Origin of the sequence: Actinomadura geliboluensis, from assembly GCF_043197915.1 — a bacterium.
Lineage (GTDB): Bacteria > Actinomycetota > Actinomycetes > Streptosporangiales > Streptosporangiaceae > Spirillospora > Spirillospora geliboluensis.
In genome coordinates, this window is the sequence record NZ_JBICUA010000003.1 from 470170 (window position 1) to 515148 (window position 44979).

General features: G+C 75.2%; 21 protein-coding genes and 1 pseudogene (1 of these 22 only partly in view). 11 read left to right on the top strand and 11 right to left on the bottom strand.

Going from position 1 to position 44979, the window contains the following annotated elements:
* The 6 genes in view from ACGFI1_RS12595 to ACGFI1_RS12620 are tightly spaced (at most 10 nt apart) and all read left to right on the top strand, a layout consistent with a single transcriptional unit that may run on beyond the window.
* Positions 1 to 8476: the 3' portion of an amino acid adenylation domain-containing protein gene (locus ACGFI1_RS12595; protein ID WP_392785125.1), read on the top strand. It extends 2468 nt beyond the left edge of the window; the window shows 8476 of its 10944 coding nt (coding positions 2469–10944); its start codon lies off the left edge, out of view; the stop codon is at positions 8474 to 8476.
* On the top strand, positions 8473 to 16167 hold the full coding sequence (locus ACGFI1_RS12600) for an amino acid adenylation domain-containing protein (protein ID WP_392785128.1): 7695 nt from the start codon (positions 8473 to 8475) through the stop codon (positions 16165 to 16167). Before ACGFI1_RS12595 ends, ACGFI1_RS12600 begins: the two co-directional genes overlap by 4 nt.
* Positions 16164 to 20063, top strand: a complete 3900-nt coding sequence (locus tag ACGFI1_RS12605) for an amino acid adenylation domain-containing protein (RefSeq protein WP_392785130.1) — start codon at positions 16164 to 16166, stop codon at positions 20061 to 20063. Before ACGFI1_RS12600 ends, ACGFI1_RS12605 begins: the two co-directional genes overlap by 4 nt.
* A gap of 10 nt (positions 20064 to 20073) precedes the next feature.
* Entirely contained in the window at positions 20074 to 20283 is a 210-nt protein-coding gene (locus tag ACGFI1_RS12610; RefSeq protein ID WP_138635693.1) for an MbtH family protein, read from the top strand.
* Entirely contained in the window at positions 20276 to 20935 is a 660-nt protein-coding gene (locus ACGFI1_RS12615) for a GNAT family N-acetyltransferase (protein WP_364550960.1), read from the top strand. The genes ACGFI1_RS12610 and ACGFI1_RS12615 overlap by 8 nt, the downstream gene beginning before the upstream one ends.
* Positions 20932 to 21669 (top strand): thioesterase II family protein, encoded by a 738-nt coding sequence (locus ACGFI1_RS12620; RefSeq protein WP_387070555.1) that lies wholly within the window; start codon positions 20932 to 20934, stop codon positions 21667 to 21669. Before ACGFI1_RS12615 ends, ACGFI1_RS12620 begins: the two co-directional genes overlap by 4 nt.
* A 90-nt stretch (positions 21670 to 21759) precedes the next feature.
* Here ACGFI1_RS12620 and ACGFI1_RS12625 read toward each other — a convergent pair whose 3' ends face one another.
* Complete coding sequence (locus ACGFI1_RS12625; protein WP_392785132.1) at positions 21760 to 22815, bottom strand: S1 family peptidase; 1056 nt, start codon at positions 22813 to 22815, stop codon at positions 21760 to 21762.
* Between the two features lie 323 nt (positions 22816 to 23138).
* Between ACGFI1_RS12625 and ACGFI1_RS12630 the strand changes: the two genes are divergently transcribed.
* Entirely contained in the window at positions 23139 to 24128 is a 990-nt protein-coding gene (locus ACGFI1_RS12630) for an ABC transporter ATP-binding protein (protein ID WP_138635695.1), read from the top strand.
* On the opposite strand, the gene ACGFI1_RS12635 is transcribed toward ACGFI1_RS12630, so the two are convergent.
* From ACGFI1_RS12635 to ACGFI1_RS12670, 8 genes are all read right to left on the bottom strand, one after another.
* Entirely contained in the window at positions 24125 to 27838 is a 3714-nt protein-coding gene (locus ACGFI1_RS12635; protein WP_392785134.1) for a glycosyl hydrolase, read from the bottom strand. The genes ACGFI1_RS12630 and ACGFI1_RS12635 overlap by 4 nt on opposite strands.
* Positions 27835 to 28662, bottom strand: a complete 828-nt coding sequence (locus ACGFI1_RS12640; protein ID WP_240807377.1) for a carbohydrate ABC transporter permease — start codon at positions 28660 to 28662, stop codon at positions 27835 to 27837. The genes ACGFI1_RS12635 and ACGFI1_RS12640 overlap by 4 nt, the downstream gene beginning before the upstream one ends.
* The gene (locus ACGFI1_RS12645; RefSeq protein ID WP_386869662.1) at positions 28659 to 29609 is read right to left on the bottom strand and encodes a carbohydrate ABC transporter permease; all 951 of its coding nucleotides are present in this window, start codon (positions 29607 to 29609) and stop codon (positions 28659 to 28661) included. Before ACGFI1_RS12645 ends, ACGFI1_RS12640 begins: the two co-directional genes overlap by 4 nt.
* A 3-nt stretch (positions 29610 to 29612) precedes the next feature.
* On the bottom strand, positions 29613 to 30878 hold the full coding sequence (locus ACGFI1_RS12650; RefSeq protein ID WP_392785136.1) for an ABC transporter substrate-binding protein: 1266 nt from the start codon (positions 30876 to 30878) through the stop codon (positions 29613 to 29615).
* Positions 30875 to 33667: an alpha-L-rhamnosidase gene (locus ACGFI1_RS12655; RefSeq protein WP_392785138.1), complete on the bottom strand. Its 2793-nt coding sequence runs from the start codon at positions 33665 to 33667 to the stop codon at positions 30875 to 30877. Before ACGFI1_RS12655 ends, ACGFI1_RS12650 begins: the two co-directional genes overlap by 4 nt.
* Before the next feature lie 229 nt (positions 33668 to 33896).
* Positions 33897 to 35309 carry an FGGY family carbohydrate kinase gene (locus ACGFI1_RS12660; protein ID WP_392785140.1) on the bottom strand — a complete coding sequence of 471 codons (1413 nt, stop codon included), beginning with the start codon at positions 35307 to 35309 and terminating at the stop codon, positions 33897 to 33899.
* A gap of 55 nt (positions 35310 to 35364) precedes the next feature.
* Positions 35365 to 36423, bottom strand: coding sequence for an NAD(P)-dependent oxidoreductase (locus ACGFI1_RS12665; protein WP_392785142.1), 1059 nt, complete (start codon positions 36421 to 36423; stop codon positions 35365 to 35367).
* A gap of 67 nt (positions 36424 to 36490) precedes the next feature.
* Positions 36491 to 37279 (bottom strand): DeoR/GlpR family DNA-binding transcription regulator, encoded by a 789-nt coding sequence (locus tag ACGFI1_RS12670; RefSeq protein WP_138635701.1) that lies wholly within the window; start codon positions 37277 to 37279, stop codon positions 36491 to 36493.
* A 277-nt stretch (positions 37280 to 37556) separates the two neighbouring features.
* Between ACGFI1_RS12670 and ACGFI1_RS12675 the strand changes: the two genes are divergently transcribed.
* The 4 genes and pseudogenes from ACGFI1_RS12675 to ACGFI1_RS12690 form a co-directional block, all read left to right on the top strand.
* Positions 37557 to 38996, top strand: coding sequence for an FGGY-family carbohydrate kinase (locus ACGFI1_RS12675; protein WP_392785144.1), 1440 nt, complete (start codon positions 37557 to 37559; stop codon positions 38994 to 38996).
* 32 nt (positions 38997 to 39028) lie between these two features.
* The gene (locus tag ACGFI1_RS12680; RefSeq protein WP_301175276.1) at positions 39029 to 39628 is read left to right on the top strand and encodes a histidine phosphatase family protein; all 600 of its coding nucleotides are present in this window, start codon (positions 39029 to 39031) and stop codon (positions 39626 to 39628) included.
* 32 nt (positions 39629 to 39660) lie between these two features.
* Positions 39661 to 40614 (top strand): ornithine cyclodeaminase family protein, encoded by a 954-nt coding sequence (locus ACGFI1_RS12685; RefSeq protein WP_392785146.1) that lies wholly within the window; start codon positions 39661 to 39663, stop codon positions 40612 to 40614.
* 285 nt (positions 40615 to 40899) lie between these two features.
* Positions 40900 to 41424: pseudogene (locus ACGFI1_RS12690) on the top strand (response regulator transcription factor); the annotation flags it as partial.
* On the opposite strand, the gene ACGFI1_RS12695 reads toward ACGFI1_RS12690, so the two are convergent.
* Together ACGFI1_RS12695 and ACGFI1_RS12700 are read right to left on the bottom strand one after the other, a co-directional pair.
* The gene (locus ACGFI1_RS12695; RefSeq protein WP_392785148.1) at positions 41356 to 43197 is read right to left on the bottom strand and encodes an ATP-binding cassette domain-containing protein; all 1842 of its coding nucleotides are present in this window, start codon (positions 43195 to 43197) and stop codon (positions 41356 to 41358) included. The pseudogene ACGFI1_RS12690 and the gene ACGFI1_RS12695 overlap by 69 nt on opposite strands.
* Positions 43194 to 44870 (bottom strand): ATP-binding cassette domain-containing protein, encoded by a 1677-nt coding sequence (locus ACGFI1_RS12700; protein WP_392785150.1) that lies wholly within the window; start codon positions 44868 to 44870, stop codon positions 43194 to 43196. The genes ACGFI1_RS12695 and ACGFI1_RS12700 overlap by 4 nt, the downstream gene beginning before the upstream one ends.
* Between the last annotated feature and the right edge of the window lie 109 nt (positions 44871 to 44979).

A 44979-nucleotide genomic window follows, 5' to 3' on the forward strand; every position in this document is an offset into this window, starting at 1 on the left:
ACCCGGTGAGCGGATGTACCGCACCGGCGACCTCGCCCGCTGGAACGCCGCCGGGCAGATCGAGTACCTGGGCCGCCTCGACCACCAGGTCAAGATCCGCGGCTTCCGCATCGAGCTGGGCGAGATCGAGGCCGCGCTCAGCCGGCACCCCGCGGTGGGCCAGGCGGTCGTGGTGCCCCGGGAGGACCAGCCGGGCACCCCGCGGCTGATCGCGTACGTCGTCCCGGCCGGTCCCGTCGACTCCGACGAGCTGCGCCGGTTCGCCGCCGAGACGCTGCCCGCGTACATGGTCCCGGCGGCGGTGGTGCCGCTGGACGCGCTGCCGCTGAACCCGAGCGGCAAGCTCGACCGGGCGGCGCTGCCCGCCCCCGACTTCGCGGCGCGGGCGTCGGGCCGCGCGCCGCGCACCCCCGCCGAGACGCTGCTGGCGGACCTGTTCGCCGAGGTGCTGGGCGTCGCACGGGTCGGCATCGACGACGGCTTCTTCGACCTCGGCGGCGACTCGATCATCGCGATGCGGCTGGTGTCGCGGGCGCGGCGGGCCGGTCTGCTGCTGTCGCCGCGTGAGGTGTTCCGGTACCCGACCGTGGAGGCCCTCGCCCAGGTGGCGCGCAGCGCGGACACCGCCGAGGCGGACGGCACCGCAGAGGAATCGGGCGTGGGCGAGTTCCCCGCCACCCCGATCATGCGGTGGCTGCGGGACCTCGGCGGCCCGACCGGCGGCTTCAGCCAGAGCATCCTGCTCCGCACCCCGCCCGGCCTGGGCACCGACCACCTGACCCGCGCGCTGCAGGCCGTCCTCGACCACCACGACGCCCTCCGGATGAGCGTCCCCGACGGCGGCGAACCGCGAATCACCGCGCCGGGCACCGTCGACGCCGCCGCGTGCGTCCACCGGGTCGACGTCGCCGGAGCGGACGACGCGGCCCTGGCGGAGACCGTCGCGGCGCAGGCCGACCTCGCGCGCGGCCGCCTGGACCCCGCGTCCGGGACGATGGCGCAGCTCGTGTGGCTGGACGCGGGCCCGCAGGCCCCCGGCCGGCTGCTGGTCGTCCTGCACCACCTGGTCGTGGACGGCGTGTCCTGGCGGATCCTGCTGCCCGACCTCGTCACCGCCTGGGCGGCGAGCACCACCGGCGAACCCGTCCGGCTCGACCCCGCCGGCACGTCGTTCCGCCGCTGGGCGCACCGGCTCGCCGAGGACGCCGTCACCGAGCGGCGGACCGCCGAACTCGGCCTGTGGACCGAGATGCTGCGGACCGAGGACCCCCTCCTCGGCGACCGCCCCCTCGACCCCGCCCACGACACCCGGGCCACCGCCGGCAGCCTCACCCTGGAACTGGACGAGGCCACCACCTCGGCGCTGCTGACCGGCGTGCCCGCCGCGTTCCACGGCCGCGTCAACGACGTCCTGCTCGCCGGTCTGGCCCTCGCCGTGACCGAATGGCGCCGCCGCCGCGGCGTCGCCCTCCGCGACTCCGCCGTCCTGGTGGACCTGGAAGGCCACGGCCGCGAGGACCTGCCCGCGGCGCCGGGCGCCGCCGCCCTCGACCTGTCGCGCACGGTCGGCTGGTTCACCAGCATGTTCCCCGTCCGGATCGACGCGGGCGACGCGGCGTGGGACGAGGTCCGCGCGGGCGGACCGGCGGCGGGCGAAGCCGTCCGCAACGCCAAGGAGCGGCTCCGGACGCTCCCGGACAACGGCCTCGGCTACGGCCTCCTCCGCCACCTGAACGAGGACACCGGGCCGGAACTCGCCGCCCGGCCCGTGCCGCAGATCGTCGTCAACTACCTCGGCCGGGTCGAGGACACCGGCGGTGACTGGAGCATCGCCGCCGAGGCGGGCGCCCTGGACGGCGGCGGCGACGCCGCCATGCCGCTCGCCCACACCGTGGAGATCGACGCGGTCGCCCGGGACTCGGCCGCCGGGCCCCGGCTGTCCGCGACCTGGACGTGGGCCGCGAAGATCCTCGACGCCGCGGACGTCCGCGAGCTGGCCGACGCCTGGTTCGAGGCGCTGCGGGGCATCGCCGCGCACGTCGCGGCGGGCGGCGGCGGGCACACCCCGTCCGACTTCCCGCTGATCCCGCTGACCCGGACCGAGGTCGCCGAGGTCGCCGCCGCCCGTCCGGGGCTGGCCGACCTCTGGCCGCTCTCGCCGCTCCAGCAGGGCTTCTTCTTCCACGCGCTGCTCGACTCCGGCTCCGACGTCTACACCGCCCAGCTCGTCCTCGACTTCGAGGGCCCCCTCGACACCGCCGCCCTGCGCGCGGCCGGGCAGGGACTCGTCGACCGGCACCCCGGCCTGCGGGCCGCGTTCGCTCAGACCGGCGACGGCACCCCGGTGCAGATCGTCCTTGGCGCGGCCGAGGCGCCCTGGGCGGAGACCGACCTCGGCGGCGCGCCGGACGCCGCGATCCAGGAGGCCATGACCGCCGAGCGGGCCCGCCCGTTCGACCTCGAACGCCCGCCGCTGCTGCGCTTCGCGCTGCTCCGGCTCGGCCCCGGCCGCCACCGGCTCCTGCTCACCGCCCACCACATCGTGCTAGACGGCTGGTCCATCCCGGTGCTGGCCGGGGAACTCCTCGCTCTCTACACCGGCGAGGAGCCGCCGCGCACCGCCCCCTACAAGGAGCACCTGGCCTGGCTGGACGCCCAGGACGGCGACGCCGCCCGCGACGCGTGGCGCACGGCCCTGGAGGGCCTCGCCGAACCGACGGTGCTGGCCCCGGCCGCCGCCGACCGGCCGCCCGTCCTGCCCGAGCACGTCGTCCTCGACCTGCCCGCCGACCTGTCGGACGGCCTGTCCGCGCGGGCGCGGAGCCACGGCCTGACCCCCAACACCGTCGTGCAGGGGCTGTGGGGGCTGCTGCTGGCGCGGCTCACCGGCCGCGACGACGTGGTGTTCGGCGCCACCGTCTCCGGACGGCCGCCCGAGCTGCCCGGCTCCGAGCAGATGATCGGGCTGTTCATCAACACGCTGCCCGTCCGGGTCCGCCTCGACGGCGCCGAGACCCTGATGGAGAGCCTCGGCCGCCTCCAGGACGAGCAGTCCCGGCTGTTCGCCCACCACCACCTCGGCCTCGGCGAGATCCAGCGGGCCGCGGGCACCGGCCCGCTCTTCGACACCATGACGGTCTTCGAGAACTACCCGCTCGACGCCGCGCTGCTGGAGGCGGCGTTCGACGGGGTCCGGCTGGCGGGCGCCGACCTGGTCGACGCCACCCACTACCCGCTGACCCTGCTCGCCGTGCCGGGCGAGCGGCTCCGGCTCCGGCTGGAGTACCGGCCCGACGTCCTCGACCGCGCCACCGCCGAGCGGCTGACCGGGCTGCTGAGCGACCTCGTTCAGACCCTCGTCGCCGACCCGGACCGCCCGGTCGCCGAGATCGCGCTGCCCGGCGCGGCCGGCGTGCGCGACGTGCTGGCCGCGCTCGGCGGCGGCGCGCCCGCCGCCCGGCGGGGGGCCGCGCCCGGCGGCAGCCGCCTCGTCGCCTACGTTGTCGCCGCCCCCGGCGCCGACCTCGACCCCGAGGAACTGCGCGCCCACGTCCGGGAGAACCTGCCCGAGTCAATGGTGCCCGCCGTCGTGGTCGTCCTGGACGAGCTGCCGCTCACCCCCAACGGGAAGGTCGACACCAAGGCGCTGCCCAAGCCGGAGCTGACCGGCCCCGGCACCGCCTACCGGGCCCCGCGCGACGCCCGCGAGGCCGCCGTCGCCGGCATCGTCGCCGACCTGCTCGGGATCGACGCGCCGGGCATCGACGACGACTTCTTCGAACTGGGCGGGGACTCGCTCGTCGCCATGCGCGTCGCGACCCGGATCCGCCGCGCCCTCGGCGTGGAGCTGCCCGTCCGGGCGCTGTTCGAGGCGCCCACCGTCGCCGGACTCGCCGCGCGCGTCGCGGAGCTGGAGGGCGCGGCGTCCGGGCGCCCGCCGCTGGAGCCCCGCGAGCGGCCCGCCGTCCTTCCGCTCTCGTACGCGCAGCAGCGGCAGTGGTTCCTTAACAAGTTCGAGGGGCCGTCCGCGACCTACAACATGCCGGTCGCGCTGCGCATCCGCGGCCCCCTCGACGCGGACGCGCTCCGCGCCGCGATCGGCGACCTGGTGGAACGGCACGAGACGCTCCGCACCGTCCTGCCGGACGCCGGGGGAGTGCCGCGCCAGACCGTCCTGGACCCGGCCGCCGCCCGCCCCGAGCTGGAGGTCGCCGAGACCACCGGCGCGGAGCTCCCGGCCCGGCTCGCCATGGCCGCCGGATACGCGTTCGACATCACCGCCGAACCGCCGCTGCGCACCCACCTGTTCCGGATCGCCCCGGACGAGCACGTCGCGCTCCTCCTCCTGCACCACGTCGGCGGCGACGGCTGGTCGATGGCGCCGCTCGCCCGCGACTTCATCACCGCCTACGCGGCCCGCGTCGGCGGCACGGCGCCGGAGTGGGCGCCGCTGCCCGTCCAATACGCCGACTACACGCTCTGGCAGCAGGAACTGCTCGGCTCCGAGGACGATCCGGACAGCCTGGTCTCCCGGCAGATCGCCTACTGGCGGGACGCGCTGGCCGGGCTTCCCGAGGAGCTGTCGCTCCCGACCGACCGGCCGCGCCCGGCGGAGGCGTCCTACCGGGGCGCGACGGAACGGTTCCGGCTCGGCGACGACGTCCACGCCGCACTCCTCGGCATCGCGCGGGAGACCGGCGCGAGCCCGTTCATGGTCGCCCAGGCCGCGTTCGCCGCCCTGCTCACGCGCCTCGGTGCCGGGACGGACGTGCCGATCGGTTCGCCGATCGCGGGCCGTACGGACGAGGCGCTGGACGACCTGGTCGGCATGTTCGTGAACATGCTCGTCTTCCGCACCGACACCTCCGGGGACCCCTCGTTCCGGGAGCTCATCGGGCGCGTCAAGGAGACCGACCTCGCCGCCTACGCGCACCAGGACGTCCCGTTCGAGCGGCTCGTCGAGGTGCTCAACCCGCCGCGCCACCTGGCCCGGCACCCGCTGTTCCAGGTCGGGCTGACGTTCCAGAACAACCCGGAGGCGCGGCTGGAGATGCCCGGCTTCACCGCCGAGCTGGAGCCCCTCGCCGCCGGCGCGTCCCGCTTCGACCTGCTGATGATCCTCACCGAGCGGGAGGACGGGTTCGACGGCGAACTGGAGTACGCCCTCGACCTGTACGACCCGGCCACCGCGCGGCGGCTCGTCGAGCGGTTCGAGCGGTACCTGTCCGCGCTGCTCACTGACCCGGACGCGCCCATCGGCCGCGCCGACGTCCTGGCGCCGCAGGAGCGGTCGCTGATCCTCGGCGAATGGGCCGGGGGCGGCGCCGATGCGGCGGAGCGGGCGACGATCCCGGCGCTGTTCGAGGCGCAGGCGGCGGCCTGTCCGGACGCGCTCGCGGTGACGTTCGAGGGTGTGTCGTGGACGTATGCCGAGGTGAACGCGAGGGCGAACCGGCTGGCGCACAAGCTGGTCGAGCAGGGGGTGGGGCCTGAGCAGTTCGTGGCGTTGGCGCTGCCGCGTTCGGCCGACCTTGTCGTGGCGATCCTGGCGGTGTTGAAGGCGGGGGCGGCGTATGTGCCGATCGACCCGGACTACCCGGAAGACCGCATCGCGTACATGGTCGAGGACGCCCGCCCCGTCCTTACCCTCCGCCCGGACGACCTGCACGCCGAGGGCTACGACGAAGCGAACCTCGATGTGGCGATCTCACCGGACCACCCGGCGTACGTCATCTACACGTCGGGTTCGACGGGCCGTCCTAAGGGTGTGGTGATCCCGCATCAGAACGTGGTGCGGCTGCTGCGTTCGACGGAGCAGTGGTTCGACTTCGGCCCGGACGACGTCTGGACGCTGTTCCACTCCTACGCCTTCGACTTCTCGGTCTGGGAGCTGTGGGGCCCACTGCTATACGGCGGCCGGCTCGTCGTCGTCCCGTACCTGACCTCGCGGTCGCCGGAAGAGTTCCTGGCTCTCCTGGCCGCCGAGAAGGTGACCGTCCTCAACCAGACTCCGTCGGCGTTCTACCAGCTCATGGCCGCCGACCGCGACAACCCCGGCACCGACCTGGCGCTGCGCTACATCGTGTTCGGCGGCGAGGCACTGGAACTGGGACGTCTGGAGGACTGGTACTCCCGGCACCCCGAGAACGCCCCGACGCTGGTCAACATGTACGGCATCACCGAGACCACGGTGCACGTCTCGTACGTCGCCCTCGATCGCGCCTATGCGGCGACCGCGCCCGGCAGCGTGATCGGCGTCGGCATCCCCGACCTGCGCGTCTACGTCCTCGATGACCGCCTCCAGCCCGTCGCGCCCGGTGTGGTCGGTGAGCTGTACGTCGCGGGCGCTGGCCTGGCCCGCGGCTACCTGAACCGGCCCGGCCTGTCGGCGGAGCGGTTCGTCGCCGACCCCTACGGTGCGCCCGGGACCCGCATGTACCGGACGGGCGACGTCGGGCGGTGGCTGGACGGCGGCCGCCTCGAATACCTCGGCCGCAGCGACCAGCAGGTGCAGTTGCGCGGCTTCCGGATCGAGTTGGGCGAGATCGAGTCGGCCCTCGCCCGCCACGACGCCGTCTCCGACGTCGCCGTGGTCGTCCGGGACGAGCGCCTCGTCGCCTACGTCGCGGGCGCGGACGTCGACTCGTCCGACCTGCGCCGCTTCGTGGGCAAGGACCTCCCCGACTACATGGTCCCGGCCGTGATCATCGAGCTGGACGCCCTCCCGCTCACCGTCAACGGCAAGCTCGACCGCAAGGCGCTGCCCGCGCCCGACTTCGCTGCGAAGGTGTCGTCCCGCACCGCGCGCACTCCGGAGGAGGAGACCCTCTCCCGGCTGTTCGCTGAGGTGCTCGGCCTGGAGCGCGTCGGAATCGACGACGGGTTCTTCGACCTCGGCGGCGACTCGATCATCGCGATCCAGCTCGTCTCCCGCGCCCGCCAGTCCGGCCTGGTCATCACCCCGCGCGACGTGTTCCAGCACCAGACCGTCGAGGAACTCGCCGCCGTCGCCCGACCCACGGGCGAAGGCGAGGAGGTCGAGGCCGAGGCCCCCGGCACCGGCGTTGGCCCCGTCCCGGTCACCCCGATCGTGGCGTGGCTGCGCGAGCGGGTCGGCGGCGACACCGCGCTGATCAGCGGCTTCCACCAGTCGACGCTGCTGCGCACCCCGCCGGACCTCGGCGCCGAACGGCTGACCGCCGCGCTCCAGACGCTCCTCGACCACCACGACATGCTCCGCCTCCGCCTGGACGGCTGGCAGCCCGTCGTCCGGCCGCCCGGCTCGTGCGACGCGGCCGCCCTGGTGACCCGGGTGGACGTCGCGGGCATGGACGCCGACAAGCTCCAGTCCGTCATCACTGAGCAGGCCACCGCCGCCCGCGACCGGCTCGACCCGGCCGCCGGGACGGTGGCGCAGCTCGTCTGGTTCGACGCGGGCCGCGAGCAGGGCCGGCTCCTCCTCGTCCTGCACCACCTTGTCGTGGACGGGGTGTCGTGGCGGATCCTGCTGCCCGACCTCGTCACCGCCTGGGCCGGTGGAGACCTCGACCCCGTCCCGACGTCGTTCCGCCGCTGGGCGCAGAAGCTCACCGCGGCCGAGCGGGACGAGGACGAGCTGGAGGACTGGCTCGACATCGTCGACGGCCCCCCGCAGAACCTCGCGAAGCGGCCGCTCGACCCGCGCGCCGACATCGCGGCCCGCGCCCGCTCGGTCACCCTCGACCTGCCCGCCGACGTCACCGGGCCGCTGCTCACCGACGTCCCGGCGGCGGTCCACGGCCGGGTCAACGACGTGCTGCTCACCGGCCTCGCCCTCGCCGTCGCGCAGTGGCGGCGGCACCGGGGCGGGCGCGGCGCCGGCGTCCTCGTCGACCTCGAAGGGCACGGCCGCGAGGACGTCGTCCCCGGCGCCGACGTCTCCCGCACCGCCGGCTGGTTCACCTCCATCCACCCGGTCCGGCTGGACGCGGGCGGCGCGACCGGCGCCGCCGCGCTCAAGACGGTGAAGGAGCAGCTCCGGGCCGTCCCGGACGGCGGCATCGGCTACGGCCTGCTCCGCTATGGCGGCGGCGAGGCCGCCGAGGAGCTGGCCGCCGTCCCGCCCCCGCAGATCGCCTTCAACTACCTCGGCCGGGTCGACGCCGGGGACGCGGGCGGCGACTGGACGCTCGCCGCCGAGGAACTCCCCGCCGGCGAGGACCCGGCGATGCCGATGGCGCACGTCCTGGAGATCAACGCCGTCACCCGCGACCTGCCCGGCGGTCCGGTGCTGTCGGCGACGTGGACGTGGCCGGCCGGCCTGCTGGAGGCGCCCGACGTCCGGGAGCTGGCCGAGGGCTGGTTCACCGCGCTGCGCGCCCTCGCCGCGGACGCCGCCGCCGGCGACGCGGCCGGCTTCACCCCGTCCGACCTGCTCGTCGAGCTGGACCAAAGCGAGATCGACAAGCTGCAGACCGCATGGAGGCACAAATCGTGAACCGGGGTGACCTTGAGGACATCCTGCCCCTGTCGCCCCTGCAGCAGGGTTTCTTCTTCCACGCGCTCTTCGACGCGGGCGACGCGGACGTCTACACGGCGCAGCTCGTCCTCGACCTGGACGGGCCGCTGGACGCGGGGGCGCTGCGCACCGCCGCCGGGACGCTGCTGCGCCGGCACGCGAACCTGCGCGCCGCGTTCTGGCACGAGGACCTGTCGCGGCCCGTCCAGGTGATCCCGCGCACGGTCGAGCTGCCGTGGGAGGAGGTCACCGCGTCCGGCGCGGACGCCGACGCCGTCGTGGCGCGGGAGCGGGCGCGGGGCTTCGACATGACCGCGCCGCCGCTGCTGCGGTTCGTGCTCGTCCGGATGGGGCCCGAGCGGTCCCGGCTGATCCTGACGAACCACCACATCCTGCTGGACGGGTGGTCCACGCCGGTCCTCGCGACCGAGCTGTTCCTGCTCTACGTGCAGGGCGGCCACGACACGGGGATGCCGCGCGTCACCCCGTACAAGAACTACCTGGCGTGGCTCGCGAAGCAGGACCGCGCCGCCGCCGAGGAGGCGTGGCGCCGCGCCCTCGCCGGGGTGGACGAGCCCAGCCTCGTCGCGCCGGAGGCCGCCGGCCGCGCGCCGGAGCCGCCGCGGCCGACCGTCACCGGCCTCGACGAGCGGACGACCCGGCGCCTCACCCGCGCGGCCCGCCGCCACGGCGTCACGCTGAGCACCGTCCTGCAGGGCGCCTGGGGCCTGGTCCTCGGCCGCCTGCTCGGCCGCGACGACGTGGTGTTCGGCTCGACCGTGTCCGGCCGCCCGCCGGAGCTGCCCGGCGTCGAGCAGATGATCGGCCTGTTCATCAACACGCTGCCCGTGCGCGTCCGGTACCGGATGGACGAGCCGCTCGGCGCCCTCATGGAGCGCCTCCAGGAGGAGCAGACCGAACTCCTCGCCCACCACCACCTCGGCCTCACCGACATCCAGCGCGCGGCGGGCCACGGCGGCGGCGCCCTGTTCGACACGATGACGGTGCTGGAGAACTACCCCTTCGACCCGTCCTCGATGGACGGCTCCCTCAACGGCGTCCGCGTCGCCGCCGTCGACTCCTACGACGCGACCCACTTCCCCTTGTCGTTCGTCGCCCTGCCCGGCGAGCAGTTGTCGCTGCGCCTGCACTACCGGCCGGACGTGTTCGAGCAGGAGGCCGTGGAGGCGATCCTCGCCCGGATCCGCCGCGTCCTGGAGGCGTTCGCCGAGGACTCCGGCCGCCTGATCGGCGCCGTGGACCTCGCGGGGGAGGACGAGCGGTCCCGGCTGGCGCGCTGGAACGACACGGCGGGCGACATCCCGTCCGGCACCCTCCCGGCCCTCTTCGAGCCGCAGGCCGCGCGTACCCCGGCCGACGTGGCGCTCGTCTGCGGCGACGCGCGGGTGACCTACGCGGAGCTGAACGAGCGCGCCAACCGGCTCGCCCACGAGCTGATCGCGCGGGGGATCGGCCCCGAGGACCGCGTCGCGCTCGTCCTGCCGCGCACGCCCGAGATCGTCGTGGCGATCCTCGGCGTGCTGAAGGCGGGCGCCGCCTACGTCCCGATCGACCCCGAGTACCCGTCCGACCGCATCGCCTACATGCTGTCCGACGCCCGCCCCGCCCTGACGATCACCGCCGGGGACTTCCCGGACGCGAGCGGGCGGCCCGCGCACGACCCGTCCGACGGCGAGCGGGCGCGGGCGCTGCGCCCGGCCAACGCCGCCTACGTCATCTACACGTCGGGGTCCACCGGGCGGCCCAAGGGCGTGGTCGTCCCGCACGTGGGCGTGCTCAACTACTTCGAGGCGCACCGGGACGCGTTCATCGACCCGGCGATCCAGGCCGCGGGCGGGCGCCGGATGCGGTTCGCGCACCTGGCGTCGTTCTCGTTCGACACGTCCTGGATGGGCCTGCTCTGGATGATGTACGGCCACGAGCTGCACCTCATCGACGACGACACCCGCCGCGACGTCGAGGCGTACACCGACTACGTGGCGCGCGCGCAGATCGACCTGGTCAACACCACCCCGTCGCACTTCACCTCGCTCCGCGAGGCCGGGCTGCTGGACGCCGACGGGCGCCACGTGCCCTCCCACCTCCTCCTCGGCGGCGAGGCCGTCGGCGAGAACCTGTGGGCCGAACTCCGCGCGATCCCCGGCGTCACCGCCCGCAACTTCTACGGGCCCACCGAGTCGACCATCGACACCATGAACCAGGTGGTCGCGCGCAGCGAGCACCCGTCGATCGGCGGCCCCTACCGCAACACCCGCGCCTACGTGCTGGACGCCGCGCTCCAGCCCGCCCCGGCCGGCGTCCCCGGCGAGCTGTACCTGGCGGGCGTCCAGCTCGCGCGCGGCTACCTCGACCGGCCCGGCCTGTCGGCGGAGCGGTTCGTCGCCGACCCGTTCGGCGCGCCCGGCGACCGCATGTACCGGACCGGCGACCTGGCCCGGTGGCGCCCGGACGGCACGATCGAGTACCTCGGCCGCGCCGACGACCAGGTGAAGATCCGCGGGTTCCGGGTGGAGCCCGGCGAGATCGAGAACGTCCTCGCCGGGTGCGGGGGCGTCGCGCACGCCGCCGTGGTCGTCCGCGAGGACCGGCCCGGCGACCGGCGCCTCGCCGCCTACCTCGTCGGCCCGGACGTCGACGTCGCCGCCGTCCGCCGGTACGCGGCCGAGCGGCTGCCCGACTACATGGTCCCGTCGTTCACCGTCCTGGACGCGCTGCCGCTGACCGTGAACGGCAAGCTCGACCGCGCCGCGCTGCCCGCGCCGGACGCCGCCGCCGCGAGCCGCGCCCCGCGCACCCCGCGCGAGGAGATCCTCTGCGGGCTGTTCGCCGAGGTCCTCGGCGTGCCGCGGGTCGGGGTGGACGACGGGTTCTTCGACCTCGGCGGCGACTCGCTCACCGCGACCCGGCTGGCGAGCCGGATCCGGTCCGCGCTCGGCGCCGAGCTGCCCGTCCGGGCGCTGTTCGAGGCGCCGACCCCCGCCGGCCTCGCCGAGCGCCTCGCGGACGCCGACGCCGGCGGGGTGCGGCCGCCGCTGGCGCGGGCCGAGCGGCCCGACGTCGTGCCGCTGTCGTACGCGCAGCAGCGGCTCTGGTTCCTCAACCGGTTCGAGGGACCGTCCGCGACGTTCAACATGCCGGTCGCGCTGCGCCTCGACGGCGCCCTCGACCTCGACGCGCTGCGCGCCGCGCTCGCCGACGTGGCGGAGCGGCACGAACCGCTCCGCACGATCTTCCCGGACGGGTCCGGGACCGCCCGGCAGCTCGTCCTCGAACCGGCCGCCGCGCGCCCCCGGCTCGACGTCACCGAGACCGGCGAGGCGGCGCTGCCGGCGGCGCTGGCCGCCGAGGTCGGGCGCGGCTTCGACCTGTCGGTGGAGCCGCCGCTGCGCGCCCGCCTGTTCGCCCTCGGCGGCGACGTGCACGTCCTGATGCTCGTCCTGCACCACATCGCGTCGGACGGATGGTCGATGGCGCCGCTCGCCCGCGACGTGATCCTCGCCTACGCCGCCCGCGCGGAGGGGCGGGCGCCGCAGTGGGCGCCGCTGCCCGTCCAGTACGCCGACTACACGCTCTGGCAGCGCGAGCTGTTCGGGTCCGAGGACGACCCCGGCAGCCTGATCTCGCGGCAGATCGCCTACTGGCGGGACGCGCTGGCCGGGCTTCCGGAGGAGCTGTCGCTCCCGACCGACCGGCCGCGCCCGGCGGAGGCGTCCTACCGGGGCGGGACGCACACCTTCGAGCTGGACGCCGACCTGCACGCCGCGCTCCTGGCCCTCGCCCGCGAGAACGGCGCGACGCTGTTCATGGTCATGCAGGCCGCCTACGCCGCGCTGCTGACCCGCCTCGGCGCGGGGACGGACGTGCCGATCGGTTCGCCGATCGCGGGCCGTACGGACGAGGCGCTGGACGACCTGGTCGGCATGTTCGTGAACATGCTCGTCCTGCGCACCGACACCTCCGGGGATCCCTCGTTCCGGGAGCTCATCGGGCGCGTCAAGGAGACCGACCTCGCCGCCTACGCCCACCAGGACCTGCCGTTCGAGCGGCTCGTCGAGGTGCTCAACCCGGCGCGGTCGATGGCCCGGCACCCGCTGTTCCAGGTCGCCCTGTCGTTCCAGAACAACCCGGAGGCGCGGCTGGAGATGGACGGGCTCACCGGCGGCCCCGAACCCCTCGGCTCGGGCGCCGCCAAGTACGACCTGTCCCTCTACCTGGAGGAGCGGCACGGCGACGGCGGCGCGCCCGGCGGCATCGACGCCGGGCTCGAATACGCCCTCGACCTCTTCGACCCCGCCACGGCCGTGTCCATCGCGGACCGCTTCGAGCGCCTCCTCCGCGAGCTGGTCGCCGACCCCGGCGCACCCGTCACCACCGCCGAGATCCTCGACCGGAGCGAGCGCCGCACCCTGCTGCGCCGCTGGGCCGGGGGGAAGGGCGGCGACGTCGAACGGGCGACGATCCCGGCGCTGTTCGAGGCGCAGGCGGCGGCCCGTCCGGACGCTGCGGCGGTGACGTTCGAGGGTGTGTCGTGGACGTATGCCGAGGTGAATGCGAAGGCGAACCGGCTGGCGCACAAGCTGGTCGAGCAAGGCGTTGGGCCTGAGCAGTTCGTGGCGTTGGCGCTGCCGCGTTCGGCCGACCTCGTCGTGGCGATCCTGGCGGTGTTGAAGGCGGGCGCGGCGTACGTGCCGATCGACCCCGATTACCCGGAAGACCGGATCGCGTACATGGTCGAGGACGCCCGTCCCGTCCTCACCCTCGGCCCTGATGACCTCGACGCCACCGGACGGCCCGACACCGACCCCGGCGTCGCCATCGACCCCGACCACCCGGCGTACGTCATCTACACGTCGGGTTCGACGGGCCGTCCGAAGGGTGTGGTGATTCCGCATCAGAACGTGGTGCGGCTTCTGCGTTCGACGGAGGAGTGGTTCGACTTCGGCGCGGACGACGTCTGGACGCTGTTCCACTCCTACGCCTTCGACTTCTCGGTCTGGGAGCTGTGGGGCCCGCTGCTGTACGGCGGGCGCCTCGTCGTCGTCCCCTACCTGACCTCCCGGTCGCCCGAAGACTTCCTCGCGCTGCTGGCCGCCGAGAAGGTGACCGTCCTCAACCAGACACCGTCCGCGTTCTATCAGCTCATGGTCGCCGACCGCGACAACCCCGGCACCGACCTGGCGCTGCGCTACATCGTGTTCGGTGGTGAAGCCCTCGACCTCGGCCGCCTGGAGGACTGGTACTCCCGGCACCCCGAGAACGCCCCGACGCTGGTCAACATGTACGGCATCACCGAGACCACGGTGCACGTCTCGTACATCGCCCTCGACCGCGTCCACGCCGCGACCGCGCCCGGCAGCATCATCGGCGTCGGCATCCCCGACCTGCGCGTCTACGTCCTCGACCACCGCCTCCAGCCCGTCCCGGCGGGCGTCGTCGGGGAGCTGTACGTCGCGGGCGCGGGCCTCGCCCGCGGCTACCTGAACCGGCCCGGCCTGTCGGCGGAGCGGTTCGTCGCCGACCCGCACGGTGCGCCCGGCACCCGCATGTACCGGACGGGCGACCTCGGCCGCTGGCGCCGCGACGGCGCCCTCGAATACCTCGGCCGCGCCGACCAGCAGGTGCAGCTGCGCGGCTTCCGGATCGAGCTGGGCGAGGTCCAGTCCGTCCTGACCAGGCACGACGCGGTCAAAGACGCGGCCGTGGTCGTCCGCGACGACCGCCTGGTCGCCTACGTCGTCGCCGACGGGATCGACGCCGCCGACCTGCGCCGCTTCGCGGGCCGGGACCTGCCCGACTACATGGTCCCGGCGGCCGTCGTCGAGCTGGACGCGCTCCCGCTGACGTCCAACGGGAAGCTCGACCGCAGGGCGCTGCCCGCACCCGACTTCGCCGCGAAGGTGTCGTCCCGCACTCCGCGCACTCCGGAGGAGGAGACCCTCTCCCGGCTGTTCGCCGAGGTGCTGGGCCTGGAGCGCGTCGGAATCGACGACGGCTTCTTCGACCTCGGCGGCGACTCGATCATCGCGATCCAGCTCGTCTCCCGCGCCCGCCAGTCCGGCCTGGTCATCACGCCACGCGACGTGTTCCAGCACCAGACCGTCGAGGAACTCGCCGCCGTCGCCCGACCCACCGGCGAAGGCGAGGAGGTCGAGGCCGAGGCGCCCGGCGCGGGCATCGGACGCGTCCCCGCGACCCCGATCATGCGCTGGTTCCAGGAGCTGAACGGCCCCGTCGACGGCTACAGCCAGCGGATGCTCCTCCAGGTCCCGCCGGGCCTCGGCCTGGACGAGCTGGCCCGGGCGCTCCAGACCGTCCTCGACCACCACGACATGCTCCGCCTCCGCGTGGACGGCGGCGAGTTCGAGGTCGCCGAGCCCGGCACGGTCGACGCCGCGCCGCTCGTCCGCCGCGTGGACGTCGCGGGCCTGGACGCCGAGGCGCTCCGCGCGGTCCTCGCCGACGAGGCGGAGGGGGCGCGCCGCCGCCTCGACCCCGCCGCCGGGACGATGGCGCAGCTCGTCTGGTTCGACGCCGGCCCCGGCGCCTCCGGGCGCCTCCTGCTCACCCTCCACCACCTCGTCGTGGACGGGGTGTCGTGGCGGATCCTGCTGCCAGACCTCGTCACCGCGTGGGCCGGGGGAGACCTCGACCCGGTCCCGACCTCGTTCCGCCGCTGGGCGCAGCGCCTCGCCGCCGAGGCGTCCGACCCCGCCCGCACCGCGGAGCTGCCGCTCTGGGAGGACGTCCTCGCCACCCCCGACCCGGTCCTCGGCGCCCGGCCGCTCGACCCGGCCTCCGACACGTTCGGGACGGCGCGGCACCTCACCCTCGGCCTGCCCGCCGAAGTGACCGGCCCCCTCCTCACCGAGGTCCCCGCCGCGTTCCACGGGCGCGTCAACGACGTGCTGCTCACCGGCCTCGCCCTCGCCGTCGCCGAGTGGCGGCGCGAGCGCGGCACCTGCGACGAGACGGCCGTCCTCATCGACCTCGAAGGGCACGGCCGCGAGGAGGTCGTCCCCGGCGTCGACCTGTCCCGCACCGCCGGCTGGTTCACCTCCCTCTACCCGGTGCGCCTGGACGCCGGGTGGGTCGAGCCCGCCGACGTCCGCGAGGGCGGCCAGGCCGTCGGCACCGCCCTCAAGCGGGTCAAGGAGCAGCTCCGCGAGATCCCCGACAACGGCATCGGGTACGGGCTGCTGCGCCACCTCAACCCCGCGACCGGCGAGCGGCTGCGCGGCGCGCACCCGCAGCTCGCGTTCAACTACCTCGGCCGGACCGCCGCGCCCGAGGCCACCGACTGGGCACCGGCCGGACCGGCCGAGAGCGACGCCCTCGGCACCGGGCAGGACGCCGCGCTCGGCCTCGTCCACGCGATCGAGGTCAACGCGCACACCCGCGACCTGCCGGGCGGGCCCGAGCTGTCCGCGACGTGGACGTGGGCCGGGGACCTGTTCGACGCCGCCGCGGTCGAGGACCTCGCCGGCCGCTGGTACGCGGCGCTGCGCGGCCTCGTCGCGCACGTCGTCGACGGCACCGCCGGCGGGCCCGTCGGCGGGTTCACCCCGTCCGACCTGTCCCTGGTGGACGTCAGCCAGGACGAGATCGACGAGCTCGCCGCCGAGCTCGACGGTGAATGGGAGCTGGATTGAGCAAGTCGCAGCTAGAGGACATCCTCCCGCTGTCCCCGTTGCAGCAGGGCCTGTTCTTCCACGCCCTCTACGACTCCGGCCACGACGTCTACACCGCGCAGATCGTGCTCGACCTGCGCGGCCCGCTCGACGCCGCCGCGCTGAAGGCCGCCGCGCAGACGCTGCTGCGCCGGCACGCGAACCTGCGGGCCGGGTTCCGCCAGCGCAAGGAGGGGTCGCCGGTCCAGGTCGTCCACCGCGCGGTGCGGCTGCCCTGGCAGGACGAGGACCTGTCCGCGCTGCCCGAGCCGGGCCGGGAGGCCAGGGCCCGCGAGCTGGCCGACGCCGAACGCGCCCGGCCGTTCGACATGGCGAAGCCGCCGCTGCTGCGGTTCATGCTCATCAAGATGGCGGACGACCTGCACCGCATGGTGTTCACCAACCACCACATCCTGCTGGACGGCTGGTCCACGCCCGTCCTGCAGACCGAGCTGTTCGCGCTGTACCTCGCCAAGGGCGACGACACCGGCATGCCGCGCGTCGCCCCCTACAAGAACTACCTGGCGTGGCTCGCCGCCCAGGACCGGGCCGCCGCCGAGGACGCCTGGCGCACCTCCCTCCAGGGCGTCCACGAACCCACCCTGGTCGCGCCCGGCGCACCCGAGCCCGGCACCGGCGCGCCCGGCCGTGTCCGGACTCAGCTCACCGAGGAACTCACCACCGCGCTCAGCGCGCGCGCCCGCGCCCAGGGCGTCACCCTCAACACGGTCTTGCAGCTCGCCTGGGGCACGCTGCTCAGCACCCTCACCGGATCCAGCGACGTCGTGTTCGGCGCCGCCGTGTCCGGCCGCCCGCCCGAACTGCCCGGCGTCGAGCAGATGATCGGCCTGTTCATCAACACGCTGCCGATCCGCGTCCGCGTCCGGCCCGCCGACACCGTCGCCGAGGCCCTCGCCCGCCTCCAGGACGAGCAGGCCGCGCTGATGCCGCACCACCACCTCGGCCTCGCCGACATCCAGCGGCTCACCGGCGCCGGGACGCTGTTCGACACGATGACCGTCCTGGAGAACTACCCGTTCGACGCGGACGCCGCCGGCGCCGACCTCGGCGGCCTCACCCTCCGCGACGTGGACGGCTACGACGCCACCCACTACCCGCTGACGTTCGCCGCCGTCCCCGGCCGCGGCCTGTCGCTGCGCATCGACCACCGCCCCGACCTGTTCAGCGGCGAGGACGCCGAGCGGCTGATGCGGCGCCTCCTGCGCGTCCTCGACGCGATCGCGCACAAGCCGGACCTGCCCCTCGGCCGCGTCTCCGTCCTCGACGAGGAGGAGCGCGCCGACGTCCTGGAGAACTGGCAGGGCCGCCGCACCGGCCGCGCGCCCGGCACCCTCACCGGCCGCTTCGCCGAGCAGCGCGCGAAGACCCCGGACGCGACCGCCGTCCGCGCCGCCGGCGCGTCCCTCACCTACGCGGAACTGGACGCCCGCGCGAACCGGCTCGCGAACCGGCTGATCGAGCTGGGCGTCCGCCGCGAGTCGCGCGTCGCGGTCCTGCTCGAACGGTCCGCGGACGTCGCCGTCGCGTCCCTGGCGATCCTCAAGGCCGGCGGCGCCTACGCGCCCCTCCACCCCGGCCAGCCCGCCGACCGGATCGCGTGGGCGATCGGAGAGGTCGGCGCGCCCGTGCTGATCGTCGACGGCGCGATGCGCGACCGCGCCGCCGCCCTCGGCACCGCCGCCCGCGTCGTCGCCGTGGACGATCCCGAGACCGCCGCCGCCCCGGACACCGACCCGGCCGTGCCGTGCCACCCGGACCAGCTCGCCTGCGTGTTCTTCACCTCCGGCTCCACCGGCCTGCCGAAGGGCGTCATGATCACGCACCGCGACGCCGCCGGCCTCGCCACCGACGGCCGGCTCCGCGGCGGCGCCCACGACCGCGTCCTCGTCCACTCCTCGCACGCCTTCGACGCGTCCACCTACGAGCTGTGGACGCCGCTGCTGCGCGGCGGCACGGCCGTCTTCGCGCCCCCCGGCCCGCTGGACGGCGCCGCCCTCGAAGAGATCATCGGCACCGAGGACCTCACCGCCGCCTTCCTCACCACCACCCTGTTCAACCTCGTCGCCGAGGAGCGGCCGCACGCCTTCGCCCGGCTCCGCGAGGTGCTGACCGGCGGGGAGGCCGGGTCGCCCGCCGCGATGCGCAAGGTCCTCGCCGCCTGCCCGGACACCGAGGTCGTCCACATGTACGGGCCCACCGAGGCCACCACGTACGCGACCGCCGCGCCGCAGCGCGCGCCCCTCGCCGACCCGGCCGAGCGGACGCCCGTGCTCGGCCGCCCCTACGACGACATGCGCATGTACGTGCTGGACCAGGGGCTGCGTCCCGTCCCGCCCGGCGTCGTCGGGGAGGCGTACATCGCCGGGTCCGGCGTCGCCCGCGGCTACCTGCGGCGGCCCGCGCTCACCGCCGAGCGGTTCGTGCCCGATCCGTTCGGCGCGCCCGGCGACCGCATGTACCGCACCGGCGACCTCGTCCGGTGGCGGCCCGGCGGGGACCTGGAGTACGTCGACCGCGCCGACTTCCAGGTCAAGATCCGCGGGTTCCGGATCGAGCTGGGCGAGGTGGAGGCGGCGATCGCCGCGCACCCCGGCGTCGCCAACGTCGCCGTCATCGCCCGCGAGGAGGCCCCCGGCCACAAGGCCCTGGTCGCCTACGTCATCGCGCCCACCACCGACGGCCTCCGCGAGTTCGTCAAGGAACGGCTGCCGGAGTACATGGTGCCCGCCGCGTTCGTCCGGATGGACACCTTCCCGGTCGGCCCGACCGGCAAGCTCGACCGGCGGGCGCTGCCCGCCCCCGACTACTCCGGTGCCGCCGCCGGCCGCGACCCGCGCACCCCGGACGAGGAGCGGCTGTGCGCGGTCGTCGCCGAGGTGCTCGGCCTCGACCGGGTCGCCGCCGACGCCAGCTTCTTCGACCTCGGCGGCGACAGCATCGCCGCGCTGAAGCTCGTCACCCGCGCCCGGCAGGCCGGTGTCGAGCTGACGCCCCGCGACGTGTTCACCCACCAGACCGTCGAGGCGCTCGTGAAGGCGGGCGACCCCGGCGACCGGATCGGCTTCGAGGTGCTCCTCCCGATCCGGACGTCCGGGTCCCGCCCGCCGGTCTTCTTCGTCCACCCCGCCGGCGGCCTCGCCTGGCCCTACCTGCAGTTCCAGCGGCACCTCGGCCCCGACCAGCCCGCCTACGGCCTGCAGGCCCGCGCGTTCACGCGGTCGGACCTGCCCGGCTCCGTCGCGGAGATGGCCGCGGACTACCTGGAGCAGATCCGGACCGTGCGCCCGTCCGGCCCCTACCACCTGGTGGGCTGGTCGCTCGGCGGGCTCGTCGCCTACGAGATGGCCGTCCGGCTCCAGGCGGCGGGCGAGGACGTCGGGCTGCTCGCGCTGATCGACTCCTACCACGGCCAGGACCTCGCCGGCGACGAGCGGGAGATCCTGCACGAGCTGCTGCAGGGCATCGGCGTGGACGCGACGGCCCTCGCGCCGGACGGCAACCCCGACATGAAGCAGATCATGGCGATCCTCGCCGACCGCGACGACGCCCTCGCCACCCTCGCCGAGGACGACCTCGTCAACGTCTACCGCAACTACGAGAACGGGCTCCGGCAGGCCGAGGAGTACCGGCCGGGCCGGTTCCGCGGCGACGTCGTGTTCTTCACCGCGCTCCAGGGCCGCACCGCGCAGTCGCCCACCGGGCGCGCCAACTGGGGCCCGCTCGTCGAGGGCGAGATCGAGGACTACCCGGTCGACATCGAGCACCACCTGCTTCTGGAGCCGGAGCCGGCCGCCGAGATGGGCGCCGTCCTGGCCGCCAAGCTCGACAAACTCCACAGCGGAACGCGGGACCACTGAAAGGAACCCCATGTCGAACCCCTTCGAGGACCCGGACGGCACCTACCTCGTGCTCGTCAACGGCGAGGGCCAGCACTCGCTGTGGCCGTCCTTCGCCGACGTCCCCGCCGGCTGGACCGTGGCCAAGGACGCGGACACCCGGCAGGCGTGCCTCGACCACATCACCGAGAACTGGACGGACATGCGGCCGAAGAGCCTGATCGAGGCCATGGGTGAGTGAGGGGGGCTGGGGACCGCCCCCGGGCGCCGAGCTGGAGATCGCCGCGGTCACCGAGTGGACGATGGAGATGCGGGACGCGGCCGACCTGCGCCCCGCGCCGCTGCCCGGCGTCGAGATGACGTTCACCCTTGCCGCGCTGCCGTCCGCCGACGTCAACCGCGCCCTGTACGCGGCGGTCGGCGCCCGCGTGTGCTGGACGGACCGCTTCCCGTGGTCCTACGAGCGGTGGCTGTCCTGGGTCGAGCGCCCCGAGCTGTCCACCTGGATCGCGATGGCCGAGGGCACCGTCGCGGGCTTCTTCGAGATCGAGGCGCAGCCGGACGGCGACACCGAGATCCACCTGCTCGGCCTCACGCCCGCGTTCGTCGGCCGCGGCTACGGCGGCTACCTCGTGGAGCAGTGCACCCGCCGCGCCTGGCAGCGCGGCGAGCTGTGGGCGCCGGACGCGGGCCCCGCGTCGCGGGTGTGGCTGCGCACCAGCAGCCTCGACCACCCGAACGCGATCGCGAACTACCGGCGCCGGGGCTTTAAGGTGGCGGCGGAGACGACCGCGCCCAAGCTCGTGCCGGATCCGCGGGTCGCGCCGTGGCCGCTGCCCCACGACCCCCGGACGGCCTCCCGGCGGCACGAGGAGGAGGAGTTGATCACGTGACCTGGTTCCGCTGCGCCGAGACGCGGCCGTGGGCGTCGATGCGGCTGTTCTGCCTGCCGCACGCGGGCGGGTCGGCGGTGTTCTACCGGCCGTGGGCCAAGGAGATCAGCCCGGCCGTGGAGGTGCACGCCGTCCAGTACCCGGGCCGCGCCGACCGGATGGGGGACGCGCTCGTCACCGACGCGCACCAGCTCGCCCGGCTGATCGCCGGCGCGATGGCGCCGCTGATGGACCGTCCCGCCGCGCTGTTCGGGCACAGCATGGGCGCCGTCCTGGCCTACGAGGTGGCGCGGCTGCTGCAGGAGCGCGGCAGCGCCCCGGTGCACCTGTTCGCGTCCGGGACGCGGCCGCCGGACGACCGCGGCGGCGACCGCCGCGTCTCCGACCTCGACGACGACGGCGTGGTCGCCGAGATGGTCGAGCTGGGCGGCACCGACGCGGAGGCGTTGCGGGAGCCGGAGCTGCGCGAGCTCGTCCTGCCGTACGTGCGCAACGACTTCGCGCTGATCGAGGACTACGCGCACCGGGCCGGGACGCGGCTCACGGTCCCGATCACCGCGATCGTCGGGGACTCCGACGCGCACGTGTCGCCGGAGCAGGCGCGGGGCTGGGCGCGGGCCACCGACGGGCGGTTCGCGCTGAAGGTGCTGCCCGGCGGCCACTTCTACCTCGCCGACCGGCAGTCGGAGGTCATCGCCGAGGTGCTGCGCACCCTGGAGGTGCCCGCCGGCTGACCCCCGGCACGGCGGACGGGCCGCCCCCACGGAGTCCGGGTGGGGACGGCCCGCCCTTTCACGGTGCCGTCCGCTCGGGGAGCGGCGGCATCAGTAGACGCTCAGGCCGTAGCGGCTGAGCGGCTCGGTGACCGGCTGGAAGAAGGTCGTCCCGCCGGAGGAGCAGTTGCCGCTGCCGCCGGAGGTCAGGCCGAGCGCGGTGGACCCGGCGAACAGGGAGCCGCCGCTGTCGCCGGGCTCGGCGCACACGGTGGTCCGGATGAGGCCGCTGACGCTGCCCTCCTGGTAGTTCACCGTCTGGTTGAGCGCGGTGACCCGGCCGTTGTGCAGGCCGGTGGTGCTGCCGCTGCGGTACACGGTCTGCCCGACCGCGGCGTTCCCGGCGCTCGTGATGTCGCGAGTGCCGGACCCGTACAGGCTGACGCTGCCCTGCGTGTCGGTGGGCGTCGAGGTGTACTGCACGACCCCGTAGTCGTTGCCGGGGAAGCTGCTGTACACGGTGCGGCCCAGCGTCCGGCCCGAGCTGTCGGTCCAGGTCGTGCCGATGTTGGTGCAGTGCCCGGCGGTGACGAAGTAGTACGTGCTGCCGGACCGGACGTTGAAGCCCAGCGAGCAGCGCGCGCCGCCCGTGTAGATGGCCTCGCCGCCGCGGGTGAACTTCTGGAACTTCCCGGCGACCCGCTCGGTGCGGACGGCCGCGCCCTGCTTGGCGGCGGCGGCCTTCACCTTCGTGAGCCTGGCGCCCGTGACCGTGCTGTCCATGCTGAGCACGACCTGGTTGGACGCCGGGTCGACGGCCCAGGCGGTGCCCGGGACGGTCGCCTCGCGCTTCAGCGCCGCCATGACCTTGTTCAGGTCGGCGCCGCTGCGCGACACGGTCTGCGGCACCGCGCCGGCGGCGCGGACCGCCTGCGCGGCCTGCGCGCCGGTGACCGTGACGACCAGCTGTCCGCCCTTGAGGTAGGAGCCGGCGGACTGGGAGCCGAGCTGGTGCGCGAGCGAGGTGGCCAGCGTGCCGGGCGCCGCGGGAGCTGCGGGCGCGGCGGGGCTGGCGGACGCGGCGGGAGCGGCCGCGAGGGTGGCGGCCACGAGACCGGCCGCGGCCGTGGTGACGGCGGCGGCGGCGCGCCTGTGACGGTTGTTCACTTGTGCCTCCAGCGGGGGGATTGGCGCACCCTTGTGGTGCGCCGGAGGTCTTGGACATGGTGTAAGACCGGCAAGGCGGACGAAAGACGCAGAAGGTGACTAATTACGACCGCGCGCGTTGTCACCCTGGAGGCGTGCGCGTGGTCAGTCGGGCCGCGTCCGCCCGCACCCCGGGAAACCGAACGCGATTATGTTTCGGGATGGGCCGGGCGGCCACTGGGCCTCCCCGGCGCGGCGTTCCGCACGTACAGTCGGGATGACGGGGGATCGGGCCGACGACGCGGATCCCCCCGCCCCCCGGTTCCCCGGCACGGGAGTGCCCCATGGGTGTCGAGATCCGGGTGGAAGGACTGCGGAAGTCGTTCGGGCGGCAGGTCATCTGGGAGGACGTGTCGCTCACGATCCCGGCGGGCGAGATCTCCGCGCTGCTCGGGCCGTCCGGCACCGGCAAGTCGGTGTTCCTGAAGAACCTCGTCGGGCTGCTGCGCCCCGACCGCGGCCACGTCTACGTCGGCGGCGGCGACGTCCCCCGGCTGCGCGAGCACGAGCTCTACGAGATGCGCCGCCAGTTCGGCGTGCTGTTCCAGGACGGCGCCCTGTTCGGCTCCATGAACATCTACGACAACATCGCCTTCCCGCTGCGCGAGCACACCAAGAAGGGCGAGTCGGAGATCCGGCGCATCGTGCTGGAGAAGATGGACATGGTGGGCCTCAGCGGGTCGGAGGACAAGCTGCCCGGCGAGATCTCCGGCGGGATGAAGAAGCGGGCCGGGCTCGCCCGCGCCCTCGTCCTGGACCCGCAGATCATCCTGGCCGACGAGCCGGACTCGGGCCTCGACCCCGTCCGCACCGCCTACCTCAACCAGCTGTTCGTCGACCTCAACACCGAGCTCGGCGCCACCTTCCTCATCGTCACCCACGACATCGGCACCGCCCGCGTCCTGCCGGACAACCTCGGCCTGCTGTTCCGCCGCGGCCTGGTCATGTTCGGGCCGCGCGAGATGGTGCTGTCGAGCACGCACCCGGCGGTGCACCAGTTCTTCAACGCGCGCCGCGAGGGCCCCATCGGGATGGCCGAGGAGCGGGACGCCGCCGACACCGCCGCCGAGCCGCGCACCCCGCCGATGCCGGCGCCGATCCAGCCGCAGCTCATGCCGAGCGACGGCCGGATGCGTCCCGCGATGCGGCGCCCCGGCGCGTGGCTGCGCGAGCACGGCATCACCCCGCCGCCCGGCTCGTTCGTCGACGAGCAGGGCCGCGACTGGCTCAACGACTGGGACGCCCTGGCGGCGCAGCGCCAGTGGCGCCCCTAGCGGGCGGGCCGCTCCGGGAAGGTCCTGAGGACGACCGGGCCGAGCAGGCCGGAGGTCCGCTGGCCCGCGAAGACGAAGTGGGTGGGGCTCGTGTCGTCGAGGCGGGGGGCGAGGGTGCCGTAGACGGTGACCTCGATCTCGTTGCGGCCGGCGCGCAGGGCGGGGCCGAGGTCGAAGGCGTACGGGGAGCAGATCCGCACGCCCGCCGCGCGCCCGTTCACCGCCACCTCGGCGGTGCCGCGGACGCGGCCGAGGTCGAGTTCGGCCGCGCCGGGAGCCGCCGGCAGGTCCAGGACGCGCCGGTAGCGGACGCCGCCGCTGTATCCGGCGAGCCCCGCGTCCTCCCAGTCGCCGAGCTCGATCGTGCCCGCGCCGGCGGTGAACGCGACCGGCCCCGCGAGCGCCGCGCCCCCGCGGTGCTCCGGACGGGTCCGCAGCCGCAGTTCGGCGGTCGCGGCCGGCCGCGCGCCGCCGGGGAGTTCGAGGTCGAAGCGCCCGGCGCCGTCGTGCGCGGCGGGGAGCGGGACGCCGTCGAGGAGGACGGCGGTGACCTCGGCCCGCGCGGTGAAGCGCATCCGCGCCGCGCCCGGCGGCACCGCGAAGCGCAGCCGCTCGGCCCCGGGCGCGGCGCCGGGGTCGGCGAAGGCCGCGGGCAGGACGGCGCCGTCGCCCGGGGCGTCCTCCAGCCAGTGCGCGCCGGGCAGCGGATGCGGGCGGCGCCGCAGGTGGAGGGCGGCGGGGTCGCCGGTCTGCGCCCGCCGGGGCACGACGGGCGCCGCGGCGTCGTCGCGGGTCGCGGTCCAGCCCGCGCCGGACACGACCGGGCCGTCCACCAGCACCGCCGCCGCGCTCCCGCCCTCGGTGAGGACGAGGGTGAGGCGGGCGCCGGGCGCGTCCGGCAGGTCGTAGCGGCCGACGCGGGGCGCCGCCTGCTCGGCGTAGGGGTCGAAGCCGCCCTGCCGGCCGATCTCCGCCCCGTCGAGCAGCACGCGGCACGGGGACGCGGACGCCACCTGCAGGACGGACGGGCCGGTGCCGTCCGGCAGCCCGGCGGTGAAGGCGACCCGCGCGCCGGGGCGCGGGGCCCCGCCCGCGGTGATCCACTCGGGCCGGACGCAGCGCGCCGGGTCGGTCGCGACGGACACGTGCCCGCGCAGCCGCACGTCCTCGTCGGGGACCAGGCGGATCTCCAGCAGGTGCTCGCCCGGTGAGAGCGGTTCCACGGCCACCGCGAGGTAGCCGCGGTCGTCGAGCGCGACCTCGGTTTCGTCCACGAGGAGCGTCTTGGCGGCGGCGAAGCCGAGCACGGGGAAGCCGCCTGGGGCGGGCACGGTCACGCGGGTGCGCAGCACCACCGCCTGACCGGCCGCGACGTCGCCGAAGTCGAGGAACTCCTCGGGCACGTGCCCCTTCGGGCCGAGCACCTGCCGGTGGACGGGGTCCTTGCGGATGCCGCGGGTGTCGGAGTAGACGACCGGCTGCCACTCGCCCCCGGCGGACCAGCGCCCGTGCGGGCCGAACGTCGCGTAGGCCGGTGTCCACTCGGGGTCGTCGTCCGCGCGGTGCCAGAGCTGCCAGCGCTCCAGCGGCGCCATCTCACCGGCGGGGCGGGCGAAGTCGCCCCAGGTGTTGTCGAGCGTCGGCACCAGTTCCATGTCCCAGGTGGAGCCGAGGTCGAGTTCGGTCGCGGGGCGGCGCGGGACGGGCGCCGCCGCCTCCTCCGGACGGGCCGTGCCCATGCCGGAGCCCGTGCCGGGGAACACCAGCAGCGCGGCGGGGCCGTCGTCGAACGGCACGACGACCTCCGTGTCCGGGCCCGCCGGGGTCGCGGGCAGTTCCCGGGGCGGGCCCCCGAACGGGCTCACCAGGTACACCGGGCCCGTCACTCCGCGGACCCGGACCGGCATGTCGCGGTGGTAGCGGCCGGGGTCGAAGTCGTAGGTCACGTCCAGCCAGCCGAGGTCGATGCCGCGCTCGCCGGGGCGGCCGACCGACACGCGCGACGCCATCGACTCGGCCGCCGTCACGAACACCACCGTCGCGCCGTCCACCTCGCGGACCAGGGCCGGGACCGGCGCCTCGACCCGCCGCGCGGACTCCAGCACCGGGCCGAGCGCGGCGGCGTCCGGCACCGTCTCCAGGAGTCCGGCCAGCCGGGCGACGGCCTCGCCGGCGCCCGGGTCGCCGACGCCGTGCCGGGGCGGCGGGCCGACGGCCACCACCCGGCCGCCCGCCTCGATCAGCGCGACCAGCCGCCGGGCCGTCTCGCCTTCGAGGACCGTGCAGGCGGGGAGCAGCACCGTCCCGTAGGACTCGTCCGCGACGTTCAGCCGGCCGTCCGCGACCGCGGCGCGCTGGACGGAGTCGTCGTCGACGACGTCGGCGTCCACGCGGAGCCGGTCGAGGGCGCCGGGCACCATCTGGAACCACGCCATGTCGCCGGTCAGCGCCCGGTACGTCTCCTGGGCGAGGGCGGCGGAGGCGTCCACGCCGTCGAGCCGCGTGCCCGCCTGGGCGGTCGCGGTCGGGAACAGCACGGCCGTGTCGCAGACATGGCGGCCGAGCGACAGGGCCGCGCACAGCCGTGCGACCGCGTCGGCGAAGACCCGGTGGTGCGGCCAGTAGGGCTGCCGCCAGTCGGTCGAGGGCGGCGCCCACTCCCACCAGCCCGCCTTGGTCGAGTAGTAGACCGCGTGCGGGTTGTAGAGGGTCGCGCCGGCGCGCAGCCACGGCAGCAGCCAGTCGAAGGTCTCCTCCAGCGTCCCGCCCCACCCGCTGGAGTGGAACGCCTCGATCCACACCCGGTCCCGGCCGTACAGGTGGGCCAGGGACGCGTGGATCCGGGCGTCGCCGTGGTGGTCGGAGCCGGGCGCTCCGAACCAGCGGTGCGTGCGGGCGTAGTCGGCGTACAGGCGCACGCCGTCCACCGGGTGCCCGGCGCGGGCCGGGTCCTGCTGGTCGCAGCCGTGCAGCAGCCCGTGCCGCTCGTGCCATTCGGCCAGCGGCCGGAAGAACGCCTCCTCGGCCAGTTCCGCGCGGGTGAGGTGGTAGTCGCGGCGCACCTCGCCCGCCTCCGCGCCGCCGCCGTCCTTCCACAGGGCCGGCAGGTGCGGGGTCGGGTCGTAGCCGCGGCGGGCGGCGAACTCCGCCGCGAACCCCTCCGTCCAGGTCGGCAGCGCGGGCAGCTCGTCCTGGAAGGACCCGGCGATCACGCTGCCGAAGCGGTGCCCGAGCCGCCGCTCGAACTCGCCGTGGACGCGGTCGAGCAGCTCCGCGCACGCCGCCGCCGACAGGTAGTCGAAGCCGCGCGCCGACGTGCCGCCGTCCGGCTCCAGCCACTGCCCGGCGAACCCGGGGGCGTCGCGCACCAGCCGCGCCTGGAGGTCGGCGCCGGAGAAGCCGAGCTGGTCGTAGAACCACAGGGACGTCCCGAGCCGGGCGGCGTCCTCGCACACCCCGTCGAGCAGCTCCCACCAGGCGTCGGTGAAGAACGCCGGGTCGTCGGCGTCGGAGCCGAACATCGGGCCGGACGGCGCCAGGTTGAGGATCACCAGGTTGTGCACGCCGCCCGCGGCGAAGCGCTCCAGCTGGTCGCGCAGCCGCCGCTGGTCGAGCCGCTCGCCGCTCCACCACCAGATGGGCGCGGGGGAGTACGCGCGCGGCGGCGCGTCCAGCACCGCCCGGAGCCGCTCCGGAATCACCGGGCTCATCCCTTCAGCCCGCTCGCGAAGCCCTTGATGACGTAGCGCTGCAGCACCAGGAACACCGCCAGGATCGGCAGCGAGGCCAGCACCAGCCCGGCGAACACGAGCCCGTTGTCCGAGACGTACTGGCCGACGAAGGAGAAGATCTTCACCGGGACCGTCTCGCGGGTCGAGCCGCCGAGGTACAGCAGCGGCGTGAAGAAGTCGTTCCAGATGAACACCGCGTTGAGGATCAGCACGGTGCCGGTGATCGGCCGCAGCAGCGGGAACACCACCCGGGTGAACGCCTTGACGTGGCCCGCGCCGTCGATCAGCGCGGCGTGCGCGTAGTCGGCCGGCAGCGCCCGGATGAACCCCGTGTAGAGGAAGATCGTGAAGGGCAGCTGGATCCCGGTGTAGAAGATGATCATCGCCGGGTAGGAGCCGAGCAGCCCGGCCCCGTCCACCAGCTTGAACAGCGGGATCATGCCGAGCTGGAACGGCAGCACGATGCCGAGCAGGAACAGCACGTACAGGCCGTAGCCCAGCCGGGACGCCTGCCGCGACAGGAAGTACGCGGCGAACGAGCCGATCGCGATCAGCGCCAGCAGGCTCACCACCGTGATCACCGTGCTGTTGAACAGCGCCGGGCCGAGCTCCGCGCGCGTCCAGGCCGCGGAGTAGTTGTCCAGCGCCGGGTCCGACGGCAGGGCCAGCGGCGACTCGGCGACCGCCCGCTGGTCCTTGAGCGACAGCGTGACGAGGGCGTACACGGGGAACAGGAAGGCGACGGCGACCGCGATCATCACCAGTTCCAGCCCGAACGTCCGCAGCCCGTACCGCACGTTCACGCGCTCACCTCCCGGCCCCTCAGGTAGTGGATCTGCACCATCGACACCGCCGCGACGAACAGCGCCAGCACCAGCGCGATCGAGGTGCTGTAGCCGTAGTTGCCGAAGACGAACGCCTGCTTGTACAGGACGGTCGACAGCGTCTCGCTGGCGTGCCCCGGCCCTCCGCTGGTGGCGGCGTAGACCTGGTCGAACAGCTTGAGGCCGCCGATCGTCGACAGCATCAGGTTGATCGTGACGGCGGGCGCCAGCATCGGCCACGTCACGTTGCGGAACCGCTGGAAGCGGCCGGCGCCGTCGATCATCGCGGCCTCGTGCAGCTCGGCGGGCACCCCCTCCAGCCCGGCCAGGAAGATCACCATGGAGTACCCGGCGAACTGCCAGATCACCATGCCCGCGACCGACCACAGCGCCAGCGACGGGTCGCCCAGCCAGTCCTGCCGCAGCGCGCCGAGGCCGACCGCGCCGAGGACGCCGTTGAGCCCCGCGCCGGGCGCCGGGTTGTAGATGTACTTCCACAGGAACGCGACCATCACCGGGCTGACCACGGCCGGGGCGAAGAACACCACGCGCAGCACGGTCCGCGACTTGATCTTGGCGTGCACGCCGAGCGCCAGCAGCAGCCCGATCCCGTTCTGGACGAACACGATCGCCACGGTCAGCAGCAGCGTGTTGACCAGGGAGCCGCGCGCGGCCTCGTCGCGGAACAGCCGGGTGAAGTTGTCCAGCCCGTTGAAGCTGCGCTCGCCGAGGCCGTTCCAGTCGGTGAAGGCGTACACGACGCCGCTGATGCTCGGGTAGAGCACCACCAGCGCGTAGACGGCGAGGGCGGGCGCCGCGAACCACCACGGCGGGGACAGGAAGCGGGCGCCCCGCCGCCGGCGGCGGCCCGGCGCGCCCGGCGGCGCGGCGGACTTCACCGGGGCGGGGCGAGTGGTCGAGGTCACGGGTCAGTTCTTCCGGTAGGTCTCGTCCAGCTTCTTCAGCGCCGCGTTCACCGACGTCTTGCCGCCCAGCAGCTCCTGCACGACCGCGAAGTGGGCCGGCTGGACCTCGGCGTTCGGCCACGCCTGGTCCATGAACGGCACCGCCTTGTTGCCGTCGATGAACGGCAGGAACGGCTCCAGCACCGGGTCGATCTTGGACGTGGAGTCGCGGCTGAGCGGCACGCAGGCGACGGTCTCCGCCCACCGGTTCATGTTCCGCTGCTCGCCGAGGAACTCGATGAACGCCTTGGCGTCGTCCACGTTCTTGCCGCGCGCGCTCACCCCGAGGCCGACGACGACGCCCGCCGGGATCCACACCTGGCCCGCGTCGTCGGCCCCGGGCACCGGGAACATGCCGAGGTCGGCGGCGTCGGCGGCGGACTTGCGGAAGTCGGGCAGCACGGCCGACACCTGGATCGCCATCGCGGCCTTGCCGGTGGCGACCATGGCGGTCTGCTGCTCGAACGTCGTGCCGTTGGGGTTGTCGTTGAAGTACCCGCGCTTCTGCAGCTCCAGGTACATCTCGAAGGCGTCCGCCCAGCCCGAGCCGGCGAAGCTCGCCGACCCCGCCTGCATCTGCTCGTCGAACTTCGGGTTCTTGGCGTAGACCGTGGACGGGACGAGAGCGTAGGTGATCAGCTGGGTCACCCACTGGGTCTGCGCGCCCAGCGCGATCGGCACCTTGCCCTTCTTCTTGATCTTCTCGCAGACCTCCAGGAACCCCGACCACGTGGTGGGCGGCTCGACGCCGGCCTCCTGGAAGACCTTCTTGTTGTAGACGGCGCCGATGACGCTGGACCCGGCGGAGTAGATGTAGGTCTTGCCGCCGTTCTGGAACGCCGGCTTCAGCCCGGCCGGGATCCGCTTCGCCCATGCCTGGTCGCTCAGGTCGGCCAGCAGGCCCGCCTGGGAGATCTGCGCCATGCTCATCGCCGAGCCGTTGCCCGGGTACACCACGTGCACGTCGGGGGCGTTGCCCGCGCCGAGCTGCGTGCGCACCGAGGTCTGCACCTGGTCGGTGGGCGCGTAGGACGCGTTGAACTTGCTCTTAGTGTACTCCTTGATCAGCAGGTCGAGCGGCTTCTGCTGGTCGGCGACCCCGACCAGCCGCAGCGAACCGCCGCCGCCCGAACCGGACGTCCCGCCGCAGGCCGCCAGCGCTCCCATGGCGGCGACGCCGCCGGTCAGCCCCAGGAAGCCGCGGCGGCTGAGCCCCGTAGACGATGTCATGAGTCCTCCTCGAATCGCGGCCCTGCGCCGCGATGGCTGTGCGCGGCCGGGGCCGCCGGTGTGAGCGCGGCCCCCGGATCCGGCGCGGTGAAGCGGTAGTCCCCCGAGGACACCCGGCAGCGGAGCGTTCCGTGCTCGGCGCCGAGGACGTCGATCCCGGCGGCGTCGGCCACCGGGACCCCGCTCTCGCGCACGCCGCCGGGATCGCCGGCGGGCACGTGCACGATCGCGGTGGCCCCCGGCGGCACGCCGACCTCCAGCCGCAGTTCGCCGTCCGCCCGCGACCAGGCGGTCCGGACGGTGCCGCGCACCGACTCGTAGGCGGCGCGCGCCCAGTCCAGCCCGCCGGGCCGGGGGTGGACCAGCAGCTCGCGGTAGCCGGCGGAGCCGGCCGCCTGGCCCAGCCCGGCGACGCCCTGGTAGAGCCATTCGCCGATCGAGCCGAGCGCGTAGTGGTTGAAGGAGTTCATCGCCGCGGCCTGGAAGCCGCGCTCCTCGGTGTAGCCGTCCCAGCGCTCCCAGATCGTGGTCGCGCCGTGCCGCAGCGGGTGCAGCCAGGACGGCGGGTCGGTCCTGCGCAGCAGCGCGTGCGCGAGGTCGGGCCGCCCGCACTCGTCCAGCACCGGGGCGAGCAGCCCCACGCCGAGGAAGCCGGTGGTGGTGCCGGGCCCCGCCGCCTCGACCAGTGCGGCGAGCCGGTCGGCGGCGGGCCGGACGAGGCCGTCCGGCAGCAGCCCGAACGCCAGGGCGAGCAGGTAGCCGGTCTGGGTGTCGCCGGAGACCCGGCCGTCCGGCGCGACGAAGTGCTCGGCGAACGCCGCGCGGACGCGTGCCGCGAGCGCGCCGTACCGCTCCGCGGCGTCGCGCCGGCCGAGGACCTCGGCGGCGCGGGCGGTGAGGTCGGCGCTGCGGGCGAAGTAGGCGGTGGCGACGACCTCGCGCGGCGTCGGCTCGGGGGCGAGCCAGTCGGCGAAGTGCGGCCCGACGCGGTACCGCCACACCAGGTCGGGGTTGTGCCGGTGGACGTGGTCGACCCAGGCGCACATGGCGTCGAGGTTGCTCTCCAGGAAGCGCTCGTCCCCGTACACGCGGTACAGGTGCCAGGGGACGATGACCCCGGCGTCGCCCCAGCCGGGGGCGCCCTCGTCGGCGACGCCGGCGAGGCGCGGCGCCACGTTCGTGAACGCGCCGCCGGGCGACTGGGCGCCGCGGACCTCCCGCAGCCAGCCGTCGAAGAAGGCGGCGACGTCGGCGTTGAGGCAGGCGGTCGGCAGGAACACCTGCGCGTCGGCGAGCCAGCCGAGCCGCTCGTCGCGCTGCGGGCAGTCCGTGGGGACGCTGACGAAGTTGGAGCGCTGCCCCCAGCGGATGGCCCGGTAGAGGCGCTCGACGTCCGGGTCGGAGCAGGCGAACTCGCCCGTCCACGGGGTGTCGTTGTGCAGGACGACGCCGGTGATGTCGGCGGCGTCCAGTTCGGCGAGGCCCGTGACCTCCGCGTAGCGGAACCCGTGGTAGGTGAAGCGCGGCTCGAACACCGCCTCGGGGTCGTCGCCCGCGATGAGCACGTCCGTCGCGTCGGCGGTGCGCAGGTTGTCGGTGTAGAGGGCGCCGTCGCCGTCCAGGGCCTCGGCGTGCCGGACCACCACGCGCGCGCCCGGTGTCAGGCCGCGGGCGCGGAGGCGGACGCGGCCGGCGAAGTTCTGGCCGAAGTCCACCAGGTGCCGGTCGCCGCCGGTGCGGGTGACGGTGCGGGCGGGCAGTTCCTCCACGGCGCGGACCGGCGGCGCCACCGACGCGGTGAGCAGGCCGTGGTCGGCGCCGGTGACCTGCGCGGGCCGCCAGTCGCCGGCGCCGCCGAACCCGGGCCGGTCCCAGCCCGGGGTCTCGCGGCGCAGGTCGTGGCACTCGCCCTTCAGCAGGTCGGCGTACCGGACGGGGGAGCGGCGGGTGTGCCAGTCCCCGCCGGTGGCGATGACCTCGTGGCGGCCGTCGGCGTGGTCGAGGTGCAGCTCCGCCAGCAGCTCCGGGAACGCTCCATAGTGGGCGCCGAGGCGGCGCGGGTCGAAGCCGACGAAGCCGCTCCACCAGCCGTCGGCGAGCGTGCAGGCGAGCACGTTCTCGCCGGCGGCGACGAGCGCGGTCACGTCGTGGACCTGGTAGTCGACGCGGTCGCGGTAGTCGGTCCAGCCGGGCGCGAGTTCGGCGTCGCCGGCGCGGCGGCCGTTCAGCCGCATCTCGTACAGGCCGCGGGCGGTGACGTACAGGCGCGCGCGGACGGGCGCGGCGCCGGCGTGGAACGCGCGCCGCAGCCGGATCGCGGGCTGCAGGCCGTGGTCGGCGAGGGCCAGCTCGCCCTCCTCGGGCGCGTCCACCACGTCGAGGTCGCCGGTGTCGTGGGTGATCCAGGACGCCCGCCAGGCCGCGGGGCCGAGCAGCCCGGTCTCGAACCAGGAGGCCGCGGCGGCGGTCGCGCCGTCCCCGGCGGTGACGGCGACCTCCCAGCGGTAGCGGGTGCGGGGGCGCAGCGGCGCGCCCGCGTAGCGGACGGACACCGCGTCCGGGTCGGCGACCTCGCCGGTGTCCCAGACCTGCGTCCCGGCCTCGGCCTCGGGGGCGCCGTTGGGGACGGCCCAGACGCGCACCCGGTACCGGGCCTGCGCGTCGCCGCGCCGGGGGGAGGAGAGCCGCCACGCCAGCAGCGGGGCGGGCTCGTCGATGCCCAGCGGCTCGGTCAGGTGCGCGCAGCGAAGGCCGTAGGGCGCCAGTGCCGCGGTGCGGTCGCCGCTCATGCCTCCGCCTCCGTTCGTTTCGTTGTCATGCGGTTTTAACACTTATCGATGTGAGATGGAGCGTAGAGATACCGAGATTGGGTGTCAAGATGTCAGGTAGATCACATTGGCGCATCCCGGTGTTTCCGGCATCTGCCACGGTCACACCGCCTGCGACAGGGAATGTTCAGGCAGGTGCGCCCGCGCGTGAGTGCGGTAGAACAGGGTGCGATAACAACGTGAACGAGTGTTATAAACCGGCGCGCCAGCGCTCGCGAGCGGTCTCCACGCGCGCCAGGTAGTCCCGGTACTCCGCGTCGTGGAAGGCGGCCCGCGCCGCGTCCGGGTCGCGCACCGACGCGGGGCGCGTCCACGCCGCCGCATCCAGCCCGTGGCCGCCCGCGAGCACCGCGCCCCGGGCCCCGGCCTCCTCGGCGGCGACCCGCAGCGGGCGGCCGAGGACGTCGGCGAACAGCTCCAGCCAGCGCGCGCTGCGGGTGCCGCCGCCCGCCACCGACAGCGCGCCGCGCAGCCCGGCGGCGTCCAGGCAGTGCCGCGCCGCGTAGGCGATGCCCTCGCAGGTCGCCCGCACCAGGTCGGCGGTGGTGGTCTCCAGGCTGACCCCGGTGATCTCCGCCCGCGCCGCCGGCTCGACGAACGGCGCGCGCTCCCCCGAGGGGGAGAAGAACGGCAGCACCCGCACGCCGCGCGCCCCCGGCGGCGAGGCGGCCAGCAGCGCGTCCAGGTCGCGGTGGGACGCGCCCACCCGCGCCAGCACCCATTCCAGCGCCGCCGTGCCGACCATCGCGGGCATGCCGCGCAGCCACCGGTCCGGGTGGCCGGTGGCGAAGTGGAACCCGGTCGGCGGCCCGTCCAGCGCGGGCTCGTCCACGACGGCCAGGCAGGCCAGCGTCGTCCCGATGATCAGCAGCCCGTCGCCGGGCTCGGTCACCCCCGCCCCGAGGGCGCAGGCGGGCACGTCGAAGGGGCCGGACGTGACCGGCGTACCGGCCGGCAGCGGGACCCCGTCGAGCGGGACGCCCCGCGGCAGCGGCGCGGCGACCGGCGCGAGCAGGTCCGCCCGGTGCGACAGCCCGCAGGCCGCGAGGGCGCCGGGATCGTAGTCGCGCCTGCGGGGATCGAGGAACGGCACCGAGGCGTCGCTCGCGTCGGTGGCGCGCACCCCGGTGAGCCGCTGGAACACGACGTCCTTGCAGTAGGCCGCGGTGGCGGCGGCGTCGAGCGCGGCGGGCTCGTGCCGGTCCAGCCAGGCGAGCAGCGGCGCCGGGCAGCCGGGGAACAGCGCGTTGCCGGTGCGCGCGAAGACCTCCGCCGCGACGCCGCTCGCCGTCCACTCGGTGACGATCGCGGCGGCGCGGCCGTCCATCCAGGAGATCGCGGGGCGGACGGGCCGGGCCCGCCCGTCGACCAGCCACACGCCGTCGCCCTGGCCGGTCACGCCGGCGGCCCGCGGCCGCCGGCGCGCGGTGAGCGCGCCGAGCACCTCCAGGGCGGCCGCGACGACCTCCTCGGTGTCCTGCTCGACCCGGGCGTCGCCGCGCAGCGTGCGGGCCGGGCGCGACTCGACGGCCAGGGCGCGGCCGTCCTCGTCGAACGCCGCGGCCTTCACCACGGACGTGCCGACGTCGATCCCGACGTACATCGTCGACCTCCTCGTCTGCTCGGAGCGGGGACCGCTCCCCGGCGGCGGGGCCGGGTCAGCCCGGGTTGAGGCAGTGCGCCAGCGGCTCGCCCCGGTGCAGGCGGCCGACCTCGGCGGCGACGATGCGGGCCGCCCGCTCGGCCACCGCGCGGGACGCGCCGCCCAGGTGCGGGGTCATCACGACGCCCGGCAGCCCGAACAGGCGCGAGCCGGCGGGCGGGGGCTCGACGGCGAAGGTGTCCAGGCCGGCGCCCATCAGGTGGCCCGACTCCAGCGCGTCGCACAGCGCGTCCTCGTCCACCAGCGGGCCACGGGCGCAGTTCACCAGCACCGAGCCGGGCGGCATCAGCGCCAGCTCGCGGGCGCCGATCATGCCGCGGTTCTCCGGGGTGAGCCGGGCGTGCAGGGAGACCACGCGGGAGCGGTGCAGCAGGTCGTCCAGACTCGCGGCGAAGCCGCTCCGGGGGGTGTGGGGAGTCGACCCCCCTCGAACACCGCTCATGTCGGCGCCGCCCGGCAGGTACGGGTCGTAGATCTGGATGTCGGCGCCGAAGCCCTCCAGGATGCGGGCAACCCGGCCGCCGACGGCGCCGCCGCCGACCAGCCCGACGGGCGTCCCCTCCAGTTCCAGGCCGGTCGCCTCGTAGGTGTAGTAGCGCCCGCCCCACTCGCGGCGGCCCGCCAGCGCGGCGTGGGTCTCGGGGATGCGGCGCAGCACGGAGAGCATCAGCCCGACGGTGTACTCGGCGGTCGCGGTCGCGTTGCGGCCCGGCGCGTAGCAGACCCGCACGCCGTGCGCGCTCGCCGCCTCCAGGTCGACGTTGACGGGCCCGCCCCGCGCGACGGCCACGAGGCGCAGGCCGGGGGAGTTGCCGAGGACCTTGGCGGTGACGGGGGCCATCTGGGTGACGCACGCCTCCATGCCGGCCAGCGCGCCGATCATGGTGTCCTCGTCGCCGGACGCCTCGTCCACCTCGGCCACCGGGCCGAACGGCACCTCCGGCCACGGCAGTTCCAGCCGGCGGACCTCGGCGGCCCCGCCGAGCTCGGCGTCCAGCGCGCCGGCCAGCAGGTCCGGCAGGACGAAGCGGTCTCCCGCGGCAAGGACTCTCATCGCGTCACTCTCATGGGGGGCGTCTCCCGTCGGGGGTCTCGGGTGTGCGGGCACGGGGCCCGGGCGGTCAGGTGGCGGCCACCTCGTAGGCGACCTTGTGCTCGTCCAGGTCGCGCAGGACCTCGCCGCTCGCGCCGTCGTCGACGATGACGCGCTCGAACGCCGACAGCGGCGCCACCCGGTGCAGCGCGACGCGGCCGAGCTTGGAGTGGTCGACCAGCAGCACGTTGCGCGCGGCGGCGTCGAGCATGGCCCGCTTGACCGACACGATGTGCTGCTCCTGGTGGTAGGCGAACCCGCCGGAGACGGCGGAGGTCGACACGAAGCACAGGTCGACGTGGAGCGAGGTCACGGCGTCCACGCAGGGGACGCCGAGGAAGGAGTCGTGCAGCGAGTCGTACTCCCCGCCGAGCGCCATCAGCCGGATGCCGCGCTCGCGGGCCAGCAGGTTGGTGGTCTCCAGGAAGTTGGTGACCACCGTCAGCGGGGTGATGCCGCCCAGGCGGCGGGCCAGCGCCAGGGTGGTGGTGGAGTCGTCGAGCATCACCGCCATGCCGGGCTCCACCAGTTCGGCGGCCTTGGCGGCGATCGCGTCCTTGGCGGGCCGCATCGACTTCATGCGGTAGGCGACGTTGCTCTCGAACACGCCGGAGGGCTGCGCGGTGACGCCGCCCCGGTACTTGCGGACGATGCCCTGCCGCTCCAGGTCGTCGAGGTCGCGGTGGATCGTCATGAGGCTCACGCCGAACCGCTCGGCCAGGTCCCCGGCGGTGACCGAGCCCGCGGACAGCACATGGTCGGCGATGGCCTGGCGGCGCGCGTCCGGCCCGCGCCGGCCGCTGATCTCCTTCGTCATGCTGCGATCCTCTCGCGGCCGCCCGCCGGGGACCGGCGATCCGCCGCCCGCACGGGCGATATCAACGTCCGTGATCTTAACAACCATCACCTCAGGTCGATCGAGCTTGTCGCACCGGAACCCACCACGTCAACCCCGTCTCGGCGTCCGCGTAGCCCCATTGGAGCGATAACAAGGGGTTGTTACGATGCTCTGGCGCTATAAGTTAACATCCCAGAACGATAAAACTAGGGGGAGTGCTGTGCGAACTGGCGCGTCCGGACCGGTGTGGGTCGGCGTGGACGTCGGAACCCAGGGGGTGCGGGCGCTCGCCGTCACCGCCGACGGCCGGGTGGCGGGCCGCGGGTCGGCCCCCCTCGCCGGGCGGCGCGACGGCGCGCGGCACGAGCAGCGGCCCGCCGACTGGTGGACGGCCGTCACCCTCGCCCTCCGGGAGGCGCTGCGCGACCGGCCCCCGGAGGCGGTGCGGGGCGTGGCGGTGTGCTCCACCTCCGGCACCGTGCTCCTCACCGACCGGGACGGGCGGCCGCTGACCGGCGGGCTCATGTACGACGACGCACGGGCGTCCGCCGAGGCCCGCCGCGCGCAGGAGGCGGGCGCCGAGCTGTGGGAGCGGCTCGGGCACCGCATCCAGCCGTCCTGGGCGCTGGCGAAGGTGCTCTGGCTGGCGCGCACGCGGCCCGGCGGCCTCGCCGGCGCCCGCCTCGCCCACCAGGCCGACCTGGTCACCTCCCATCTGGTCGGGACGCCGGTCGCCACCGACTCCAGCCACGCGCTCAAGACCGGCTACGACCTCCTCGGCGAGCGGTGGCCGCGCGACCTGCACGACCGGCTCGGACTGCCCGCCGCCCTGTTCCCCGAGGTCGTCCGGCCCGGGACGGTGCTCGGCGAGGTCGGGGCGCGGGCCGCCGCGGAGACCGGGCTGGCGGCGGGCACGCCGGTGGTCGCGGGCATGACCGACGGGTGCGCCGCGCAGCTCGGCTCGGGCGCCCTGCAGGTCGGCCGGTGGAACTCGGTGCTCGGCACGACCCTGGTCCTCAAGGGCGTGTCGGACGCGCCCGTCCGCGACCCGGCCGGGGTCATGTACAGCCACCGCGCGCCGGACGGGGCCTGGCTGCCCGGCGGCGCGTCCAGCGTGGGCGGCGGCGTCCTCGCGGGCGTCGCGGACCTGCCCCGGCTGGACGCTTTGGCCGCCCGCCACGAGCCGTCGAGCGCGGTCGCCTACCCGCTGGTCTCGCCCGGCGAGCGGTTCCCGTTCCTCGCGCCGCAGGCGGAGGGCTTCATGCTCGGCACGCCCCGCGACGAGGGCGACCGGCACGCGGCCCTCCTCCAGGGCGTCGCGCTGGTCGAGCGGCTGGCGCTGGCCTACGTGCGCGGGCTCGGCGCCGCCGTCGAGGGGCCGGTGACCTTCACCGGCGGCGCGGTGCGCAGCGACTACTGGAGCCGGCTCCGCGCGGACGTCCTCGGCCGCCCGGCCCGGATCCCCGAGCACGCCGACGCCGCGCTCGGCATGGCGGTCCTCGCCGCCTACGGCACCGAGCCGGGGCGCTCGCCGGCCGAGGTCGCCGAGTCGATGGTGCGGATCCGCACGGTCGTCGAGCCGCGCCCCGGCATGGCCGAGCGCTTCGCCGTCCCGTTCCGGCGGCTCGTCGACGAACTGGAGCGCCGCGGCTGGCTACCCTCCGAGGCGGCCGCCCACGCACGGGAGCACGGGTAGCGGACATGGGGCAGAGCATGGGGGAGAAGAGCGTGAGCACCACCTTGTACGTCGTCCGGCACGGCGAGACCGAGTGGCACGCGGAGAACCGGTACGCGGGCGTCAGCGACGTCGGGCTCACCGAGACGGGCCGGGAGCAGGCCGAGCGGCTCGGCCGGTGGGCGGCAGGAGCCGGCGTGGACGTCGTGTGGGCCTCGCCGCTGCGCCGGGCGCGGGCGACGGCGGCCCCGGCGGCGGCCGCCCTCGGGCGGACGCTCGCGATAGACGGCGACCTGGCCGAGGTCGACTTCGGCGCCGCCGAGGGCCGCACCCTGGCCGAGCTGGCGCCGGCGGAGGTGGCGGCCTTCCGCGCCGACCCGGTGCGCGGGGCGTTCCCGGGGGCCGAGGACCCGCGCAAGGCCGTCGAGCGCGGGACGGCGGTGCTGCGCCGCATCGCCGCCCGGCACTCGGGCGAGCGGGTCCTCGTGGTGACCCACAACACGCTGCTGCGGCTGACGCTGTGCGGGCTGCTCGGCATCGCGCCGTCCGCGTACCGCACGGTGTTTCCGCAGGTCCGCAACTGCGCGGTGACCGAGCTGCGGGTGACCGGCGGCACCGCGGCCCTCATGGCCTACAACGTGCCCACCGGGTAGCCACGCCGGGTCGGGAACGGGAAGATGGTCCGGTGACGCTCCTTTTGACCCGTTCGGACCTCGAAGCGCTGCTCGACCCCGCCGCGTGCCTCGACGCGCTGCGCCGCGGCTTCACCGCCGCCTCGGACGGGACGCCCGCGCACCGGACGGTCGCGAAGCTGCCGGGCCAGGGCACCGCGACGGCGCTGCTGCCGGGCCTGGTCCAGGACATCCCCGCCTACACGGTGAAGGTCAACGCCAAGTTCCCCGGGAGCCGTCCCGCGCTGCGCGGCGTCGTCTGCCTGCACGACCTCGGCACGGGCGAGCTGCTGGCGCAGCTGGACTCGGCCACCGTGACCGCGTGGCGCACCGGCCTCGCCGCCGCGCTCGGCACCCACGCGCTGGCCCGCTTGGACGCCGGCACTGTCGCGGTCATCGGCGCGGGGGCGCAGTCCGAGCTGGTCATGCGCGGCCTGGCGGAGCTGCGGGAGGTGAGCGGCCTCACCGTGTGCGACCTGGACGCCGGCCGCGCCGCCGCCTTCGCCGAGCGGCACGGCGCCCGGCTCGGCGTGCCGGCGGGCGTCGCCGCCGACCCGCGCGACGCCGTCCGGGACGCCGGGATCGTCGTCATGGCGACCTGGGCGCGCCGCCCCCTCCTGCACGCCGCCGACGTGGCGCGCGGCACCCACCTCACCTCGCTCGGCGCGGACGAGCCGGGCAAGGCCGAGCTGGGCGCCGACCTGCTGGAGGGCGCCCGGGTGGTCGTCGACGACGTCCCGCTCGCGGTCGAGATGGGCGTGCTCGCCGGCGCGGGCCTGGACGTCAAGCACGCCGCCGGGACGCTCCGCGACCTGCTGCGCGGCGAGGTGCCCGGCCGGGTGAGGCGCGGCGAGGTCACCGTGTACGCGCCGGTCGGGCTGCCGTGGCAGGACCTCGCGCTGAGCTGGGCGGCCTACCGCGCGGCCCGCGCCGCCGGCGCCGGCATGGAGTTCGACTTCCTCCACTGATCAGGTGTGTGCCGGAGATTTCGCGGAATACACCACCGTGGAATGCTCTATCCGTATCTATCCGTATCTATCCGGTTCTTTACAATGACGCCATGAATAGTGTTGACTCCACTCGGTTAGAAGATGGCCGCCTTCCGTCAAGGTGACTCGATGGAACCTCTTTTTCGCGCTGTCCGTATACCCCGATTACCCGCACGGCCCCCTCCGTGCGCGGCGACTTCGAATGGCGTTCAGTAATGACGTTTTTCCAGGGCCACTGTGGGTGGCTGGCCAATGGAGACGAAAATGATTCGGATTCTTCTCGCCGAGGGGGCACCCCTCCTCCGCGGCGGGCTGGTCGCGATGTTCGAAGGGGTGAGAGACCTCGACGTCGTCGCCGCGATCGGCTGCGGCGACCAGGTCCTGCGCACCGCGCGCAGTCAGCGGCCCGACGTCGCCCTCATCGACGTCGGGCTCCCCGGACTGGACGGCTTCACCGCGGCCCGCGCGCTGCGCGAGGCCGTCCCCGAATGCAGCACCGTCCTGCTGGCCGGCCGCCGCCGCACCGGCGACCTGCGGCGCACGGTGGCGGCGCGCGCGTCCGGCCTGGTGCTGAAGAGCACCTCGCCCGGCGACCTGGTGGACGCGATCCGGCGGGCGGCGGGAGGCGCCCGCGTCATCGACCCCGACATGGCCTTCACCGAACTGGGCTCCGCGCAGAGCCCGCTCACCGAGCGCGAGATCGAGGTGCTCGCGCTCGCCTCACGCGGCGCCTCCGCCGCGCAGATCGCCGAGGACCTCGTCCTGACGATCGGCACCGTCCGCAACCACCTGTCCCGCATCAACCGCAAGATCGGCGCCCAGAACCGGGTGCAGGCCATCCGGATCGCCGAGGAGGCCGGATGGCTGTGAGCCCGCCTCCCACCGCCCGATGAGGTCCCGGTAGAGCGGGCACACGGCGGGCAGGTCGGCGTGCCGGCCGAGGTACGGGCGGGTCCCGTCCAGGACGAGGACGCGGCGCGCGCGCACGGCGGAACTGATCCGATGGGCGATGACGATCAGTGTGCCGCCGCGCCGCGCGAACGCCTCCTCCGCCCGTGCCTCGGCGGCGGCGTCCAGCCGGTAGGCGGCCTCGTCCAGGATGACGAGCGGCTGCGGCGCGAGGTAGGCCCGGCACAGCGCGATGAGCTGCCGGTCCGCCTCCGCCAGCGCGCCCGACTCCAGCCGCGCGCCGAGGCCGCCGAGGTCCCGGACGAGGCCCGCGGCGCCGAGCGCGTCCACCGCCCGGCCGACCTCCTCCGGCCCGGCCTCCGGCGCGTAGTAGGCGAGGTTGTCGTGCAGGGAGCCGCTGAACACGTACGCCTCCTGCGGGATCAGCACCCGCCCGGCCGGATCGCCCGCCGCCCGCCCCGCCACGAGCACCTCGCCCTCGCCCGGTGCGGCGAGGCCCGCGATCAGCGCCGCCAGCGTCGACTTCCCGATACCGCTCGGCCCCACCACCGCCAGATGGTCGCCCTGCGGCACGACCAGGTCGAGGCCCTCGATCACCGGCCGCGCGCCGGGCCCGTAGGCGAACGTCACCCCGCGCAGCTCCACCGCGGGCGCCCCGGCGACGGCCGGGGCGCGCGGCGGCTCCACCGCCTCGGGCGCGCTCGTCTCCAGGATGCGCCCAAGCGTCACCGCCAGCCGCAGCCCGCTGCCGCCCATGCCCTGCACGAGCGTCCGCAGCGCGGGCTGGAGCCCGTGCAGAACGTACGTCAGCGCGCCGATGACCGTCCCCGGCGTGGCCCCGCGCCGCATCAGCCACGGCGCCGCCGCCAGGACGAGCAGCAGCGGCAGCCATCCGCTCACCGCCAGGGACACCGCCCGCAGCGCCGCGAACCGCGCCACCGCGCGCCCGGCCGCCGCCTGCGCCTCCACCGCCGCGCCGAGCTCCGCCTCCAGCGCCTCCTCGCCGCCGCACGCCACGGCGTCCCGCAGCCCCTCGGCCAGCGCCGCCGTCCGCTCGGCGATGTCCTCCTCGCCGACCACGAGCGCCCGCTGCCGGACGGCCGCCGCCCCGAACAGCGCCCCGAACAGGACCAGCCCCAGCACCAGCGGCGGCAGCACCAGGAGCACCACCTCCGGCATCATCGCCAGCAGCCCGAGCAGTGCCGCGCCCGCCGAGAACACGAAACCGCGCGCCACGACGAGCAGCCCGCCGAACGTGTCCCGGATGATCTCCACCTGGTGCGTGAGCCGCGCCACGGCCCCGGTGTCGGGCCGACCTCGCAGCGACCGGTGCAGCGCCCCGGCTGTGACGCGCCGCACCAGGTCGTCCCGGAACGGCTCCACGATCGCCGCCAGCGCCGGGTACAGCCGCCGGCTCCCGACCGCGCCCGCGCAGGCCGCCGCCGCGAGCATGCCGAGCCACGCCAGGGCGTCGCGGGTCCGGCCCGTCCGGAACGCGTCGACCGCCTGCCCGACGGCCAGCCCGAACAGCGCCGTCGGCGCCACCTCGACCACCGACCACGCGCAGGCCCGCGCCACCGCCCGCCGCCGCGCCCGGAGCACCTCCCCGACCGTCCTCCACAGGACCCGCGCCGCCTCCCGCCTGCCGTTCACCGCGGTTCCTCGGGGGCGGTGAAGACGGCGCGGTAGTCGGGGTCGCGCCAGAGGTCGGCGTGCGGGGCCAGGGCGCGGAGGCGGCCGTCGTCCAGCCAGGCGACCAGGTCGGCGCGGGCGGCGGTGGACGCGCGCTGCGCGATGATCAGGCGGGTGCGGCCGGCGAAGCGGGTCAGGACGGCGTCGGTGATCTCCATCTCGGTGACGGTGTCGAGGCTGGAGGTGGCGTCGTCCAGGACGAGGACGCGGCCCGCGTGCGCGAAGGCGCGGGCGAGGCCCACGCGCTGCAGTTCGCCGCCCGACATCGGCGCGTCCGCGAGGGGCGTGGCGTAGCCGGCGGGCAGCCGGCGGATGAAGCCGTCGGCGCGCGCGGCCCGCACGGACTCGCGCAGCCACGCGTCCGGCGGGCGGGACGGGCCGAACGCGAGCGCGTCCCCGACCGTCGCGCCGAACAGCGCGGGCCGGGCGAACGCGTAGCCGATCTCGCGCCGCAGCGCGGACCGGCTGAGGCGGGGGAGCGGCACGCCGTCCAGCAGGACCTCGCCCCGGTCGGGGTCGGCGAGGCGCCCGGCGAGCGCGGCGAGGCCGGAGCCGGCGCGGCCGACGACGGCCACGGCCCGGCCGCCGGGGACGGTGAGGTCGAGGCCGTCCAGCGCGCCGCGCGCGGTGACGCCGCGGAACTCCAGGCGGCCGGGGCCGGGCGGCGCGCACTCCGGGCCGTGCGCGGGCGCGGGCAGTGCCAGGATCTCGGCGGCGCGGCGCGCGCCGGCGCGGGCGCGGGCGAGCCGCAGCACCTGGGTGAGGACGGGCCCGAACCCGGCGGCGAGCCCCGCGTACTGGACGGCCGCGACCAGCTCGCCCGGCGTGATGCGGCCCGCCGCCAGTTCCGCACCGGCGGCGCCGACCGCCGCGATCTGGAGCAGCAGCAGCGCCAGCAGGCCCCGCGCGGCGACCCCGCCTTGGACGCGCCACATCGTCTCGCCCTCGGCGCGGAGCCGGGGAAGGGGGTCCAGGATGCGCGCCGTCTCCCGCCCGGCGGTGCCGGCGGCGGCGATGGTGCGGGCGCCGCCGAGCGCCTCGGCGAGGCGGCCCGCGATCGTGCCCTGCACGGCCAGGTAGCGGGTCGCGGACGCGGTGATGTCGCGGACGAACGCCCGCATCAGCAGCGCCACCGCGGGCAGCGCGGCCCCGACCGCCGCCGCGAGGCGCCAGTCGATGAGGGCGAGCGCGGCGAGCGCGCCGGCGGCGGGCAGCAGCCCGGCGGCGGCCTCGGGCGCGGCGGCGGGCGCGACCCCCGCCTCGGCGGCGCCGCCGACCGCCCGTCCCGCCACGTCGCCCGGCGGGACGCGCAGCGCCGGCCCGACGGCGAGCAGGTGCCGGACGAGGGCGTGCCGGATCCAGGCCGTCGCGCGGGCGGCGGCACTGCCGGCCGCCAGCTCCGACAGCACCTCGGCGGCGGCGGACACCGCGACGAGCGCGGCGCACGGCCACAGCGCGGCGGTCGCGGGGGGACCGCCGGGCGGGACCGCGTCGACGGCGCGGGCCAGCGCGAACGGCAGCAGCAGCGCCGCCGCCGCGTCCGCCAGCGCCGCCGCGGCGACGAGCGCCGTCCAGCCGCGGGCGCGCCCGGCGGCGCGCAGCAGGAGCCGGTCCGGGCCGGGGGATGCGGTCATGGTCGCCTCCATGCCGAGGGCGGGGGGGGGGGGGGGGGGGGGGGGGGGGGGGGGGGGGGGGGGGGCGGGGCGGCGGGGGCGCGGGGGGGGGGGGGGGGGCGGTGGGGGA

Bases quoted from the DNA above. Each gene is read 5' to 3' on its own strand.
- ACGFI1_RS12635 (WP_392785134.1), bottom strand. From the start codon at position 27,838: ATGAGCCCGGTGATTCCGGAGCGGCTCCGGGCGGTGCTGGACGCGCCG.
- ACGFI1_RS12670 (WP_138635701.1), bottom strand. From the start codon at position 37,279: ATGACGAAGGAGATCAGCGGCCGGCGCGGGCCGGACGCGCGCCGCCAG.
- ACGFI1_RS12650 (WP_392785136.1), bottom strand. From the start codon at position 30,878: ATGACATCGTCTACGGGGCTCAGCCGCCGCGGCTTCCTGGGGCTGACC.
- ACGFI1_RS12655 (WP_392785138.1), bottom strand. From the start codon at position 33,667: ATGAGCGGCGACCGCACCGCGGCACTGGCGCCCTACGGCCTTCGCTGC.
- ACGFI1_RS12610 (WP_138635693.1), top strand. From the start codon at position 20,074: ATGTCGAACCCCTTCGAGGACCCGGACGGCACCTACCTCGTGCTCGTC.
- ACGFI1_RS12665 (WP_392785142.1), bottom strand. From the start codon at position 36,423: ATGAGAGTCCTTGCCGCGGGAGACCGCTTCGTCCTGCCGGACCTGCTG.
- ACGFI1_RS12700 (WP_392785150.1), bottom strand. From the start codon at position 44,870: ATGACCGCATCCCCCGGCCCGGACCGGCTCCTGCTGCGCGCCGCCGGG.
- ACGFI1_RS12630 (WP_138635695.1), top strand. From the start codon at position 23,139: ATGGGTGTCGAGATCCGGGTGGAAGGACTGCGGAAGTCGTTCGGGCGG.
- ACGFI1_RS12660 (WP_392785140.1), bottom strand. From the start codon at position 35,309: ATGTACGTCGGGATCGACGTCGGCACGTCCGTGGTGAAGGCCGCGGCG.